This window comes from Deinococcus roseus (assembly GCF_014646895.1).
GTDB classification, from domain to species: Bacteria; Deinococcota; Deinococci; order Deinococcales; family Deinococcaceae; genus Deinococcus_C; species Deinococcus_C roseus.
On sequence record NZ_BMOD01000001.1, the window covers coordinates 57672 to 115342 of the forward strand.

Annotated in this window: 44 protein-coding genes (2 of these 44 cut by a window edge); 22 read left to right on the forward strand and 22 right to left on the reverse strand. The window is 55.4% G+C overall.

What is annotated here, in order from left to right; genetic code table 11:
- On the reverse strand, positions 1 to 282 hold the beginning of the coding sequence (locus IEY52_RS00245) for a M3 family oligoendopeptidase (RefSeq protein ID WP_188998067.1). The gene continues 1428 nt to the left of window position 1, outside the view; only the first 282 of its 1710 coding nucleotides appear in the window; its start codon is at positions 280 to 282; the stop codon falls past the left edge of the window.
- Positions 283 to 535: 253 nt separating this feature from the next.
- Here IEY52_RS00245 and trpS point away from each other — a divergent pair, with 253 nt between their 5' ends.
- The 3 genes from trpS (at position 536) to IEY52_RS00260 (ending at position 3647) form a co-directional block, all read left to right on the forward strand.
- Positions 536 to 1540 (forward strand): tryptophan--tRNA ligase, encoded by a 1005-nt coding sequence (gene trpS, locus IEY52_RS00250; protein WP_188998070.1) that lies wholly within the window; start codon positions 536 to 538, stop codon positions 1538 to 1540.
- A 58-nt stretch (positions 1541 to 1598) separates the two neighbouring features.
- A complete protein-coding gene (locus IEY52_RS00255; protein WP_188998073.1) occupies positions 1599 to 2510 on the forward strand; it encodes an endonuclease/exonuclease/phosphatase family protein in 912 nt (303 codons plus the stop codon).
- 63 nt (positions 2511 to 2573) lie between these two features.
- Entirely contained in the window at positions 2574 to 3647 is a 1074-nt protein-coding gene (locus IEY52_RS00260; protein ID WP_188998076.1) for a protease complex subunit PrcB family protein, read from the forward strand.
- Between the two features lie 86 nt (positions 3648 to 3733).
- On the opposite strand, the gene IEY52_RS00265 is transcribed toward IEY52_RS00260, so the two are convergent.
- Positions 3734 to 6868 carry a heterodisulfide reductase-related iron-sulfur binding cluster gene (locus tag IEY52_RS00265; protein WP_188998079.1) on the reverse strand — a complete coding sequence of 1045 codons (3135 nt, stop codon included), beginning with the start codon at positions 6866 to 6868 and terminating at the stop codon, positions 3734 to 3736.
- Between the two features lie 394 nt (positions 6869 to 7262).
- Between IEY52_RS00265 and IEY52_RS27015 the strand changes: the two genes are divergently transcribed.
- Positions 7263 to 7670 (forward strand): type IV pilin protein, encoded by a 408-nt coding sequence (locus tag IEY52_RS27015; protein ID WP_188998081.1) that lies wholly within the window; start codon positions 7263 to 7265, stop codon positions 7668 to 7670.
- A 63-nt stretch (positions 7671 to 7733) separates the two neighbouring features.
- Positions 7734 to 8132 (forward strand): type IV pilin protein, encoded by a 399-nt coding sequence (locus IEY52_RS26900; protein ID WP_268239699.1) that lies wholly within the window; start codon positions 7734 to 7736, stop codon positions 8130 to 8132.
- A 70-nt stretch (positions 8133 to 8202) separates the two neighbouring features.
- On the opposite strand, the gene IEY52_RS00280 is transcribed toward IEY52_RS26900, so the two are convergent.
- The 3 genes from IEY52_RS00280 to IEY52_RS00290 form a co-directional block, all read right to left on the reverse strand.
- Entirely contained in the window at positions 8203 to 10149 is a 1947-nt protein-coding gene (locus tag IEY52_RS00280; protein ID WP_188998084.1) for a beta-galactosidase, read from the reverse strand.
- A gap of 72 nt (positions 10150 to 10221) precedes the next feature.
- On the reverse strand, positions 10222 to 11013 hold the full coding sequence (locus IEY52_RS00285; protein ID WP_229684584.1) for a DeoR/GlpR family DNA-binding transcription regulator: 792 nt from the start codon (positions 11011 to 11013) through the stop codon (positions 10222 to 10224).
- A 41-nt stretch (positions 11014 to 11054) separates the two neighbouring features.
- Complete coding sequence (locus tag IEY52_RS00290; RefSeq protein ID WP_188998086.1) at positions 11055 to 11276, reverse strand: hypothetical protein; 222 nt, start codon at positions 11274 to 11276, stop codon at positions 11055 to 11057.
- Between the two features lie 81 nt (positions 11277 to 11357).
- Here IEY52_RS00290 and IEY52_RS00295 point away from each other — a divergent pair, with 81 nt between their 5' ends.
- Together IEY52_RS00295 and IEY52_RS00300 are read left to right on the forward strand one after the other, a co-directional pair.
- Positions 11358 to 12965 carry a DNA repair protein RecN gene (locus tag IEY52_RS00295; protein ID WP_188998088.1) on the forward strand — a complete coding sequence of 536 codons (1608 nt, stop codon included), beginning with the start codon at positions 11358 to 11360 and terminating at the stop codon, positions 12963 to 12965.
- A 96-nt stretch (positions 12966 to 13061) separates the two neighbouring features.
- The gene (locus IEY52_RS00300; RefSeq protein WP_188998091.1) at positions 13062 to 13832 is read left to right on the forward strand and encodes a GNAT family N-acetyltransferase; all 771 of its coding nucleotides are present in this window, start codon (positions 13062 to 13064) and stop codon (positions 13830 to 13832) included.
- A gap of 63 nt (positions 13833 to 13895) precedes the next feature.
- Here the strand turns inward: IEY52_RS00300 and IEY52_RS00305 are convergent, their stop codons facing one another.
- Entirely contained in the window at positions 13896 to 14156 is a 261-nt protein-coding gene (locus IEY52_RS00305) for an acylphosphatase (RefSeq protein ID WP_229684585.1), read from the reverse strand.
- A 154-nt stretch (positions 14157 to 14310) separates the two neighbouring features.
- Here IEY52_RS00305 and IEY52_RS00310 point away from each other — a divergent pair, with 154 nt between their 5' ends.
- The 3 genes from IEY52_RS00310 (at position 14311) to IEY52_RS00320 (ending at position 27492) form a co-directional block, all read left to right on the forward strand.
- Positions 14311 to 25299 (forward strand): translocation/assembly module TamB domain-containing protein, encoded by a 10989-nt coding sequence (locus tag IEY52_RS00310; RefSeq protein WP_188998097.1) that lies wholly within the window; start codon positions 14311 to 14313, stop codon positions 25297 to 25299.
- Between the two features lie 103 nt (positions 25300 to 25402).
- Complete coding sequence (locus IEY52_RS00315; protein ID WP_188998100.1) at positions 25403 to 26032, forward strand: ABC transporter ATP-binding protein; 630 nt, start codon at positions 25403 to 25405, stop codon at positions 26030 to 26032.
- Positions 26029 to 27492: a hypothetical protein gene (locus tag IEY52_RS00320; protein WP_188998103.1), complete on the forward strand. Its 1464-nt coding sequence runs from the start codon at positions 26029 to 26031 to the stop codon at positions 27490 to 27492. Before IEY52_RS00315 ends, IEY52_RS00320 begins: the two co-directional genes overlap by 4 nt.
- A gap of 70 nt (positions 27493 to 27562) precedes the next feature.
- Here IEY52_RS00320 and IEY52_RS00325 read toward each other — a convergent pair whose 3' ends face one another.
- From IEY52_RS00325 to IEY52_RS00335, 3 genes are all read right to left on the reverse strand, one after another.
- Positions 27563 to 29041: a phytoene desaturase gene (locus tag IEY52_RS00325; protein WP_188998106.1), complete on the reverse strand. Its 1479-nt coding sequence runs from the start codon at positions 29039 to 29041 to the stop codon at positions 27563 to 27565.
- A 64-nt stretch (positions 29042 to 29105) separates the two neighbouring features.
- Complete coding sequence (locus tag IEY52_RS00330) at positions 29106 to 30005, reverse strand: phytoene/squalene synthase family protein (protein ID WP_188998110.1); 900 nt, start codon at positions 30003 to 30005, stop codon at positions 29106 to 29108.
- Between the two features lie 57 nt (positions 30006 to 30062).
- A complete protein-coding gene (locus tag IEY52_RS00335) occupies positions 30063 to 30749 on the reverse strand; it encodes a class I SAM-dependent methyltransferase (RefSeq protein ID WP_188998113.1) in 687 nt (228 codons plus the stop codon).
- Positions 30750 to 30899: 150 nt separating this feature from the next.
- Here IEY52_RS00335 and IEY52_RS00340 point away from each other — a divergent pair, with 150 nt between their 5' ends.
- The 3 genes from IEY52_RS00340 to IEY52_RS00350 are packed head-to-tail and all read left to right on the forward strand — an operon-like array spanning position 30900 to position 31978.
- Positions 30900 to 31232, forward strand: coding sequence for a phage holin family protein (locus IEY52_RS00340; protein WP_188998116.1), 333 nt, complete (start codon positions 30900 to 30902; stop codon positions 31230 to 31232).
- Positions 31216 to 31605 (forward strand): hypothetical protein, encoded by a 390-nt coding sequence (locus tag IEY52_RS00345; protein ID WP_188998119.1) that lies wholly within the window; start codon positions 31216 to 31218, stop codon positions 31603 to 31605. Before IEY52_RS00340 ends, IEY52_RS00345 begins: the two co-directional genes overlap by 17 nt.
- Complete coding sequence (locus IEY52_RS00350; protein ID WP_188998122.1) at positions 31580 to 31978, forward strand: Fur family transcriptional regulator; 399 nt, start codon at positions 31580 to 31582, stop codon at positions 31976 to 31978. Before IEY52_RS00345 ends, IEY52_RS00350 begins: the two co-directional genes overlap by 26 nt.
- A gap of 219 nt (positions 31979 to 32197) precedes the next feature.
- On the opposite strand, the gene aceF is transcribed toward IEY52_RS00350, so the two are convergent.
- The 5 genes from aceF to IEY52_RS00375 all read right to left on the reverse strand — a co-directional run bounded on the left by aceF (position 32198) and on the right by IEY52_RS00375 (position 39718).
- Positions 32198 to 33886 carry a dihydrolipoyllysine-residue acetyltransferase gene (gene aceF / locus IEY52_RS00355; protein ID WP_188998125.1) on the reverse strand — a complete coding sequence of 563 codons (1689 nt, stop codon included), beginning with the start codon at positions 33884 to 33886 and terminating at the stop codon, positions 32198 to 32200.
- A gap of 117 nt (positions 33887 to 34003) precedes the next feature.
- Positions 34004 to 36712, reverse strand: a complete 2709-nt coding sequence (aceE, locus tag IEY52_RS00360) for a pyruvate dehydrogenase (acetyl-transferring), homodimeric type (RefSeq protein ID WP_188998128.1) — start codon at positions 36710 to 36712, stop codon at positions 34004 to 34006.
- A gap of 325 nt (positions 36713 to 37037) precedes the next feature.
- A complete protein-coding gene (locus IEY52_RS00365; RefSeq protein ID WP_373289816.1) occupies positions 37038 to 37478 on the reverse strand; it encodes a hypothetical protein in 441 nt (146 codons plus the stop codon).
- Positions 37479 to 37740: 262 nt separating this feature from the next.
- A complete protein-coding gene (locus IEY52_RS00370; RefSeq protein ID WP_188998132.1) occupies positions 37741 to 38976 on the reverse strand; it encodes a vWA domain-containing protein in 1236 nt (411 codons plus the stop codon).
- 64 nt (positions 38977 to 39040) lie between these two features.
- The gene (locus tag IEY52_RS00375; protein ID WP_188998135.1) at positions 39041 to 39718 is read right to left on the reverse strand and encodes a MerR family transcriptional regulator; all 678 of its coding nucleotides are present in this window, start codon (positions 39716 to 39718) and stop codon (positions 39041 to 39043) included.
- Positions 39719 to 39827: 109 nt separating this feature from the next.
- On the opposite strand from IEY52_RS00375, the gene IEY52_RS00380 reads away from it, so the two are divergent.
- Positions 39828 to 40253 (forward strand): secondary thiamine-phosphate synthase enzyme YjbQ, encoded by a 426-nt coding sequence (locus IEY52_RS00380; protein ID WP_188999524.1) that lies wholly within the window; start codon positions 39828 to 39830, stop codon positions 40251 to 40253.
- Here the strand turns inward: IEY52_RS00380 and IEY52_RS00385 are convergent.
- The gene (locus IEY52_RS00385; protein ID WP_188998138.1) at positions 40228 to 40512 is read right to left on the reverse strand and encodes a hypothetical protein; all 285 of its coding nucleotides are present in this window, start codon (positions 40510 to 40512) and stop codon (positions 40228 to 40230) included. The genes IEY52_RS00380 and IEY52_RS00385 overlap by 26 nt on opposite strands.
- A gap of 155 nt (positions 40513 to 40667) precedes the next feature.
- Positions 40668 to 42722 (reverse strand): ABC-F family ATP-binding cassette domain-containing protein, encoded by a 2055-nt coding sequence (locus IEY52_RS00390; protein WP_188998141.1) that lies wholly within the window; start codon positions 42720 to 42722, stop codon positions 40668 to 40670.
- 225 nt (positions 42723 to 42947) lie between these two features.
- Here IEY52_RS00390 and IEY52_RS00395 point away from each other — a divergent pair, with 225 nt between their 5' ends.
- The 4 genes from IEY52_RS00395 (at position 42948) to IEY52_RS00410 (ending at position 47622) form a co-directional block, all read left to right on the forward strand.
- Entirely contained in the window at positions 42948 to 44279 is a 1332-nt protein-coding gene (locus IEY52_RS00395; protein ID WP_188998144.1) for a VWA domain-containing protein, read from the forward strand.
- Between the two features lie 553 nt (positions 44280 to 44832).
- Positions 44833 to 45978, forward strand: a complete 1146-nt coding sequence (gene sucC, locus IEY52_RS00400) for an ADP-forming succinate--CoA ligase subunit beta (RefSeq protein ID WP_188998147.1) — start codon at positions 44833 to 44835, stop codon at positions 45976 to 45978.
- On the forward strand, positions 45975 to 46880 hold the full coding sequence (sucD, locus tag IEY52_RS00405) for a succinate--CoA ligase subunit alpha (RefSeq protein WP_188998150.1): 906 nt from the start codon (positions 45975 to 45977) through the stop codon (positions 46878 to 46880). The genes sucC and sucD overlap by 4 nt, the downstream gene beginning before the upstream one ends.
- Positions 46881 to 47148: 268 nt before the next feature.
- On the forward strand, positions 47149 to 47622 hold the full coding sequence (locus tag IEY52_RS00410) for an SRPBCC family protein (protein ID WP_188998153.1): 474 nt from the start codon (positions 47149 to 47151) through the stop codon (positions 47620 to 47622).
- A gap of 91 nt (positions 47623 to 47713) precedes the next feature.
- Here the strand turns inward: IEY52_RS00410 and IEY52_RS00415 are convergent, their stop codons facing one another.
- On the reverse strand, positions 47714 to 48277 hold the full coding sequence (locus tag IEY52_RS00415; RefSeq protein ID WP_188998155.1) for a hypothetical protein: 564 nt from the start codon (positions 48275 to 48277) through the stop codon (positions 47714 to 47716).
- 388 nt (positions 48278 to 48665) lie between these two features.
- Between IEY52_RS00415 and IEY52_RS00420 the strand changes: the two genes are divergently transcribed.
- Positions 48666 to 49472, forward strand: coding sequence for a S1 family peptidase (locus tag IEY52_RS00420; RefSeq protein WP_229684587.1), 807 nt, complete (start codon positions 48666 to 48668; stop codon positions 49470 to 49472).
- Positions 49473 to 49580: 108 nt separating this feature from the next.
- The gene (locus IEY52_RS00425; RefSeq protein WP_188998159.1) at positions 49581 to 50465 is read left to right on the forward strand and encodes a metal ABC transporter substrate-binding protein; all 885 of its coding nucleotides are present in this window, start codon (positions 49581 to 49583) and stop codon (positions 50463 to 50465) included.
- 82 nt (positions 50466 to 50547) lie between these two features.
- On the opposite strand, the gene IEY52_RS00430 is transcribed toward IEY52_RS00425, so the two are convergent.
- Positions 50548 to 51174: a nitroreductase family protein gene (locus IEY52_RS00430; RefSeq protein ID WP_188998161.1), complete on the reverse strand. Its 627-nt coding sequence runs from the start codon at positions 51172 to 51174 to the stop codon at positions 50548 to 50550.
- Between the two features lie 75 nt (positions 51175 to 51249).
- On the opposite strand from IEY52_RS00430, the gene IEY52_RS00435 reads away from it, so the two are divergent.
- Both IEY52_RS00435 and IEY52_RS00440 read left to right on the forward strand, forming a co-directional pair.
- Positions 51250 to 51588, forward strand: coding sequence for a winged helix-turn-helix transcriptional regulator (locus tag IEY52_RS00435; RefSeq protein WP_188998163.1), 339 nt, complete (start codon positions 51250 to 51252; stop codon positions 51586 to 51588).
- 118 nt (positions 51589 to 51706) lie between these two features.
- Positions 51707 to 53461 (forward strand): DEAD/DEAH box helicase, encoded by a 1755-nt coding sequence (locus tag IEY52_RS00440; RefSeq protein WP_188998166.1) that lies wholly within the window; start codon positions 51707 to 51709, stop codon positions 53459 to 53461.
- Between the two features lie 324 nt (positions 53462 to 53785).
- Here the strand turns inward: IEY52_RS00440 and IEY52_RS00445 are convergent, their stop codons facing one another.
- The 4 genes from IEY52_RS00445 to IEY52_RS00460 all read right to left on the reverse strand — a co-directional run.
- Positions 53786 to 54091: a Rieske (2Fe-2S) protein gene (locus IEY52_RS00445; protein WP_188998168.1), complete on the reverse strand. Its 306-nt coding sequence runs from the start codon at positions 54089 to 54091 to the stop codon at positions 53786 to 53788.
- A gap of 37 nt (positions 54092 to 54128) precedes the next feature.
- Positions 54129 to 55187 (reverse strand): family 10 glycosylhydrolase, encoded by a 1059-nt coding sequence (locus tag IEY52_RS00450; RefSeq protein WP_188998171.1) that lies wholly within the window; start codon positions 55185 to 55187, stop codon positions 54129 to 54131.
- Between the two features lie 139 nt (positions 55188 to 55326).
- On the reverse strand, positions 55327 to 56889 hold the full coding sequence (locus IEY52_RS00455) for a glycosyl hydrolase family 18 protein (protein ID WP_188998174.1): 1563 nt from the start codon (positions 56887 to 56889) through the stop codon (positions 55327 to 55329).
- Between the two features lie 292 nt (positions 56890 to 57181).
- Positions 57182 to 57671, reverse strand: partial view of an Ig-like domain-containing protein gene (locus tag IEY52_RS00460; protein WP_229684588.1) — the 3' portion only. It continues 1931 nt past the right edge of the window; the window shows 490 of its 2421 coding nt (coding positions 1932-2421); its start codon lies beyond the right edge, outside the window — the gene reads right to left on this strand; the stop codon is at positions 57182 to 57184.

The following is a 57671-nucleotide window of genomic DNA, read 5'->3' on the forward strand; positions in this document are numbered from 1 at the left end:
GGCAGCATCGGCGCTTTGCACCCTGGGCGCAAGATCCCGGATGCACTGCAAGTAGGCTTCGCGGCTGTGGGCATCTGCCGTGTTCAGGTCTGCCCGGATGTACAGGATGGTGAAGGCTTCATTGGCTTCCCGCTGCAAGTCGCTCCAGTCCAGCAGAAACTGGGTGGCATTTTCAGGGGTCAGGGGGCGCTCTTGCAACGCCTGGTAACGGGGCTCCAGAGCGGACCATTGAATTCCTAGATCGGTCAGCACAGAGGGAAAAACGGCAGTGGCAGTGGACATGCAGTCAATCTAACATGGGGCAGGCCATTTGCAGTAAGCCAAAAGCCGCATGAGGCGGCCTCATGCCAGGTTCTACAATCCTCTGAAATGCATCCAGACTTTGCTTTCATTCCTGCTTTCAACTGGCGCGGCCCCGGAGACTCCCGAGACTGATCTTGCCCTGTTGACACCATGAATACGGCTGGATCGCAAGCCGCTCGGGACACCGGGCGGCTTTTTTTGTGCCTCACAGGCCACACCGAAAGGACCCACCATGAATGCACCCCATCTTCTGACCGGAGACCGCCCCACAGGCCGCCTGCATCTGGGACACTACTTTGGCTCTTTGCAGTCCAGGGTCACATTGCAAAACACCCACCACAGCTTCATTCTGATTGCCGACGTGCAGGCCCTCACCGACCACTTTCACCATCCCGAAAAAGTCTCTGAAAATGTGCTGGAAGTTCTGAAAGACAATCTTGCTGTGGGGCTTTCTCCAGAGAAATGCACTTTTGTGCTGCAATCCCAGGTGCCCGAAATTGCAGAATTGACGGTGTTTTTCTCCAATCTGGTAACATTGGGGCGTTTGCAGCAAAACCCCACCGTTCGACACGAAATCCGTCAGAAACAGGCTCTGTTTGGAGAATCGGTGACGTATGGCTTTCTGGGCTACCCCATCAGCCAGGCTGCAGACATCACTGCATTTCAGGCCGAGGTGGTCCCGGTGGGGGAAGACCAGTTGCCCATCATCGAGCAGACCCGTGAACTGGTCCGCTCTTTCAACCGGTATTACGGTGAGGTTCTGCGTGAACCCCGGGCTTTGCTGGCAGAACATCCTCGCATTCGGGGTCTGGATGGTCAGCAGAAAATGGGCAAAAGCCTGGGAAATGCCATCCATCTGGCAGACCCTGAAGCAGACACCCGCCAGAAAATCATGCAGGCCATCACCGATCCCCAGAAAGCCCGCAAGAACGATCCAGGCAGACCCGAAGTGTGCACCGTGTACACCTACCACAGGCTCTTTCAGCCAGAACACCTGGGCACGGTGTATCAGGAGTGCAGCACCGGAAGTCGGGGATGCGTGCAGTGCAAGCAGGAATTGGCTTTCTGTGTGAACCAGCATCTGGCCCCCATCCGGGAAGTCCGGCAGGAATTGCAACATCAGGATGCTCAACTGAGCGAAATGCTGCTGGACCACACGGAGCAGGCCAGGGTCACCAGCAAGGCCACCTTGCAAGCCGTCAGGAAAGGGATGCGTTTGCTGTTCAAAACCTCCTGAATCCACACAGCCTTCAATTTCAGGCACATCAGACTGATCCAGATCTATTCTGCAAGGAATGAAATTCCGTATAATGGAAGGTGTGCGTCTGACGGTATGGTCCTTTTTTTATCTGTTGCTGGTCATTGGAATCTGGGGGCTGGAAGAACACAACCCTTCAAACACTGCAGCTGTGGCAGCCCTCACCTATTCTCCCCACTTCTTCTGGTTGATTCCGCTGTTTTTGCTGATGTATCCCGCTTTCCGCAAAAAAAACTGGGCTGCCCTGGATGTGCAGGCCCTCACCCTGATTCTGGTGCTGGTGTTCCTGATGAACCTGCACATTCCCCAGCCACAGGATTGTGCTGGAAAAGGTTTTGACCTGCTGAGCTACAGCACCCAGCGCGGCAGTGTCTCGGTTTTTGTGCTGCAGGAAATCCTCAATGTGCACCATCCAGAAGTGGTGGCCTTGCAGGACACCGGGCCTGCCACCTCCAGTTATGTGACGGCTTTGAAAAAATCGGGCTGGCAGGTGACCAGTCAGGGAGGCCTCATCACCCTGAGCAAACACCCCATTCTGCACAGTCAGGGGGTTTTGGGGGCTTTGATCACCGACATGCGCATCCAGAACAAAAAGGTGCGGATCATCAATGTGCACCTGCCGGAAGTCCGGCAACCCCTGACCCTGCAAGAAGATGCCCACCGACACCAGCAAACCTTGCAGGGAATTCTGTCTCATGCTCTCGCCAGCAACACCATCCTGGTTGGAAATTTCAATGCTGTTCCCCACGGCCTGTGGGTCAAGCCCCTCCGCAAGCACTTTCAGGAGGCCATGGGACTGGGTTTTGGCTACACCTACCCCACCTTCATGCCTGTGGAGCGCAAAGACCAGGTGTGGTACAACACAGGCCTGTGCCTGTTGCAACACCAGGTGCTTCCCGAAAGAGGATCAGACCACCGTGCAGTTGAAATCAAACTGAATGTTAACTGAAGACCAAGTTTGCATTAAGCGCAACTTAAAGCAAGTCCAGACGCTTCACAGTACGATGGTCTCATGAAAAGCAGACTCGCCACCATCAGCCTCTTCCTCATGGGATGCACGGCCATGCAGGGAAGCCCCACTTTCGAAATCCACGATGTGCTCTTTTATGGAGACTCCAATGACCGGGTCACTTGGTTCTATGACACCCAGACCGAACCCCAATCCAAACCCCTGAAAATCAATGGTCTGGGCTACGAACTGAAAACCCAGACCGTCAAAGACAGCTTTGCCCTGCCCGGAACCCTGGCCGTCAACGGCCAGAGCAGCCTGCTCACCAAGACCACCACCATCACCAAAGACTTCTCGGTGACTTTCAATCCTGCCGGAGACAACTACTACATCCGCACCTCCAGGGATCTGCTGGGGGTGTTCCTGCTGCAGAACAACAACTGGTACCGCCTCTCTGGCAGCGTCAAAGCAGGATTTGCAGGTGAAGCAAAAGCCACCTTCAAAGAGACAGGCCTGCGTGATGTGGGCCAGTTGACCGACGCTGAAGCAAATGCACTTCAAAACGTGCTGGGTCAGGATGCACCCGTGGTGGTCGGTGTGCTGAAAGACGCTCCAGATGCTCCTCTCAACGTGGATCCCACCCCTGCCAATTACCGAACCACTGCCCTTTACTTGCAAAAAGGACTTCCTCAGGAAATCCGTCGTGCAGGAGGTCCTGTGAAGTACACGCAGATCCAGTACGCTGGCAACAGCACTTACCGCAGTCAGAACTTTGGAGCCGCCCTGGTGTCCAGGGAAAGCCTGTTCCAGTCCATCTGGCAAAAAGCCAACGCCCTGATTCTGCCCACCCCCGCTGCTCCAGACATTGATTTCAACACGTCCACTGCTGTGTTCCTGTTCCTGGGCCAGCGCAGCACCGGAGGCTACGGCTTCAAGGTGAACAGCATGGAATCCAAAGGCACCACCCTGATCGTGCATGTCACGGTGTCCTCACCCAAGCCAGACAGCATCCTGACCCAGGCACTCACCAGCCCATGGGGTCTCTTCTCTGCAGCTGGCAAATTCAGTGACCTGCAAGTGCTGGATCAGAACGGCAACCTGATTGCCCAGGCAAACCTCAACGAGAGTCCCTTCTGAATGAAACCCTGAATTCAGGGAAAGAAAAAGGCACAAGCAGAGGGAGACATCTGGTGTCTCCCTCTGCTTTATTTGTTGAATTCAGGTCAACCCTGATCTTTTCTGGGTTTCCACTTCTTGCGTCCTTCTGGTGCAGTTTCTGGCGCTGCCTGAGATTCATGCGGGCCCAGGTCTCCCGTGTCTTTCAGACCTTCTGCAAGAGCCTGACCTTCCTGGCTGGTCTCAATGGGCTGCTGAACAATCAAATCAGGCGAAATGGCATCAGGTTGGGTGTCTGCCTCTGGTCTGGAGGCTTTGGGTTTCCCTGACCATTTTTTTCTGCCTGTTTCTGAAGCTTCCACAACTGGCGGGCCTGATGGGCCAGCAACCTGATCCACAGCTTGGGCAGTTTCTGCCACATCGAGTTGAACAGGATTTGCAGTTTCATTGCCCTGACCCTCCTGAACTTCTGCTTTTTGCCTGCCCCCCCATTTCTTGCGGGGAGCTTCAACAGGTGATTCTGCTGTCTCTGATCCAGGCAAAGAAGCGGTCTGTCCCTGAGGCTCTGAGCCTTCTCTCTCTACAGAGCCAGCAGAGTCAACAGAGTCAACAGGGGTTTCTGGCTGGGTGCCTTCTGGTTTGCCTCCCCATTTCTTCCGGGCAACCGGAGCGTTTTCTGCAGGCTGAGGGGACAAAACCTCTCTTTGTGCTTCTGGCTCTGAAGGCGCAGCTTCTGAAGGCCCAACATCTGTCTGGGTTTTTGCTCCCCATTTCTTTCTGGGAGTTCCCGCTTCAGCAGATGATTCTTGAATCTGATCTTGAAGCCGGTTTTCTTGCTCCTGTGCTGGAGGAGTTGATGGTGTTTCAGTGGCAGCTTCCGATGATTTGGCCCCCCATTTCTTGCGTGCAGGAGCAGCTTGTGCTGCAGGGGTTTCATTGCTGTCCTGACCAGAGGTCGGTTGTGTGTTTTGCGCAATTTCAGGTGCTGTCTCAGGTGCTGTTTCAGGCGTTAGCACTTCTGCTTTGGCCCCCCATTTCTTTCTGGGAGTTGCAGGGATTTCGCCCTGCTGGGATTGTTCAGCATCCCGAAGGGACACAGGGGTTTCCTGGGTCTGCACAGGCTCTGACTGAACAGCACTCTGGTCATCCACTGTTGCAACCCTGTTCTGGGTTGCAACAGGTTGTTCTTGTTGCTGCTGTTGCTGCTGTTGCTGGGGCTTGCCTGCCACCCGTTCCAGCAGCAGTTCCGCCACGTCTTTGACTTCGATGGTGCTTTCTGCCTTGCTGGGGCTGGAATTCAGCATGCTTTTGCAGAAAGGACACCCAACGGCCACGGTTTTTCCTTCTTTGGACTGGTCCAGCCTGCGCTGGATTTCTTTGAAGCGGGCTTCACTGACCCGCATTTCCCCTTCTTCTTCCTCTTTCCAGAACTGGGCTCCACCAGCTCCACAGCAAAAACTTTTCTCGCGGGTGCGTTCAAGTTCCAGCACAGCGGTGCCCATGCTTTTCAGCACATCTCTGGGAGCATCGTACACACCATTGTGACGGCCCAGATAACAGGGGTCATGGAAGGTGACTTCTCCTGCTGTTGCTGTGGGCTGCAACCTCTGGTCGTTCAGCAGCAGTTCCAGGTATTCGGTGTGGTGCATCACCTGATAATTTCCACCCAGTTGTGGGTATTCGTTGCGCAGGGTGTTCATGCAGTGGGGGCAGGTGGCCACAATCAGTTTTGCATTGGCAGCATCAAGGTTGGAGATGTTGCGTTCTGCCAGTTGCTGGAACAGCAGTTCGTTGCCTGCGCGTCTGGCACTGTCTCCGGTACAGGTTTCTTTTTTGCCCAGTACGGCAAAATTGACTTTGGCACGTTCCAGCAGTTGCACGAAACTGCGGGCCACTTTCTGGGCTCCGGGATCGTAGGCTGCAGCACAACCCACCCAGTAAAGCACGTCTGGATTGGGGTTCTGATCAATGGTGGGGACAGAGAGGCCCTGCGCCCAGTCCATGCGTTTGTCCTGCGAGATGCCCCAGGGGTTTCCGGCCCGTTCCATGCCCCGGAACGCCATGTTGAGTTCTTGCGGGAAATCCCCCTCCACCAGCACCTGGTGCCGCCGGATGTCGATGATGTCCAGCATCTGTTCGTTTTGCACCGGGCACACGTCCATGCAGGCTCCGCAGGTGGTGCAGGCCCAGACCGCTTCTGGCGAGATGGCCATTTCCAGCAAGACCAGGTCCTGGTCTCCAGCATTGAAAGCCATGCGTTTGTTGATTTCCAGGGCCGCTGGACTGAGGGCTTTTCCGGTCTGGGTGCCAGGACAGACATCCTGGCAACGGTTGCACTGGATGCAGGCGTAGGCGTCCAGCAATCTGGGCCATTCCAGATCCGACAGCTGTTTTGCTCCCATTTTCAGCTCTTCGGCTTCCAGGTCCACCTGCTGCAAGGGCAGGGTTCCAGAATTCTCAAAGCGTTTGACTGCGTATTTGAGGGGGGCCATGAACAGGTGGATGTGCTTGGAGTAAGGAAAATAGCTGAGGAAAATCAGGATGCTGCCCAGTGCTCCCCAGTATCCGAAGGCAAACCCTGAGAGGGCACTTTCAGGGGTCACACCCAGGTTGTGCAGCAAACCTGCCACACTGGAGGCCAGCGGTTGAAAAGCATCCCTGTACTGTCCGTTCTCACTGTCATGGATGAGTTTGAAACCCTGTCCCAGAATGCGAGATCCCACATGAAACAGAATGAAACTGCTGACGATCAGGCTGTCTCTGGGGATGTAGCGTTCCTGAACTTTTGGATGCAGCAGTGTGCGTTCATTCCAGGAAAACACCTTCTTGCCTCTGGCCGAGAAACGCCGGATGGAAAGGCTGATCACCCCGAGCAAGACACCCAGGCTCAGCAGATCTGCCAGCAGGTTGTAAATGGCTCCCAGAGGCCTCTCAGATGAAATGCTCAGGTGAAAATACCCTTCCAGACCATCGATCAGGTTCACCAGCAGGTAAAAGGTGAAGCCGTACATGATCAGGCTGTGAAAAAAGCTGACCAGCGGGCGTTTTCTGAACACCCTGGACTGGCTGAGGGTGGTGGCAAGGGCGTAGATCAGGCGTTTGATGGGTTCATTGAAACGCAGTTCCACAGCATCGCTGCCGGAGCGGATGTTTGCATACACCTGTCTGAAGCCTTTCAAACTCACAGCAACAGCCAGGATTCCAAAGATGGCGAACAGCACCTGGTGCAAGAGTGGGAGCACCTTCAACCTCCATTTATAGACCAAGTCTAATTTTGTCTAGGTTATCACGACTTCAGGTGTTTCTACTATAGACCTTTCTGGAAATCCCTGAGCGAAAGCCTGCACCACAGCACTGAAAGGCCAGAGGCGAGAAGGGAAATTCTGCGCTCCAGACTTTATGAAGGCCACTGGCTGTACATTCTCACAAAAAACCCTGAACCACGAGATTTGTTACTTCCTGGTAACAAATCGATGAAAGACTCTGACTCCCAAAAGGGGAAATTTTGTAAGATTTCTGAAAGATTTTGGGTATATACTGGGAAGCGTTAAGGAAATTCTCATACCCCTTAGCAGCAATTCATCTGTTCCCCAGTCTTTATACATGTGTGATCTGGGAGAACAAAAGGAGCTTTACATGCGTAAAGGTCAAGCCAACGCCGGTTTCACCCTCATCGAGCTGCTCATCGTGATCGCCATCATCGGTATTCTCGCCGCCGTGCTGATCCCCAACCTGCTCAACGCCAAGAAGAAGTCTGAAGAAGCTGCTGCCAAAACCGTGGCCCGCAACGTTCTGAACAGCCTTGCTGCTGTGGAAACCAACAATGCCACTTCCACTGGCTCTGATGGCGTCTGCGCCTTTGACAATGCCACCGATACTGTGACTGTGACTTCCGGTGCTGAAACCGCCACTGTGAATGCTCCCAACCCCATCAACTCTGTGGTTTGCACTCAAGTTGCTGCCACTGCCACCACCCCTGCCGCCTACAACGTGGTTGTTACCACCACCGGTGGTGCTTCTGTTACCCAGGAAGCCAAGAAGTAATCCAGCTTAAAAAAAATGCAGGGAACATCTCCCTGCATTTTTTTTATCTCGGCAAGGAGCAGTATGACCCACAGAACCAAGGCCAGAAATGCTGGTTTTACCCTGGTGGAGTTGCTGATTGTCATTGCCATTGTCGGAATACTTGCCGCTGTCATGATCCCTGCAATTGTTGCCTCAAAAACCAGAGGATACAACTTGGCCGCACAGACCTGTGCCTCTTCGCTTGCAAAAGCGGCCAACATTTACTGGATCAACAACATCAGTGCTCCAGGTTATCCAGCACCATCAGCCCTAACAGCAGATGTTTCCACCTACGGCACCCAGCAATGTTTGCTGCCCGGTCTCACCATCACGGGCATTGCAGCCACCGCCACCCATTTTGAGTACGAAGTCAAGCACCAGGACGGAAACCGGGTCTACACCATCAATGAAGTTCAGTTGATCATCACCAAAGCACCCTGAAACAGCCATCATGCATGCCATAGAGAGAGGAAATTTCCTCTCTCCTAATTTTTTGCTGGATGCCCTGGGTTCAGGTGTCTTCAAACACTTCAAAATTGACTGCTGGCACCCTCGTCCCCAGAAAGTCCACGCCGTAAGCATTAAAGTTTTGCACCAGCATCTTCCCTGCCCTTCTGGACACCCGAATGCCTTCTGGAACATCCAGCACAGAGACACCTGCCTGCAACGCCACTTCACGCAGCAAATCATGCACCAGACCCGGACTGTGGGCACCAATGGTCAACACATTGCCTTTTTGCATCACAGCGCATTCTCCAGCAAGGGGACCTGATTCATACACATGCAACGCCTGTGCATCCTGCAACCGGTAAGATTCTGCCCAGAGGGTCACCTCATAACCTCCCAGCATTTCCTTGAGGGTGGGGCGCATGGAATCAAAATTCTTCAACCTGCCCCCCAGCAGTTCAGAAAGGGATCCTGGCTGTCCCTTGTCAAAAGCCTGCCCGGTTTCGGTGAAGAATGCGGTTCGGGGACCAAACACCAGCTGAGCGTGTTCACTGGCCTTTTTCAAATTTGCAGCGTGAGCTTCTGACATCAGGGTGAGGGCAGGGGCCACCACCACCTGATAAGCAGACAGATCCGCTCCAGGCTGAACCACATCCACATCCACTCCAAGACTGCGCAAAGTGGAGTAATACAGCATCACCTGTTGCCAGTAGGTCAGGTGCTGGTTGTGTCGTTGCTGGTCAAAAAGCCACAGGGATTCAGCATCATGCAACAAGGCCACCTGCGCTGGAACCTCTCCAGGAACAAAATCTCTGGGTTGCAACTGCTGAATTTCCAGGTGCCCTCTGTCTGGGGTTTCATCGTGTCTCAGCAACCCCGAATGCAGAACCTCCTGGGCCATGGTGGCGGCCCTCCAGCGAAAATACGAGACACCGTCTGCCCCGTGTGCCCAGGCCTGGGCTGTCCACAGTTGCACGGCACCATCTGCAGGCAAGGGGTTGTGGGGGGCCCAGTTCACCTGTCCACATTGTTGTTCCATCACCCAGAAACCCTGTTTGTTGTTTTTCAAGCAGCGGTACAGGTCATGGTTGAAGCTGATCAAGTCCGGGTGACCTGTTCTGGCATATTTGTGCTTGAGGTCTTCTGCCAGAAAGCTGCAGGTTTCCAGCAAACCTGTGGGGTAAGCGTCCCAGGATGCGAAATCCAGACATGCAGCCACAGCGTGAGAATCAAAATCCGCAAAGAAACCCATGAAATTGTGGGTCACGAAACGGCCAGGAGAGCATTCACGAAGAATCCTGACCTGTTCTTCCTGAAATTCTTTCACCATGTCCGAGGCAAAACGGGCATGGTCCAGCACCTGGCTGGGATTGGGATCGGTGACGGTCAGGTTAGGAAGCTGAATCTGCTCCCATGCAGTGTACTCCTGGCTCCAGAACACATTCCCCCAGGCTGCATTGAGGTTTTCCAGCGAACTGTATTTCTGCTGCAGCCATGCCCGAAAAGCAGCTGCGCTTGCTGGCCCATAACTGCGGGTGGTGTCGTGACAGCCAAATTCGTTGTCCGTCTGCCAGCCTGCCACCGCTGGATGCCGCCCATACCGGCGGGCCATTGCTGTGGTGATGCGCCTCGAGTGCTCCCGGTACACAGAAGAAGCAAAATCGTAATGTCTTCTTGATCCAAATGTTCGGGTTCTTCCCTGGGCATCCACCGCCAGAATTTCAGGATGGGCATGCACCAGCCATGCCGGAGGGGCAGCTGTAGGGGTACACAACACCACCTGCATGTCTTCCTGATGCAGAATATCGATGACCTGGTCCAGCCACTGCCACTGGAAGGCTCCCGGCTCAGGTTCCAGACGGCTCCAGGCAAACTCGGCCAGTCGGACATGGGTCAGACCCAGGGCTTTTTGCTGTTTTGCATAATGTTCCCAGCGGTCTGGTGGGACATGTTCGGGGTAATCGCAAACCCCCAGGATCAAATGGGATGCATGGGCCGAATTCTGGGTCATGTCTGGATCTTGACCCTTTTCAAGTCCTGTTTGCAACCACCCTGCAGCAAAATTCATCCCACAACTGTGGGTTCACACCACGATCACCCGCAGCCCTGTCTGTTCGAGGTCCTGCAAATCGCCCTTCTTGACCCGGTGGTCCGTGATCAGGGCGGTGATTCCCGAAAGTGGAGCCACCAGCGCGGTGGATTCAATTCTGATTTTTTCGTGGTCTGCCAGCACATAAACTTCATGGGCATTCTGGCAAACACTTCTTTTGATTTCAGCCTCAGGCAGGTTTTTGTTGCTGACCCCAAAATTGGCACTGACCCCATTGCAGCCAATGAACGCTTTGTCAAAACGGAAGTTGCGAATGATTTCCATGCCAAAAGGCTGCACCAGAGAATGCTGCAATTTGCGCACGGTTCCCCCGGTGACCACAATGGTGAAAGACTGGCGGGTTTCCAGTTCCAGGGCAATGTTCAGACCGTTGGTGACAATGGTGACATGCTGCAGGGTGTTGGGGAGGGCACGGGCCAGGGCAGTGCAGGTGGATCCCACATCAATGAAAATGGTGTCCCCATCCTGAACCAGCGATGCTGCTTTTTTGGCAATGCGTTGTTTCTCTGCCTCCAGGATTTTGCGGGTTTCTTCGAGGGGGCGCTCCACTTTTTGCAGGATGGGTTTGGTGGCCCCGCCCCTGGTGCGGTGAATCAAGCCCGCTTCACTGAGCCGGGTGAGGTCGCTGCGTATGGTCACAGTGGACACCCCGAGCAGTTCAGCGAGTTCTTCTACGGTGACTTTGCCGGATTGTTCAATGCGGGACAGGATGATGTCGTCTCGGGTGGCCATGACCTTGCCTTTCTGTTCTTTTGCTTGTTTCAATTTTTACCCCACCTCTTGTGCAATGTCAAGACAATTCCCTTTCAAAAGCTTTCCCTATGGCACAATCTTTCAGGTTTTTCCCAGGTTCTCAAAACAATCAGCATCAGGATTTTCTTTACCAGAAAAACTTCTGGTCTCTTTTCCTTGCAGTCTTCCCTGCGCAAAACCAGAAGTTGCATCCAATTTTCGATATTTTCAATGGGGAAATCAAAAGCCAATTGTGTCTTTCCGAAAGGCTGCAGCATCTGTTTCACCACCAGCAAGCCCGAAAACCAGTCTGACAGGACAGGCGATCCGGTTGCCCTGCCTCTGGCAATGCAGAAACAGCAGCCTATAATGTAGGCATGATCAACAACCTTGAAGTGCGGAACCTGGCCATTGCCGACGCACTCGACCTGGAATTGAGTGAGGGCCTGAATGTGTTCTCCGGGGAAACCGGAGCAGGAAAGAGCCTGATTGTGGATGCGCTGGAACTGCTGCTGGGGGCCAGAGGCAGTGCGGATCTGGTGCGCAGTGGCGAAGACAGCCTGCTGGTGACCTCCTGGTGGAAAGACCAGTCTGCCAGCCGCAGGGTCTCCACAGCAGGACGGTCCACCGCCCGCATTGATGGTGAAGTGGTCACGGTGAAAGAACTGGCCGAGTTCACCTCTCCACGGGTGACTGTACACGGTCAGCATGCCTCCCAGGAGTTGCTGGGCATCAAGAAACACCATTCCTTTCTGGACCGAGCCCTCTCTGCCCAGGTGGTGGAAGGTTTCAGAAGTGCTTATCAGGCTTTTACCACCGCCCAGAACCGCCTGAATGCCCTCAAGCAATCCGAACTGGAACGCAACCGTCAGCTGGATTTGCTTTCCTACCAGCTGCAGGAAATTGATGAAGTCAAATTCAATGTGGGGGAAGACCTCACCCTGCAAGAAGAAGTCACATTGCTCAGCAACATGGAGCAAATCTCCAGTGGGGCCAGCACTGCAGCAGAAATCCTCTCCAGCAGTGAGCAAAACGCTCTGGATGTCGTCAGGGCAGCCATGAAATCCCTGCAGGGACCAGCAAAGTACAGCGATGATGCCAAGAACCTGCTCTCTGAATTGAGGGAAGCCCTCAGCAACCTCACCGCCATTGGACAGGAACTGGTTTCTCTGGCAGAGAACAGTGTTCCAGATGAGGAGCGCCTGCACCTGCTGGAAGAGCGTCTGGGCAAACTGCACCGCCTGCAAAGCAAGTATGGACCGGGCCTTCAAGATGTGCTGCACTATCGGGAGCAGATCTCCATGGAACTGGAGGGTCTGGAATCCCAGAATGCAGACCTGAGCAGCCTGGAAGCCGAGATTGAAACCCTCAAAGCTGTGGTGCAGAAACGTGCTGAGGAGCTGTCCCAGGCCCGCCTGGGTGCAGCCCCCACCCTCAGTGTCCGGCTGGAAGCAGTGGTGCAGGCACTGGGCATGCCCAATGCCCGCCTGATGTTTGAAATCAGCCCTTCTGAACTGGGAGCCAATGGTCTGGAAGATGTGGTGTTGCTGTTCAGCGCCAACATGGGAGAACAGCTCAGGGAAATCGGAGCGATTGCTTCAGGGGGGGAACTGTCCAGGGTGATGCTGGCGATCAGCACCGTGCTGGGCAGCGACACCCCTACCGTGGTCTTCGACGAGGTGGATGCCGGAATTGGTGGAGAAACCGCCATGAAAGTGGGAGAGCAGCTTTCCCGTCTGGCCCGCAACAAACAGGTTCTGGTGGTCACCCACCTGCCCCAGATTGCGGCCTTTGCCACCCAGCACTTCAAGGTGGAAAAAGCCACCAGCCCAGAAGGTCGCACAGTTTCACGGGTCACCCGCCTCAACGATCAGGCCCGCCTGTTTGAACTGGCCCGCATGCTGAGCGGCAGCACCTCCAGCGTGGCCGTGCAGCACGCCATGGAATTGCTGGACAGTGCCCGCGCCCTGCCCCTGGATGTCTGATCCCCACATGATTTAAGCAGCAAAATACTCTGCAGGCACAGCTGGTTTTTCTGGAAACGCCTCTGTGCCTGTTTTCAAAAAATTTGGGAGGAAAACATGGACCTGGAAATGCTGGAATTCACCGAAGCCAGAGCGTTCACAGCCCAGTACCAGCAAGCCCCTGACAGTTTCGGGTTGCAGGCCAGCTGGCACGACCAATTGTGCCGACTCGCCGCCCCAAAAATGGATGTGTTCATGTTCAATCGGTTGCTGGGCATCAACTGGGAACAGGACTGGGAACACCTGCTTGCCCCTTATCGGGAAGCAAAACTGCAGAAATATGGGGTGGCTGTTGCTCCCAACCTGCTGACCGCAGACCTGAAAGAACGCCTTGCTGCTTCTGGTCTGGAGCACAAAACCAGCTGGGTCAAAATGTACCGCCCCGCAGGAGATGCCCCCGAAGTGAGCAGTCCTTTTCGCATTGAACGCATTGACTCCAGGCACGCCGCCCATTTCGCAGAGGTGGTGACCCTGGGCTTCCAGATGCCAGCCTTTCTGAGGCCCTGGTTGCAAAATGTGGTGGGCATTCCAGGGTGGGTGTCTTACCTGACCTTCAAAGGAGACACCCCGGTGGGTGCGGGAGCCCTGCATGTCCAGGGAGAATCAGCATGGCTGGGACTGGGGTGCACCCTGCCAGAGTTTCGCAACCAGGGCTCACAGGGCCTGATCATGCGAACCCGCGTTCAGGACGCCCTGGATCTGGGCTGCAAGTGGGTGGTGGTGGAAACCGGAGCCGAAACCCCGGAAAAACCCAATCCCTCTTACCACAACATGGTGCGCATGGGATTCAAACTGGCCTATTCCCGGATGAATTTCCTTGCGAAATGAACTTCAGAGCAGATTTCAGAGCAGATTTCAGAGCAGATTTCAGAGCAGATTTCAGGACAGGTTTCAGTGCAGGTGGTATCCCTGCAACCCGGTGCTTTCGGACCACTGGGTGTCCAGAATCCGGGGCCGGGAAGCGGGATTGCCCCGCTGAATCCAGTGCAGGAAGCGCTGGAGGTCTTTCTCATGGCCTTCGGCGATCACTTCAATCCTGCCGTCCTGCAGGGATTCGATGTAGCCGGTGAGCCTGAGGTCCAGGGCATAACGTTTGAGGAATTGAGGGTAACCGCTGAAGTCCCCTCCGACCAGACAGGTGAGTCGTTTCACGCTGCCCATTTTGCCATGAAGTGCCCAGGGCAATGGTGACCTGTAAGGTTAAAGTTTGCTCAAGATCCTCATGTTGCTGATTTTACTGAACGAGAGCAACATGAGAGAATCCATCACTGGTTTTCATCTCAGAATGGTGTTTAATATTTAGCGTATGTGGCGCAAAATCCTGGCATGGGGAACACTGGCACTGGTGCTGCTTCTGGCAGCACTGATGGTTGTGCTGGTCAGTCCTGTTGGACTGCGATGGGTGCTGAATTATGTGCGCAACACTGGAACGAACATACAGGCCAGAAACATCCAGGGCTGGCTGTGGGATTTCACCTTGCAGGATGTGGCTTTCAAGCAGCCAGGCATTCAGGCCACTGCAGGAAGTGCACGGGTGCGCCTGGGCCTTTCCGAAATTTTCTCCAAGACCATTCACATTCAGGCCGCATTGAACCATGCCCACATTGACATCGATCCCAGCAAATTCACTGCTGGAGGAGAAGGTGTGTGGCAAACCCGTCTGGACGCTTTGCAGGTCAGTGACACCACGGTCAACCTGAACGGTACCCCTTTCAATTTTCCAGATGCCGAACTTTCCGTGAAAAACCTCGCCGATCGGCAACTGGAAAGCCTGGTGAAAACAAAGTATGGCAAGCTGACAGCCCAGGCCTCTTTTGATCCTGCCCTGTCCACCTTCAAGATGGATTTCAACGGGGATGCCAGCATCCTGCAGTATTACTATCCTGGCATCAAATCCGGGGTCATTCAGGGCACCTATGCTTTCACTCCAGACAAACTTGAGGGGGATGTGCGGATTTCTGGAGGTCGGGTGCAAGTCCCAGAATTCCAGGCGGTGGATGTCACCCAGATTCAGGGCCTCCTGCACCACCAGGGCGATGTGATCACAGCAGATCTGTCTGGTCTGGGTCTGGGAGGATCCATTCAGGCCCATGCCACCGTGGACCTGAATGCCGAACAATATACCGTGCTGGCCAATGGCACCCCCCAGTTGAAAAACCTGAAGCTGGGAGACCTGGACGGCAAAGGCAAATTGCACATTGAAGTGGCTGGCTGGGAAAAGGTGAAGGTCTCTGCAGACTACACAGGAACCGTGCAGGTTCCTCAAGCCAGCATTCCCGATGCCCGCCTTCACTACGAGCTGGATGAAACCCTGTTCAGCCGGGTGACTGCTACAGGAACCCTGAATGCCTTTGATCAATCGGGGCAACTGAAAGCCACCCTGAAAAACAACGGAAAAATCTGGCTGGGAGATGCCACCCTGGCAGGCAAAGACATTCAGGCCAGGGCACACCTGGAAGACCAGCTGGTTTATCTGACTGGACGGGCCTTCAAGGTGGATGTGGCCGGAAATTACCGCCTGGACAAACAGACCCTGCAGGCCACTGCACACAGCAACTTGCATGACTTCCAGGAGAACCTGCAGGGGGATTTGAATGTGCGGGCCAGTGGCACCCTGGACCAGTTGAACATCCGGGTGCTCAATTCCCAGTTGAACACGGCTTTCACAGGGCCCCTGTCTCTGAATGGTCAGGGCAGCTACAAGCAAGGTGTGCTGGACCTCAGCACGCCCCACCTGGACCTCACCTACCAGCCTTCCGGGGCCACCTGGAACCTGAAAAGCATTCCCCTGCAGGGCATAGGGACCATCAACGGAAGAGGGAACCTGGTGGGGGAAAACCTGCTGGGAACCGTGGGGCTCAGCGGTCTGCCTTCTGAAGCAGAAGATCTGCGGGGCGAATTGAGCCTGAACACCCGCACCCTCAACTTCCAGCTGAACACTCCCAGAGTACAGGCCAGAGGAACCCCGGAAAATTTTCAGCTGGACGTGCAGAATTACACCTTTCTGGGAGGAGTCAAACAGACCGTCAGTGGCAACCTGGTGGTACGGGATTTCTCACCCGTGGGCAAAGTCAGGGTCAGCAGCATTTATCAGGATGTCACTGCAAACCTCAGTGGCCTGAAAGCCACCCTGAGTGGCACATTGCTGGGTCCCCTGAAAGGCCTTCCGGTGTCTGGAACGGCAGACCTGGAAAAAGCCCAGTTGAACCTGGGAGGCATTCTGACTGACCTGCAGTACCAGCCGCTCAAAGCCACCCTGCGCCAGGAAAATCAAACCCTGAACGTCAGCCTGACCGATGGGAAAATCAATGCCAGAGGCAGCTTGCCCCTGGCCACCGTGCAAAAGATGTTCAATTTGCCGGTTTCTGGGACCCTCAGTGTGGATCTGGTGGATTCCAGAGGCAGTGCTGTCTTCAAAGGGGCTTATCAGGACAACCAGATTCAGGCCCTGCTAAAAGTGACCCCAGAGCAGGTCACCGGACAGGTGGATGTGAAAGGCAAACAATTCACTGCTGCAGCACAGGGCAATTTGTACCCTCAGCCCAATCTGAAAGGCACCATCAGCGTGCTCAATGCCACCAGCAACCTGAGGGTGTTTGGCACTTGGGATGCCCTGAAATATCAGGCCAATGGCAACACACCTGAATTTGTGCAGGGCGATTTGCTGGTCAAATCCAAACCCTTTCAACTGCAGGGAACCCTGATGCCAGCGGTCACAGCCTCCGGCATGGTGGGAGGCCTGAAGGTCAATTTGCTGGACCTGAACACCCTGAAAGTGTCGGTTTCTGGACAGGAAACCCTGCTGTACCAGAATGCTCCTTATACAGTGCAACTCTCTGGAACCTGGAATCCCGACTGGGCAGGCCAGCTCAGTGCCCGCCTGCAAGGCCCCCGCATTCAGGCCAGTGCCAGAGGGGCCTGGAAAAACCTGACCGTTGATGCAGCTTTCCGGCAGCAGGATGTGACCCTCCGGGCCAGCGCAAAATTGAACCTCCCAGCCATGAAATACGCTGGATCGCTGTCTGCACAGTACCGGGATCTGAAGGCCAGAGGGACTGTGCAGGGCACACTGGACAAATTCAGGATCAATGCCACAGTGATCAGCCCGGAAAAAGGCAGTGCCCAGGTTCAGGCCACCGGGCTGGACGACATCCGCATTCAGGCCAGCAACTTTGTCTATCAGGACATTGCAGCCAGTGGCAACCTCAAATATGCCAGTGGCAAGATCACCGGCCTCCTGCAAGCCAGTTATCAGGGGAACACCGTCAGTGTCAACGCACTGGGAGACACCTTCACCGCGAAATTGAACAGCAGTTATGGCACTGGAACCGCTGAGGGCAAACTGGACTTCTCGGATTACCAGATCCACCTGGGCAGCGATTACTTCACCAGTGAACTGCGCGGCAACCTGAAAGGGCTGTCAGGCACCCTCACCACTGTTTCTCAAAGCTACAGTGTGCTGGAAGATCAGGCGCAGATTCCAGCCCAGACCTTTACTGTCAAAGGAGATTTCGCCAAAGGGGATTTCCAGCAAAGCCACTTCACCCTTTCCCAGGGCAATGAAGAGGTGCTGTACGTGGGAGGGCAGGTCTCTGGGGGGCTGACCCTGAGTTACGCTTTGAGGGATGCCGGGGCTGGACAGGTGCACATCTCCCCCACCTTGCAGAAAGTGAATGCAGACTTTACCGGTCTGATCACAGGGCAAGCAAAAGTCTACCCTGACATTGAGGGAACGCTTGATGTTCCCCTTTCACTGGTCACCCGACTGATTCCTGGACCCTACCGCAGCAAACTCACCCCTGGACGGGTGCAGCTTGCGGTTTCTGGTCCTTACAACCGCCTGAACTTCAAAGCCCAGACTTCTGGTGTTCAGTGGCAAAACCAGTCCCTGACCTTGCAGGGCAATGGCTTCTGGACCCCGGACACCTATCAGGTTGCTGTGCATGCAGTGCATCCCCTGGTCGATCTGCAGGCAGAAATCACCCCCCAGAAACAGACTTTTGAAGGCACAGTGGATGCTGCTCTGGTGCCTGATCTGCCCGAAGGCCTTGCTGGCAAAGCCACCCTCAAAGGAAACCTGAGCAATTTTGAGGTGCAAACCCTGGCTGCAAACGGGACTTTAAATGCCAGGTACCAGGAATACGCCACCAGCGGCACTTTTGAAATCCTGCCCGGTCTGAAGGTGCAAACGGACCTGAAAGGCGATGCGTTGCAAAAAGCCTATCAGGTGCGGGGTCAGGTTTACCCGGATGTGAATGCCAGTGTGCGTTTTGATCAGGCGCAGGGCACTGTTCAGGGCACCTATGACAGCCTGCTGCTGGCCCTCAAAGGACAGGTGTTCGATCAGGACCTTGATGTGAAGGTGCAAACCCAGCAGCAAACCCAGGCCATCCTGTCTGGAACTGTGGATGGCAGCACCGTTTCGGCAAATCTGGATTTGACCACAGGCGAAGGGAAAGCCAGCATCCAGAATTTAAACCTGCAAAAAGTGGCCAAAATTGATGGTCTGGTCAGCCTGCAAGCCGAGTTGAACACTTATCAGGATGCTGTTTTGCATGCCAGTGGAATGGTGCAGGACATTGCCATCAATGGAGACTTCCAGTGGAAAGAAGGCATCCTGACCGCCAGCACTGCGCAGGCTTCCCTGACCCAGGGCACCGTGCAGGCCAGTGGGCAGATTTACCCAGACCTGAGCATCAAAGGCACCGGGAAATTGCTGGATCCCATTGCGCTGCCCCTGACTTTTGAAGCCAGTGGTGAACTGCAAAATCCCCTGCTGCAAGTGCATGCCACCCTGCCCGAAGCCTATGAAGGCGTGCAACTGAAAACCACCACAGCCGACATCGAAATCCGCAACCTGAAAGACATTCAGGTGGAGCTGCACGGTGCAATTGCAGGCAAGGTGCAGGCCACCTATCAGGATGCGTTGACCCTGCAGAATGCAGACCTGCAATTCAATACCATCAGCATCCAGCGTGAAGAGGTGACGGGACTGCTCACAGGCCAACTGGCCTGGAATGGAAGTTTCACGGGAGGGGTACAGTTCGCTGGAAAAGTCGCCAATGAACCCCTCCAGCTCAAAGGCACTGGAAAGGGCAATCTGGCCCTGGAGGGCAGCTGGAAAGATGCAGCTTTTACAGGCAGCATCGAACCTGACATTTTCAAAGGCCTGAGTGCCCAGCTGTCCATCCCCCAGTGGGATGTGTCTTCGCTGGTGGGCCTGAAAGATCCTGTGCTGGTTGGGGCCACTGCCACAGTGCAGGGTCCCTGGAATGCCCTGAAAATTCAGGCAAATGGTCAGGTCAAAGAAAGCCTCACCAGCCAGACCGTTCAGTTTTCTGTGGCCCAGAAAGGCAAAGCCTGGGAAGCGCAACTGGCCGGAGCCATCAAGGGAACAGCCCTTTACGCTGCAACGGGCTGGACAGCCCAGCTCACCACCGAGAACCTCAATGTGGGGGCTTTTGTGCCCCAGCTCAAACAGGGCATCCTCTCTGGTGCTTTTGATGTCTCTGGAAAAGACACCTCCCTCTCTGCCATAAAGGCCAGCAACCTGAACATCGTGGCAGCAGACCTGCAGGACAATCCCATCCGTCTGCAAGGCTCTGCTGTTTACAGTGCGGAAAAAATTGACCTGAACCTCACCGGAAATTACGCCTCCTCCCCCATCCGGCTGGGAGGCACTTACCCGGACGGCATTCAGGCAGAAATTCAGAACTTCAAGATTGCAGATGGGGTCCTGAACCTCTCGGGAACGGTGTCTGGAGACTTCAGCAATCCAGACATTCAGGCCACAGGTTCTTTCGAGCATGCCCTGGGTTCTGCCACCCTGCAGGCCAGCGGCAAACTGCAAGACCTGGTGGTCAGCACCCAGGCCACCCTGAAAGGCGACATTCAGGGCAAGGTGTCTGGAGACATCCAGGTGAAAAACCTGGACGTGAACCAGCTGGTCCTGAAGCTCACTGCAGATGTGACCGGGGCAGGTGTGCTGGCAAAAGGCACCATTGAGGGCACCTACCCCCACCTCTCCGGGCAAATGAAACTGCAAAGAGGGGATGCTTATGTGACCCTGACCGGAAATGGAGATGGCACGTACCAGCTGTCTGACAGCAATGTGGCCACTGGAACAATCAAAGTGCAGCCCACTCCACTGCAGTTCAGTGGTGATTTGCTGATCAATGCCGTTCCCCTGCTGGAAGGCGCATCAGGGCGCACCCAGGTGCAGGTGAAGTTTGAAGGTGATCTTCAAAAAATCACCGCGGAATACGCAGGCACGCTGTCCCAGATTGCTTATATGAATGGAAAACTGCAGCAGGCCACCCTCAAAGGCACCTTCAGTGGTCCTTACACCGCACCAGAAATTCAGCTGACCACCCAGTTTTCTGGAGCCAGTTACCAGCAAATTTCCATGGGGTCGGCAGACCTGACCCTGCACTCTGTGGGAGATTTCAGCAAACCGGATGTGGAGGCTTCTGGAACCCTGCAAAACGTGAAATACCAGGGTGAAAGCCTGCAGCAGGCCAGATTCTCCGGGACCTCCAGCGGGGCCTGGGAGCAGCCCACCATCCATCTGAATGCAGATCTTGCAGGCGTGAAATACCAGGACAACACCCTGGATGCAGGAAAATTCCTGGTGGATTACCAGGGCCAGTGGAACAAACCCACCATCCACCTGAATGCAGATCTTGCAGGTGTGAAATACCAGGACAACACCCTGGATGCAGGAAAACTTCTGGTGGATTACCAGGGCCAGTGGAACAAACCCACCGTTCACCTGACAGGCGATCTGACCGGAATCAAATATCAGGATTTCCAGTTGCAGACCTCCAGCCTCGCTGCAGATTACGCTGGCACCTGGCCTGAAGCCGATGTGGCCCTGGTTGCTGATGGCACCGGGTTCCGCTATCAGGACAGTGCTGCAGAAAGCTCGGTGTTTCACCTGCAGGTCAACCAGAAAGGGGCCACGTCCCTGCTGGATGGAAGCCTGACTGCCCTCCTCCGTGGTGTGCAATTCAAGGGAGACCAGCTGCAATCTGCAGAAATTTCAGGAACCCTCAAAGGCAACCTGTCTGATCCCCAGATCCATCTGCAGGGCAAAGTGCAGGATTTGCAATACAAAGACATTGCCCTCAGGAATGGCTCGGTTGTGGCAGATTCCAAAGGACCCCTGGAAAAGCCCAGCGTGACCTTCACAGGAGATGTTTCAGAGGCCAGGTACCAGCAGGACACCCTGCAGGCAGCAAGCTTCTCTGGCACCTTTCAGGGCGACTGGAACAGTCCTACAGCGCACCTGACTGGAAAACTCAGCGGGGTGAACTACCAGGATTACCAGCTGCAAAATGCTGTCCTGACCGCCGACCATCAGGGAAACTGGCAGGCTCCCAGCATTCAACTGGTTGCAGAGGGCGGTGGGTTTGTTTATCAGGAGGCCAGGGTGCAAAACTTCAAACTGAATGGCAGCACCCAGGGAGACCTGAAATCCCCAGATCTGCGCCTGAACGCCACTTTGAATGGCATTCAGTACCAGGAAGGCCAGTTGCAACAGGCCCAGATTGCAGCCCACCTGCAAGGCGAGTTGAGCAATCCAACCGTGGCAGCCACCGGAAATTACGCTGGACTGAAGTATCAGGATGCCACCACTCCAGATGGTGCCTTCACCCTCAATGGCACTTTGCAAAATCCTGCAGTCACCCTGCTGCAAGGGGGCAAAACCACCCTGGTGTATCAAAACCAGCAGGTCCAGTTCTCTGGTTTCAATGCAAAAGGATTTGACCACAGCGTCACCCTGGAAGGCACCGCCAGCCTGAAACAGGGCAACCTCAAAGCAGATGCCAGGGGTCCCTTCAGTGGTCATGTGGAAGCCCATTACCAGCAAATTCAACCCCTGGATCTGAAGAACTTGTCTCTGGAACACCTGATCCAGAGCTACAACCTGCAAGTGCAACATCAGGTGGCTTACCAGGGGTATCAGGCCAATGGCCGTTTTTCAGTCAACAACCAGGAGTGGAGCGGAACAGGCAATCTGGGAGGCTTGCCGTCCTGGCTGACGGCTGAGCCATTGAGTTACCGTCTGGCTGGAAAAGACCTGCCCACGGTGTACAGCACCCTCAAAGCTTACGGTCTGCAGGCCAATGTCAAACTGGACACCCAGCAGGCCATCCTGGAATTCCTGGACACCCCGGACATTCAGGCCAATGGCAGCCTCGCGTACCGCTTTGCAGACAGCACCTTCAGTGGCAGCACCGAGTTCCAGAAAGACACCATCAAAATGCTGCTTCAGGGCACGGGCAAAACCCTGCAAGCCAACCTGCAGCAATCCAGAACCACTGTGCAGGCCACAGCCACCATTTCGCCTCTGGATGTGCAGGCCACCATCAACGATGGCGTCCATCAGGGGACAGCAAGTTACACCGAAGCAGGCTGGAACGTCAACATCCCCACTTTCGAGGTGGGCAGCCTGGATGGCAGCGAATACCAGGGACAATTCAGCCTGACTGGAAAGGGCAAGGGCAGCACTGGAACCCTGGACCTCAAAACCACCAACCTGAAACTGCCTTTCACCATCCCCGTGCTGGATGAAAAAGTTCAGGGCGACCTCACAGCACATGTGGTGCTGGGAGACCAGATCAGCGCTGTGGCAGATTACACCGGACCATTGGGCACCCTGAACCTGACAGGAAACAACCAGAACGGCTGGAACGGGCAATTGAAAGCCAAACTGCACACCACCCGCAATCCTGGCACCCTGGACGCCAACCTCACCCTGCAAAACGGCCAGGTGCAGGGGAAAATTCTGGTGGATCAGTTCGGCTATACCTACAAAGACATCAAAGGAATCATCACTGGTCAGGTGGATGTGGAAGACAGCCAGTTCACAGGCACCCTGCAAACCCGACTGGATGAAGGTTCTCTGCTGCTGGAAGGTCAGGGTAGCCTTGCAGATGTGGTTCCTGCCCTGGAAAACCTGGGCATTGCTCCTTCGGACGAAGGTTATCTGGTCACGGTCAGTGCCAGCGCATTCCCTCTGGAGAAACTGGGGGTCTTGCCTTATGCCAAAGGTCATATTTACGGCACGGCCAGCCTGACTGGAGACACCAGCACCGTCAACCTCAGGGTTCCCGACCTGAGCCTGCCTGGAGGCACTCCTCCTGAACTGGAAATCGCCAATCTGGATCCCACAGCCACACCCGCCACCGAAGCACCCAGAACGGTGCTCAGTGCCCGTCTGGATGGCACCTTCAGTGGTGGGGATGCCCGTCTGAGGGGATCCATCGGAGACACCACTTTTGTGGCCAGCAGCACTTCGGGCGTCCTGGTGGGCACTTTCGACTTCCGCAACACCCCCTTGCATGCCCTGATTGGAGCCTACACCGATGCCCTGCCAGGTCAGGCCCTGCTGACCGGAACAGGCCGCATTGATGGCAAACTCTCTGAACTGGACAAACTGCGCCTCAGCGTGGTGGCCGAAAACATCAAGGTCACCTCTGCAGGCCAGACCCTGATGGGACAGGGACAATTTTCTCTGGAACAGGGGGCACTGACCATTCCTGGCATTCAACTGACCGGAGCAGGAAGCCTGCTGATTCAGGGCGTTTATGCCCCCGATCAGGTCAATCTCTCTGCGAACTTCAAAGACACCACCTTCACCCCCCTGCTGGCCCTGGTTCCAGCCCTCAAGGACTACAAACCCAGCCTGAAAGGCAACCTCTCCCTGAAAGCCATGGGGGATTATGGTCAGCCCACCATTCAGGTGCAGGGCAATGGCCTGCAAGGGGAACTGGCAGGCCTTGGCATCCAGATGAATCAACTGAATGCCCTGCTGAAACAAAACCAGCTGACTTTCCAGAGCGACACCACCACCAGTGGTGTGGTGGACAGTACCCTCAAGCTGGAAGGCAAAGCCAACCTGCAAAACGGCAGCCTGCAAAACGCCCAGATCGATGCCAGCGGCAGCCTGAGTGTGGACAATTTTGGAACCCTGGAAGGCACCACTGTGCGCCTGAACCAGCAGGGAGAGGCCTGGAAACTGCTCTTGACCGGGACCCGTGGCGGAAAAATCCAGGCCACCGGAGACCTTTACCCTGATTTGAATGTGCGCATTCAGCTGGATCAGGTGGCCCCTGATTTGCAGAACTATTACATCAAGGATGCCAGTGCCACCGGGGTGCTCAACCTGACCAGAAGCGGAGAGTTTTACCGCCTTGCAGGCAATGTTGATCTGGAGAAACTGCAATTCACCCTCTCCAAGCCTGACACCGACAAAACCGAGAAAGACGACACATTTGAGTTTGAAAGCCCGCTCTCCAGCGAATACACCACTTTCCCACAACAGCGGCAGGACCAAGACCGTGCAGCCCTGTCCAACTGGATCTTTGATGACATCCTGATCGATGCCAAAAACAACATCCGCATCGATGAAAACCTGGCACGGGCAGAGTTTGGGGGGCAACTGGTGCTCTCAGGGAATGCCTACACCCCCAGATTGCAGGGAGACATCCTGCCCAAACGGGGCAGCGTGTTCCTGCGCGAAAACGAATTTGTGTTGAACACCGGGGCCACCAGCATCCGTTTCAATGCAGCCGACGGCGCTTACCCCAAAATCTATCTGGAGGGCCTGGGCATCGTTCGGGATGAAGGGCAAAACGTCCGGGTGATCATGACCATCACGGGGAACTTCAAAGCCGATCCCAAAAATCCCCGCAAACGCACACTGGTGCCAGTCATCGACCTGCGCGAGGAACGGGAGGTGCTGGGCCAATGTGCCGACCCGGTGCGCAATCCTGGATCCACCCTGCCCAAATGCCTGGACGAGGCCAGCCTGTATGCCCTGGTGGTGTTTGGCACCAAGGACCTGCGCAACATCCCCACCGAACTGACCCAGAGCGCCCTGAGGACCACCCTGCAGGTGTTCGTGGTGGGTGAAATTGAACGCAGCATTGCGCAGGCGCTGGGCATCGATGTGTTCCGCATTCGCAATTACACCATCGGGGCTGACCAGAGCTTCAACGCAGAATTCACGGTGGGCACCTACCTGAGCCGCGAATGGTACATCCAGTACCAGGTGGATCTGCTGGGCAATGGCAATGTGGAGGTACAATACAATGCCCTGGACGGCAAACTTTCCCTGTCCTTCAGCAGCCCCCTCAACAAGCTGGATTTCAATTCTGTGCAGCCCGAGTTCTCTCTGGCCTACAACTTTGATGCCCAGAACAGCATCGAGCTGGGCATCCGCACCGAACAGAACACCCAGGGGGAACGGGGCTTCAGCGTGAAACTGGGTTACAAACTGAAGTTCTGAACGCTGCAACAGAACATCCCGAAAACATGGATGGTGTTGCTGTCCATGCCGTTTCAGGTGAAAAAGAGCAAAACAGGATACAGTGGTGCAGAAAGGTAGAGACATGCTCCCACTCAAAGTCAAAGATTTCAGTGTCAAATTGCAAAACCGGGTCATCATTGAACGTGCTGACTTCGAGGTCAAAAAAAGTGAAATCGTGCACCTGATCGGACACAACGGAGCAGGCAAAAGCACCCTGCTGAGGGGCATGATCGGCCTGTTTCCTTCCAAAGGCGAAGTGAAAGTTGCAGGCGAAAACCCCAGGTCCATTGCAGGCAGAAAACAATTTGTTTACGTGCCAGATGAACCCGCCCTTTACGAGGACCTGACTTTGCAGGAACACGTGCAGTATGTGGCGGCCCTCTATGAGAAACCCGAAGCTCCCATTCTGGAGTGGCTGGAGCGCTTTCACCTCACCGACCGCCTGAAGGATTTCCCTGCCACCCACTCGAGAGGGATGCGCCAGAAACTCTCGCTGTCGCTGGCCCTGGGCCTGAATTTGCCGCTCACCCTGCTGGATGAGCCTTACAATGCCCTGGACCAGGCCGCACAGGAAGCACTGTCCCACGGGATCCGGGATGCTGCCCAGCACGGCAATGGAGTGCTGCTCAGTGCCCACCAGACCGAGACCACCCAGATCCTGAAAGCCCAGGTGGCAAGGGTGCAGGACGGCATGGTGAGCAAAACCGCATGACCAGAGCCGTATCTCAAATCCGCCAGAAGACCCTCTCACGGGCTTTTGATGTGTGGTGGAAGTGGTTCAGCAGGGCCATCGGGCTGCCCACAGCGATTTATGTGCTGATCAGTGCAGGCTTTCTGGGATTCGGGGCTTTTGACGATGCCAACCCCCTGAAAACCCAGATACCGCTGCTGCAAAAAACCATTTTTGCTGTGGGTCTGGTGACCCTGTGGTACCTCATCAAACTGACCAATGTGGTGCCTCCCTTTTTCATCAGCCAGCGGGATGCTGTGAGGCTGGGTTTCAGTCCGGGCCGTCCGGTGCAGGTGCTGGCCTATTCCATGACCTTTTCTGCCATCCGGGACATGCTGATTTTGCTGCTGGTGGGTGCCCTGTGGAGCATGACCACCTGGAAGCTTCTGAACTTCATCACCCCTTATGCTGCACTCAACTGGGTGTTGCTGGGCTGGCTCCTGCAACACCTGGGCTGGCTGAAATACCGCTGGCAGGAAGACCGCAAAGCCAGCCTCTTCCCGGTGCTGCTGGTGTTTTTTGTGGTGGGAATTGCTGCTGCTTTCTGGGTGCCCGAATACAGCCTCATCGGCTCCCTGCTGGTGAGCAGTCCTCTTCCCTGCTTGCTGCTGGGTGTGTTGCTGATTGTCACGGTCTGGCAGGTCTTGAGTGACCTGCAGGAGGATTACCCCAGGGCTTTCCTGCAGCACAGCACCATCCTCAGTGAAATCCGGGCCGTGGACACCCTGCTGATTTTCGCTCTGGGTTCCATGCAGGCCCAGGCAGCACCTGACCTGCTGGTCACCAAACGCAAACTGCAGATGACCCTCAGGCCCACCACCCACCATGCCCGCAGCCTGCCTGTTCCAGCAGAACGCAACCCGTTGCGCATGATTGCCTGGAGAACCCTGCTGGGACTGTACCGCCAGTCCATCCCGGACCACCTGGTCACCCTGGTCGGGATGGTGTTGCTGGCTTACGCCGTCAACATTCTGGTCTCCCAGCCCGACAAGGCCCTGATTGTGGGCGCTGTGCCCATTGTGGCCATGGGAATTTTCTTGCCCAGACTGGTGCCCAGCACCACCCAGCCCATGTGGGTGCCGGTTCCCAAAGAAGTGCGGGCCATCGGGCAGATTCTTCCTGGCACACTGATTTCAGTGGTGTTTTATGCCCTGATGCTGGTGCTGAGCACCGTGCTGCAATTGCCCCCAGCCACCTTGCTGGTGACCCTGACCATGGCCCCGCTTTACCTGCTGTCTCTGGAAGCCCTCAACAGCTGGACGCAACTGGGCACCCAGAGCACATATTTGAAATTCGGGGCAGGACTGCTGGCTGTGCTTCCTGCGGTGGCCCTGCTGCAACTGGGCTGGGTGTCTCTGGTGGTGCCAGGGCAACTGGTGCTGGCTTTCATTTTTTATGCCACCCTGCTGGAACAACCTCCGGTGGAACCCCTGGAACTGTAAAGCCTCCGCAAGACAGCCAGAGCAGGAAGCGTGAACTTTTGCTTCCTGCTTTTTGTTGCTCAGGCGCAGATCAACCCTCGCAGATCAGGTCTTCAGCGATTTTGGCACTGCTGAGCACACCGGGCAAACCTGCACCAGGATGGGTCCCTGCACCCACAAAATACAGGTTGGAGAAATCCTCCGAACGGTTGTGGGGCCTGAACCAGGCACTCTGGGTGAGCACAGGTTCCACACTGAACGCTGCTCCCAAATGGCTGTTCAGTTCGTCCCTGAAATGGATGGGGTCAATGTGGTGCTCGGCCACCAGGTTTTCCTGCAAACCTGGCAGGTAATTGTCTTCCAGGAACTTCATGATGCGATCCCGGTAGGTTTTCGCAAACGTGGTCCAGTCGGTTTTGCTGCCCAGATGGGGCACCGGTGAAAGCACATAAAAGCACTCGCCACCTTCTGGAGCCATGCTGGGATCGGTCAGGCTGGGCATGTGCAGGTACAGTGAGAAATCCTGGGCCACCACCTTCTTGTGAAAAATGTCGTCCAGCAGTCCTTTGTAACGCGGACCCAGAATGATGTTGTGGTGGGCCAGCCCCTGATCTCTGTACTGTTTTCTGGTCCCGAAGTAAATCACAAAGAGGCTCATGCTGTGCCTCAGGCTGTCCACTTTGGCATCGGTGTACTTCTTGCGTTTGTTTTCCGGGATCAGGTTTTTGTAAGTCCAGGACACATCTGCATTGCAGACCACATCGTCTGCCTGATGTTCTGTGCTGTCTTTCAGGCGTATGCCCTGCACCCGTCCGTCGTCAACCAGAATTTCTGCCACTTCACTGTCGAGGAAAGTTTCCCCTCCCAGAGAGGCAAAAAGCTTTGCCATGCCCTGCACAATGGCTCCAGTGCCCCCCATGGCGTACCAGACGCCCCATTTGCGTTCCAGATAGTGAATCATCGCGTAAATGCTGCTGGAGTCGTAGGGATTTCCGCCAATCAGAAGCGGGTGAAAACTGAAACACTGCCTGAGAAACGGGTCCTTGATGAACTTGCTGACATAAGGGTACACATTGAGGTAGCTCTGCATCCGGATCAAATCTGGGGCGACTTTCAGCATGTCTGTGAAATTCAGGAACGGTTTATCTGCCAGTTCGGTGAACCCCTTGTCAAAGATGGCTTTGGTGGAATGAATGAAATTCAGGTACCCCCTTTTGTCTTCGGGGCTGATGTTGTGAATCTGCTCCAGAATGTACATTTCATCATCGTTGTAATTGAAGACCCGCTTGTTGTGGTCAAAAATCCGGTAGAAGGGATCACACTTTACGAAGGTGACGTCGTCTTCCCGTTTTTTACCGGCCAGTTGCCAGAGTTCATCAAAAAGAAAAGGGGCCGTGACGATGGTGGGGCCTCCATCGAAAGTGAAGCCGTTTTGCTCATAAACATAAGCCCGGCCTCCCAGTTTGTCTCTTTTTTCAAACAGTTTGACTTTGTGCCCTCTGGCCTGCAAACGAATGGCAGCAGCCAGACCTCCGAAGCCGCTTCCGATCACGATGATGTTTTTTGGCATGCTTTTTTCTGACCCCTCTGGTCTGTGACCCTGGATGTGCGTTCATCTTAAAGCGGTTCTGCTGTCAGCGTCTGTGAAGCTGTGTCCTGAGTTTCCACCATGCAACCGGGACCATCAGAAGTTTTTGCAGGCCACTGACCTGCGCTCGCTGGGAAAAGTTGTTGTAGCCGTTCTGCTCCAGGCTGTCCAGAATGCCTTCGTAAGCACGGGCCGCCACCGCCACCGCAAGCCGACCCGAGCCCTGCAGACACGGAATTCCTGTCCTGCCTTCCTGGTACCAGCTTCTGGCCAGCGCAATCAGGTGTTGCATCAGGCGCTGGTATTCTGGCGTGACCACACCTTTTTGCAGCATCTGTTCTGTCACCCCAAACTGCTGCAGCAGCTCTGATGGCAAATACAGTCGGCCCCGTTCCTGCAGGTCCTCCCCCACATCCCGCAGGATGTTGGTGAGCTGCATGGCCATGCCCAGCTTGAGGGCTTTTTGCAGGGTTTCCTCGCCTCCCTGGTAACCGCAGATGGGAGAAACCATCAGGCCCACAATGCCTGCCACCCTGCGGCAATACAGCTCCAGATCTGCCATGGTCTGGTAAGAGGTTTCATCAAGGTCCATTCTCAGGCCCAGGTACAGCTCATGAAAAGCTTCATGGGGCAACGGATATTGATGTGCAGCCCAGGTCAGGGCCTGGCTCACGTCATCTTCCAGAGGATGACCCTGCAAAGCACTGCGGGTGGTTTCCCACCACTGTTCCAGTTTCTGGGGGGCCAGATGGGGGAGGCTTTCGTCTGCAATGTCATCGCCGGTGCGGCAGGTGGCATACACAGCCCAGACAGCCAGACGCTGTTTGGCAGGGAAAAACTTGCTTCCCAGGTAAAAGGTCTTGGAATGCTGTCTGGTGATGTCCCGACACACCTTCAATGCCTGGGTGGGTGGGAGGTGCCATTCAGGGTTGTGGTTTCTGATCATGTGCTCCACTCCAGGGTAAGGTGATTGTGCTTGTGAAAAACTTCCAGGGTCAGCATTTTAATGACCCACTGCTCTTTGTGATACCACACTTTTTTGCGGTACTGCATTTTCTTTTGGTGCTGCGCTTTTGCGATACAGCTCGAAACTTACAATACCATGCTGGCTTTCGTTGATTAAAGTCAGGCTCTGTGTCTGCAGATACTTTCTGGTTGTCATCTGCTGCAGAAACCGTACTCCAGCCTTCAAACCAATAAACTGCTCGAGCTTCCCAAAAGACTTCCGGGGCGGAAGCAAATACATCAGGTAGAGCAAACCGTCTGCTTTGAGGGCCTGCACCGCCTGATCGAGCATCCGTTCTGCAGAATGGGTTTCGTTGAGGGTTCCTGCAACCACAACGCCATGAAAAGCAGCAGAACCAAAAAGTCCATCTTCCATGTTGCCCTGATGGGGGTGAAGCCTGGGATGCCTGGGAAGGCCCTGCAGAAAACCTGCAGACAGATCCAGAGCGGTGACGGTGGCACCAGCATGGACCAGCACCCTGGCATAATTTCCTGTGCTGGTCCCCACATCCAGCCAGTGTTGACCTTTTACAGGTTTCACCCAGTCCAGAAACTGCCCTAATTCGCGCTCCAGAGGGAACTTCTCTCCCGTCAGCAGGGAAAGGGAACGCTTGCGCCACAAATCATACCCCCACACCGTCAGGGGCAAAAAATTGCTCTGCTGGGCCAGCGTCAGACGGGTCATGCTGTTCATTGTGCTGGCTGCCTCTCCAAACGACTGTAAGCGTGGCTGAACTTGCAAACCCTCACTGAGAGCAGCATTACAGTCCCCTCAAGGATCGCTTCAGTGCAAAACACACAACTCGGGATCTCATGATCTGTTAGGATTAAGGCGATGAATGAGAGGAAACCCATTGGGAACGCTTTTATGGATGTGATCAACGCCTTCATCCAGGTGGTGAAGGCCGAGATCAGTGAAGTGTTCCAGAACATTGGCGCACAAATCAAACAACGTGGTCTGGGCATTGTGATTTTGCTGGCTGCCCTCTTCCCCCTGCTGGGGGCTGTGATTTTCCTGTTGATGGCGCTGTATCAGCTTTTGTTGCTGGTTCTTCCATCCTGGGGAGCATCGCTGGTGATGTTCCTGCTGTCCCTCCTCTTGACCGGAGGCATGGTGATGTTCGCACTGAAAAAAATTGGAGGAACCGACGATGACGACATCCGATGAAGCCAAAAGACACCTTGAAGACAGCCTCAACACCTTGCAGGACAGCACCAGTCTGCATGTAAAATTGCAACAGGACCCCATCAAGAAGCTGGGCATTGCGGTGGGTGCAGGTCTGGCCCTGGGCATTCTGATCGGACGGGGCACCAAGAAAACCAGAGTGGTCAAAGTCGCTGGCGGCAAAAATGTGGAAGCGGCCAAAGAAGCCGCTGCCAGCAAAGGTGCTTTAAGTGGTGTGATCATGACCGCTGTGGGCGGTTTGCTGCTGAAAGTCTTGCAGGAGAAAGTGCTGGCCCCTAAACTGGAAGAACTTGCCGACCAGTTGCTGGAACGCACCAAGAAACCCGCAAATGACCCAGCCCAGAAGAAACACTAAACAGAGAGACACCATCCTGCACGTCATTGAGGAAGCCAGAGGCCCCTTAAGCGTGCAGGAAATTCTGGACCATGCTCAGAAAAGCATGCCCAGACTCGGGATCGCCACGGTGTACCGCACCCTGCGCCTCCTGCAAGACGACCACCAGATCAAAACGGTGATCCTGCCCAGCGGTGAAAACCGCTTCGAGAAAGCCAACCTGGGACACCACCACCATTTCCAGTGCCTCAAGTGCGGCGAGGTGGTGGATCTGGATTTGTGCCCCCTGAACATCCCCACAGGAAGCCTGCTTCCAGGTGGCTACACCGTGGAAGCGCACGAATTGACGCTGTATGGGACGTGCCCGAAGTGCCAGGGGCTGGTTGCGTCTTAAATCCCCCTGTTCCTCGCTCCGCTTGGAACGGTCCCCCGTCAGCGTTGGGGATGGGTGGAAAACTGAAGTGAAAGCCATCTCAGACTCACACCGAGTCCCCCAACGCTGACGGGGGACAGCCTTGAGCGCATGCGAAAGGCAGGGGGATCTTCACCCCCAGTGCTCCCCAAAAAACACCTCCCCACAAATGTGCAGGGAGGTGTTTTTTCTTTTTAAACTTTACAGGCTGATCAGGAAGGGATCTTCCAGAGACTCGCAGATGTAGCGCGCAAAACGGGCGGCATCTGCACCATCAATCAGGCGGTGGTCGTAAGTGAGGCTGAGGGGCATCAGGAAGCGGGGCTCGAATTCGCCTTTGTCTTTGTTCCAGACAGGCTCAAAGGCAGAGCGGCTCACGCCGAGGATGGCCACATCTGGGGGGTTGACGATGGGGGTGAAACCGTACCCACCAATGCCGCCCAGGTTGGAGATGTTGAACACGCCTCCGGCCATTTCGTCGGGTTTGAGCTTGCGGTCACGGGCCTTGCCAGCAATCTCGCCCAGTTCCACGCTGATTTCGGTGATGCTCTTGCGGTCCACGTCTTTGATCACGGGAACCAGCAGACCGGAGGGGGTGTCCACAGCGATGCCGAGGTTGATGTAATCGCGGTAAACGACCTGACCGTTGGCCACATCGATGGCTGCAGCAAATTTGGGGAACTTGCGCAGGGCGTTGGCGACCACCTTCATCAGGATGGCGGTCATGGTCAGCTTGCCACCGGCTTTTTCCACACGGGCACCGAAGGACTTGCGGACCTGCTCCATCACAGTGATGTCTGCTTTGTCGAAGTGTGTGACCATGGGAACCGTGGACCAGGCGTTGGCCATGCTGCGCACGGTGGCTTTGCGCACACCATTGAAGTCTTCCCTGCGGATGTTGCCCCACTTGCTGAAGTCGGGAAGGGGCTGGGCCTGAACAACAGGTGCAGCCTGGGCAGCAGGTTGTGCAGCGGCAGCAGGAGCAGACACGGTGGGGGTTCCAGCGGTGCGGCGCACGTCTTCTTCAGAGATGCGTCCGGCAATGCCGGTTCCAGCCACGGTGTTGATGTCAATGCCGATTTCGCGGGCCAGTCTGCGCACACTGGGAGCAGCATGGGCGACCTGACGGCCTTCCACAGCCACCAGAGCGGGGGCAGCTTTGGGACCTTCGTTCTGGGCAATCTGATTGCCAGGTGCCTGGGTGGGAGAACCCTGGTTGGCCTGCTGGGGTTGAGCTTCAGGGACTTCTGCCTTGGGAGCCTCGACTTTGGGGGCAGCAGGTGCAGCAGCGCCACCTTCCAAAACCAGCAGCACACCACCCACGGGCACGTTGTCACCGGCTTTGACTTTGACTTCTTTTACGGTGCCTGCAGCGTCACTTGGGACTTCCACGACAGCCTTGTCAGTCTCAATCTCCACGATGGGCTGGTCTTTGGAAATGGTGTCTCCAGCTTTGACCAGCACGTTGACCACGGTGGCAGAAGCGATGTTGTCGCCCACTTCGGGGAGTTTCACTTCTGCAGAACCACCTGCAGCAGGAGCGCTGCTGGCTGCGGTGTGCTGGGGAACCAGGGTGCCTTCGGGTTCGGCCACAGGTGAGGTTGTTTCGGTCTGGTCGGTCTGGGTGGAGGGTGCGGCAACGCCACCTGCACCTTCGCCTTCAAGCACCAGAATGACGTTGCCCACGGGCACGTTGTCTCCGGTTTTGACCTTGATTTCCTTCACGGTTCCGGCAGCGTCGCTGGGAACTTCCACAACGGCCTTGTCGGTTTCAATTTCAATCACGGGCTGGTTGAGCGCCACAGTGTCGCCCACTTTGACCAGCACATTGACCACGGTAGCGGAGGCAATGTTGTCGCCCACCTCGGGAAGTTTTACTTCAGTAGCCACGCATGTACTCCTTTCAACAGGATCAAAAAGAACATTCCTTCAATACTGCACTGCCTTAACACTGTACCGCAAGAACCCACCCAGGAATTTTCAAGTTGCTCTGGGTGGGTCTGGGGTTCAGCGGGTCACAGGGTTGGGACGGTCAGGGTTGATGCCGTAATCCTTGATGGCTTTCTCGACCACTTCGGGCTTGACCTTGCCTTCTTTGGAGAGGGCATACAGGGTCTGCACCACGATGTGTTTGGCATCCACTTCAAAGAAGTCACGCAGGGCTTCGCGGCTCTCACTGCGACCAAAGCCGTCGGTACCCAGGGTCCAGACTTTGCGGTCCAGGTGTCCGTTCAGGCCATCGGCGGTGAGTTTGACATAGTCAGACACGCTGATGATCACGCCAGGAGCGTTTTCCAGTTGCTGGGCCACATAGGATTTGCGGGGCTCTGCGGTGGGGTGCAGCATGTTGTAGCGCTGCACGTCCAGGGCGTCCTGGTGGATTTCCTTGTAGCTGGTGACAGACCAGATGGACGCGTCCACGTCGTAGGCTTTCAGCATTTCCTGGGCTTCCTGGGCAGCCAGGATGGATGGCCCGGAGGCCAGAATCTGGGCCTGGTTTTTGGCCTTCTCAGCACCGCTCTTCTTGAACAGGTAGATGCCCTTGATGATGCCTTCAAAGACTTTCTCTCTGGACTCATACTCGGGCAGGGGGGCCTGCACGTAGTTCTCGTTTTCCACGGTGATGTAATAGAAGATGTCTTCCATGTCGTGGTACATGCGCTTGAGACCGTCTTCCACAATCACTGCAATTTCATAGGCGAAGGCAGGATCGTAGACTTTCAGGTTGGGCACCACGTAGGCCTGGATCAGGCTGTTGCCGTCTTCGTGTTGCAGGCCTTCCCCGTTGAGGGTGGTGCGGCCTGCGGTGGCTCCGATCATGAAGCCTTTGCATCGCAGGTCCCCGGCAGCCCACACCAGATCTCCCACACGCTGCAGGCCGAACATGGAGTAATACACGTAGAAGGGAATGGTGGGCACACCAAAGTTGGCGTAGGAGGTGCCTGCAGCCACAAAGCTGGCCATGGCTCCGTCTTCGGTGATGCCTTCTTCCAGCATCTGGCCCTGGGCGGATTCTTTGTAGGCCATCAGGGTGCCAGCGTCCACGGGGGTGTACATCTGGCCTCTGGGGCTGTAAATGCCGATTCTGGGCACCAGCGCGTCCATCCCAAAAGTGCGGGCCTCGTCAGGAATGATGGGGATGATGTACTTGCCCACTTCCTTGTCGCGGATCAGCTTGCTCAAGACCTGCACGAACGCCATGGTGGTGGACACTTCACGGCCATTGGAACCGGCGTAAAACTCGTTGAAGAAATCAAAGCCGGGGGTGTTGAGGGGTGCAGCTTTCACTTCACGGCGGGGAATCAGACCACCCAGCGCTTTGCGGCGCTCCAGAGCGTACTTGACTTCAGGGCTGTCCGGGCCGGGGTTGTAGTATTCGAGGTGCTCTGCCTGCTCATCGGTGAGGGGCAGACCCAGGAAGTCCCGCAGGCCAATCAGGCTCTTGGTGTCGAGTTTCTTGACCTGGTGGGCCACGTTTCTGGCCTGTGCGCTGTCCCCCAGACCATAACCCTTGATGGTGCGGGCAATGATGATCGACGGTCTGCCCTTGTGCTCGGTGGCAGATTTGTAAGCGGCATAGACCTTTTTCATGTCGTGACCGCCGCGGTTCAGTTTCTCCAGATCCGCGTCGCTCCAGCCCTCAATCAGGGCTTTCAGTTCAGGGGTGTTGAAGAAGTTTTCACGCAACTCCTTGCCCCCGAAGGCAGCGTAACGCTGGGATTCCCCGTCCACCAGATTTTCAAAGCGGTGAATGAGCGCTCCAGATTTGTCTTTCTGGATGAGTCTGTCCCAGTTGCTGTCCCAGACCACCTTGATGACGTTCCAGCCTGCACCACGGAACAGGGCTTCAAACTCCTGAATGACCTTGGAGTTGGCGCGCACAGGTCCGTCCAGACGCTGCAGGTTGGCGTTCAGCACGAACACCAGGTTGTCCAGGTTTTCGTAGGCAGCGAAACGGATGGCCCCGATGGATTGGGGTTCGTCCATTTCCCCGTCTCCGAGGAACGCCCAGACTTTGCCGTTGCCTTTGTCTTTCATGCCCCGGTTTTCCAGGTACTTCATGAAACGGGCCTGATAAATGGCCTGGATGGGACCCAGACCCATGCTCACGGTGGGGAACTCCCAGTACTCGGGCATCAGCCAGGGGTGGGGATAGCTGGACAGTCCGGGCTCGTCCTGCAGTTCACGGCGGAAGAGGTCCAGTTGCTTCTCATTGAAGCGGCCTTCCAGGAAGCTGCGGGCGTACATGCCAGGGCTGGAGTGGCCCTGGAAGAAGATCAGGTCGCGGTCCACACCTGCGCCGTGTCCACGGAAGAAGTGGTTGTACCCGATTTCCAGCAGCTCGGCAGCAGAGGCGTAGGTGGAGAGGTGCCCCCCGATCCCGTCGCTCTTCTTGTTTGCACGGATCACCATCGCCACGCTGTTCCAGCGGTTGATGTTCATGATGCGGCGTTCCATCTCCATGTCACCGGGGAACTCGGGTTCGCGGTGCGCGGGAATGGTGTTGATGTAAGGCGTGTTCTGTTTGTGGTGAATGTTCACGCCGTGAAAGTAGGCATACTGCTTCAGTTCTTCCAGGATTTCCTGGGCACGTTCATTGCCAGCGCTTGCCAGCACGTATGCCAGCGAGTCCAGCCATTCCTGCAACTCCACGGAGTTGAGTTTTGCGAGCTGTTCAACAGGTAGGGCAGCCCGCGTGTTGGTGACATCTGCCATGATGCATTGACCCCTTTCTTTGCTAGTGGTGTACTTTGTGGGCAAGTAAACCACTTCTGAGACAAATCTACTTTAACCGCCCAGACCCCCAGCTGCATAGAGCTAAATCTTAGATCTAATTTTTGATCGGGCATGATGGCTAGACGGTGTGTGCTTGTATGCGTCTGGGAAGTCAACAGTTCACAGTGTACCCTCTGTGCTGAGGGTCAAGATGTTGCTTTTGTGACGGTGCCCAATGGTGGTGCAACCTTGCTGTGCCTTCCCCATCAAACAAAAAAATGCCGGAAAACCCGACATTTCATGAAAAAGAGGAGCTGTAAGCCCCTCAGGCAACCTGCTCAAAAACGTAGAAGGACACCAGTGCAACCAGCACACCAATCCAGCCGGGGGCTTCTCCAAGGTTGAACTCGAAATCTTTGCCGATCACGGTTCCACCGAGGCGTCCCACCAGTTTGTGTCCGTTCTGCTGCGCAGCCACGTCCCAGCCCACAATGGGGCCACCGAGGCGACCGGTCACCCGATCCACACCGCGCAGGGTGAGTTCCTGATCACCGATGCTGCCCACCAGGGCACCATCTTGCAGATGAACTTCGACGTTCAATCCAGCGGCAGTTCCCTGCACGCCTGTTTCTGTGATCTCCAAGTTAAAGCTTTTACCTGCGAGTTTCCCGCCGACGCGACCTTTGATAAAGTCACCGTCCAGGGCACAGCGCACGTCATATCCTGCGGCGCCGTGAAAACGACCAGTCATGAGTTCTTCAGTCACGCTAGGTAGTATAGCAAAGGAATCCCTGAAATGCAGGAGAGGATGCCGAGGGCTTCAGAAAGCCACTGCTGCACTCATTCAAAATATCAGGGGGAATGTAGGGGCAGGCATACCTCGCCCTTTTGCACAGGAACCGAAGCCAGGAGCTTCCAGAAAACCATTGCTGAATCATGCTTAATGTCATAAGAACACTGTAGGGGCGCAGCGTGCTGCGCCCTCTTCCCAGTCTTTGCATCAGCCATAGCATTTTCTGGTCTCAGCTTTACTTGTTCTGGTTCTTCCGGCGGGCAAAAGACCTGTACGTGCTTTCCTTGCGGGCTTTCTGCAGGTCGCCTTTTTTCATCTGCTCTGCCAGAACATTCAGGGAATCCATCTGCTCCTGGACCCTTGGGGAAGCGGGGAGCGAGGCCAATGCTTCGCTATAACGCATAAAAGCCGGGGCATCAAATTCCTGTTCACCTGCGGCCACTGCGACCACAGTTTCTTCCTGTTTCAGGGTGACTTCCAGCAAGGTGACGTATTCTTTAACCGCCATGTTTTCAGGCAGGGCATCGTATTGCTGCACAGGAACGACTTTCAGGCTGAGGGTCTGTTTGACCACCACCCTTTCTTCTCCTCTATCAAAGGCCACACGGGCGGTCATGAGGGGAACTTCACTCTGGCCTGCAGGGAGTTCTGGAATTCTGAAGCGCAGTGCAGATTCGGAAGCCTGACCGTACCTGAGGTTGGGCAGCCTGTACCTGCCGGTGTTCACCGTGGCATAGCGGTTCAGCACATCGTCCAAAGTCACACCGGAATGCACCGTGATGCCCAGGCTGACCCGTCTGGCAAAAGTGCTTTCCAGGCCCTTGAGTTCCTCTTCAAAGATGGCAGGGAGCATTTCGGGGTTGCTGACATAATGATAGTTGCCACCGCCTGCATCGGCCATGCCCATCAGCAGGTCCTCGTCATAGTCGTCTCCCATGCCGAAGGTGCTGGTGCTGACCCCGTGTTCGGAGAGTTCCAGCACCTCCTGGTTGATCTGTTTGCGGTCTGTGATCCCCACATTGGCCTGTCCGTCAGAGAGCAGCATCACCCGGTTGAGCAGGCTTTTCTGGTAATGCTCGCTGACCAGAAAGCCGCCTTTGAACCATCCACCGTGCAGATCGGTGCTGCCTCTGGCTGTCACGGTGCGGATGCGCTGTTGCAGTTGCACCCTGCTGGGTCTGGAAATCAGCGTGCTGGGGCAAAGCACATCGATTTTGTCATCGAAGATCACCACAGAGGCGCGGTCTCCGTCCTGAAAGTGGTTCAGGCATTCGGTGGCGGCTTTTTTGGCGTACTCGATGCCTTTTCCGGTCATGCTGCCGCTGCGGTCCAGCACCAGAGAAACATTGAGCTGTGAACGTTTGTTGTTCTGGATTTGCTCGGGTGGGGTGAGTTTGACCACCACATCCAGGGTGATGGGGGTGTTTTCGGGCAGTGCGGTTTTGATGGGGAGGATCTCCAGTTTCAGCATAAAATCTCCTTTTGGGAATAAGGCACCCACACCTCCCATCAGGGGGTTCTGGGGGATGAAAGGCTCAGTCTTCTAACGCCTGCTGAATTTTCTTGAGGATTTTTTGCAGCAATGTGGGGTTCTTGATGGGCTCGAAATCCTCGGTGAGGTGCAACTCCACGCCTTCAGAGATGGGCACCCGGGTGTAGGTCTCGGCTTTACGGGCTTTCTTGCGCTCTCTGGCATCTCCATATTGCAGAAAATCCGGGAATGCGGGTGCTGCTGGAGCAGGTGCAGCCATCGGAGCTGGCATGGAAGGAGGCACAGAAGCTGCCAGAGGTGGCGCGGCTTCTTCTTTCTCCATCCGGCTTTCTTCTGCCTGAACTGCCCTTTTGCGGAAAAAGTCCATGGGGTGCTTTTCAGCAACACGTTCTCCCAGCAGCAAATCTTCCAGCTCTTCCAGGGTTTTCTCCTGGGTGATGGGGGCGATGATGCCAGTGGCAAAACCCGCCGCCAGCATCTTCCTTAACAACAGAAGCTGTAAGAGATGGCGGTAGGTGTAGCGGGCTTCACGGCCCTCGCGGTCCGGGCTGTCCAGCAGTCCCAGGGTGGTGTAGTGGCGAATGAGCCTGGGGTTCACCGTATCCTGCATGCGGGAATTCATTTTGTCAGCTGGCAGGAATTCAGGCAGAAGCCTGTTGACCCGTTCTGCAAAAGCATCCAGGTTCCAGCTGTCACTGTGGTAGGCTTGCAGGTTCACCATGTGTTTTCATTGTCACTCTAACAGCTTGGATTGTCAAGATAGTGCTTTCAGCTTAAGCTGTCAACGTTGCATGCCAACGTTTCAGACCGGGCGTATACTCGGAAGCATGTTGTGGTTTCAGACCAACCTCACCCTGCCTGCCAGAAATCGGGGCTTCCACCTGATCACAAAAGAAGTCCTGCAAGCCCTCCCAGAAATCAGCCAGATTCAGGTGGGCATGCTCAGTGTCTTCATTCAACACACCTCTGCCAGCCTCACCATCAACGAAAACGCCTCTCCAGACGTGCGGCGCGACTTCGAGCGGTATTTCAATCAGGCTGTGCCAGACGAAACTTCTTACTTTGAACACAACTATGAAGGTCCAGACGACATGGCTGCCCACATCAAGAGCAGCCAGCTGGGGGCCAGTCTGAGCATTCCCATCCAGAACGGCAAACTGGCTCTGGGCACCTGGCAGGGCATCTACCTTGGGGAGCACCGGGACCGGGGAGGGTCCAGACGGCTGGTGGTTACAGCTTTCGGGCAGGGGAAGTAAAACCCTGATTCCAGGTCTGATCCGGGAAAACAAAATGCCACAGGTTGTTCTCCCAGCGATAAGCAGGAAGTTTATCTTCTGGCAAAAAGGCTTTAAACACAGCCATGGCTGCAGCACACCAGAAATCTTCTGTGTTGGTATGAAAAACATGACCCTCTATCACCTTCACACAAACCCTGCAGCCATGAATCATACCCCGATCCACCAGGTTCTGAGCAGCGAAATCTGCTCCTGCAAAAGCAGACCTTGCCCATTCCAAGTCAATGCTCCAGATCCAGTCCTGGGGCCAATCCTCTGGTATGGAAAGATCGCCGGTGACTTCAATTTGCTGTGGGAGAAGCTCTGCTTCCAGTTCAACAATTCCAAAATGCCCCCTTCCACCTTTGTGAATGCCCAGTTTGTGTCTTATTCGCTTCATGATCTCCCCAGATAATTGTCCTGCAAATAATCCTTGCGGGTGTATTCCTGCCCCTCTGGCAATTTCACCCGCACCTCGCGGTACTTTTCAAACAACAAAACCAGCGCAGCCCGCACCAGACTGCGCCTGAACCAGATTTCTGCACCATCAGAAGTGAAAGTCAATTGCCCTTCCTGGTAAATCAAAGCTGGACACTCCGGGGCATTGAGGGCTGTAAAAGTGATGCCTGTCTCATGTCGGTCTGAGGCGATTTTCAGGCCTGAATCCCGAACCAGAAAATCATAATTGGGCTGCAGGTGTTTCTCTGCGTACAGCTCAAACAGCATCTGCTGCAGGTGGTGCCTTTCTGAACGCAGTCTCCCCTCTTCACGCTGGGACAGTTCGGTGAGGAGGGCTTTTGCAATCTCCTGCATGCGGTCTTCCATCCTGTTGATGCGTTCACTGAGGGTGGGTGGAGGAGGTGGAGGAGGTGGATCCCCGGCCAGTTCCCGGAAAGGATCCAGAGGCTCTGTGCGCGTCAGGCTGCTGTATTCCTTCAAAACCCCTTCTTCGATGGTCCAGAAGCGGGTGCCCACATTTCTGGCAAACGCCCGGTCGTGGGTCACGATGATGCAGGCCCCCTGAAAACTGTTTAAGGCCCGTTCCAGCGATTCCAGCGTTTCGATGTCCAGGTGGTTGGTGGGTTCATCCAGAAACAGCAAATCTGCTCTGGAGTGTGCAATCAGGGCCAGACCTGCACGCACCCGTTCTCCACCTGACAGTTCCAGAGGGGTTTTCTCCCAGGCCCAGCCCAGTCCGTACTGACCCAGCAGCGTGCGCGCAGTGCGTTCCGGGTAGACCTGCATGAATTGCTCTCTGAGGGTTTCCTCTTCCAGCAGACCGTGGTGCTCCTGGTCCAGGTAATTGAACCGGGTGGTGGAGTAGCGCACCTCGGCCTGGGGATCGGTGGAGTAGCGTTTTCCCAGCAACATTTCCATCAGGGTGGTTTTGCCTGTTCCGTTGGGGGCCACCAGCATGATGCGGTCTCCCTTGCGCACCTTCAGGTCGGCATGCCGGATCACTTCCCGGTCTCCGTAACGCATGGTCAGGTTGCGTCCCCACAGCAGCATGGGAGCGCGGGCATCTCCCGCGCTGAAAAACATCTGCAGTTCTTTCTGCTTCTGGGGTGCTTCTACTTCGGTGATGTGCTCCACGCGACTGCGAACAGGACGGGGTTTTGATCCCCACACGCTCTGCTGGTCTGCCACTTCGGTGAGGCGCAGTTTCTCCTGCAGGGTCTGCTGATGCAGACGTTGCAGGGTTTTGCGCTGGATGGCCCGTTCCAGTCGGGCTTTGGTGTACCCCCCCGGATACACCTGCACGGTCTGCTGGTCGATGTACCAGCTTTTCTGGGCCACCTGATCCAGCAAAGCCCGGTCATGCGAAACCACAATCACCGCCTGTTTGCTGCGTTTGATGCGGCTTTCCAGCCATTCCCGCATGCGGATGTCCAGGTGGTTGGTGGGTTCATCCAGCAGCAGCAGATCTCCGGTGTCCAGCAAAGCCAGGGCCAGCGCAAAACGGGTTTTCTCTCCGCCTGAGAGGGTGTGCAAAAGCTGGTCCAGTCTGTCTCCCAGATCCAGCACGAACAGGATGCTTTTGGCGCGGTGCTCGTAAGTGTAGCCGCCTTCCCGCTCGTATTGCTGATGCAACTCATCCCACTGGTCCAGAAGCTCTGGATGCTCACTGAGCCGGGTTTCCAGATTTCGCAATTGCTGTTCTTTTTGCACATGCGGATTGAAAGCCCGGACAGCTTCCATGACGGTGAGGTGTTCGGGCAGGATGGGGTTTTGCTGCAGGTAAGTGATTTTCAAATCATCGGGTTGCCACAAAATGCCGCTCTGGGGTTTGATGTGGCGGGTGAGCAACTGGAACAGCGTGGTCTTGCCAGAGCCATTCAGACCCATCAGGGCGATCTTGTCTCCGTAAGCCACACTGAGTGCTGGTATGTCGAACAGCAGCTTCCGTTCGGTTTCAAAATGCAGATCTGTAAGCTGAAGCAGCGTTCTCATGCCTTCATGGTATCCGAGCCGCCGGAAAGTCTCGCCCTGCAGTTGGCTTAACCTGTTTGGCGGATGGGGTCAGGCCAGAGGCTGAATGGCCCACCAAAGGGTGAAGATTTGAATCTGCATGGTTCAAATTAAAGCCCAATCAGGATTCGCCCCATCTGCCAGATCATGCACCCCAGGCAACGCCAGTGCCACTGGTCGCGTAATAGCACACATAAGGGGGAATTCATGACGCAACTCACTCAGGGGCAACGCCTTCCGTTGCCTCAAATCACGGCAAATCTGAACCTGACAGTGGGCATTGGCATTCAGGGGGCTGGCATGGTCTTCGATGTGTCCTGCTTTGGCGTGGACCAGAACGACCAGCTTTCCGATGACCGTTATTTCGTGTTCTTCAACCAGAAAAGCTCTCCAGAGGGTGCCCTGAAATTGCTTGGGCCGCAAGGCCCAGACCTGGAACAGTTTCAGGTGGATCTCTCACGCCTGCCTGCCAGCATCAAAAAACTGGTGTTTGCCATCACCATAGACGGCAATGGCGTGATGTCCCAGACCCAGAACGGGCATTTCCGCATTCTGGAGTCAGGGCAGGAAAAAGCCCGCTTCAGTTTCTCTGGCAGCTCTTTTGGGCAGGAAAAAGCCATCGTTGTGGCCGAAATCTATTTGAAGGATGTCTGGCGTTTGCTGGCCCTGGGCCAGGGTTTTGCCGGGGGTCTCAGTGCCCTGTTGAAAAATTACGGAGGCACCGAATCAGATGCCCCTGCTACCACTCCTGCTCCTACACCACCCACACCTGCAGAAGATCCCATCCCTCCCAGACCTGAGCCCCAGAAATCAGCAGTCAACCTGAACAAAGGCGTGGTGCTGGAGAAAAAAGTCCAGGAAAAAGCCCCTGGTCTGGTCAGTCTGGTCAAAAAAGTCAATGTGATTCTGGAGAAAAAGCAGATTGCCGATGTGGTCGCCAAGGTGGTGATGGTGATGGACGCTTCGGGGAGCATGACCAGCAGTTACCAGAACGGCACCGTGCAGGCTGTTGTGGACCGGGTGGGCGTGGTGGCCATGCGTCTGGACGATGATGGAGCGCTGGAAACCTGGTTTTACTCCGACAACCACAAGCAAACCCCGGATGTCACCCTGGACAGCGTGAACAATTACGTGAAAAACAATGTGAAAGGGGCTTTCCTGCAGATCTTCAAGGGTCTGGGGGTGGGCAACAATGAGCCGCCGATCATGCGCACCCTGGTGGACCGGCACCGAAATTCCACCCAGCCTGTGCTGGTGGTTTTTATCACTGATGGAGGCATCTACAAAACCGAGGAGATCACCCGCATCCTGAAAGACGCTTCCCACCTCCCCATTTTCTGGCAGTTCATTGGTGTGGCAGGGAGCAATTATGGGGTGCTGGAGGCACTGGACACCCTGCCCGGACGGGTGGTGGACAATGCCAATTTCTTCTCTGTGGATGACCTTCGGCGCATTTCCGATGAGGAGCTTTTCGAGCGCATGCTGGGAGAACTCCCCATGTGGCTGAGGGCAGCAAAAGAAAAAGGGATTTTGAGGTAAACCATCTGGTTCTGTAGGGGCGAGGCGTGCAGAGAATCCAACATGCGGATTCTCGTTTTGCACAAGACAGCGTGCCTCGCCCTTTCGCATTTCCTGTTGAACAACAGACAGCCTGACTCACCCTGCTTGTTTTCTCTCTTATTGCCCTTATTGCCTCAGAAACCATGTTTTTCAGTCACAGGTCAATGAGATTTCTTCCGGTTGGGCGAGGCACGCCTCGCCCCTGCGATCATCCGCAAAAATTTCTGACAACATCAAACCCCACAGACCTGAGGTTCCCGAAACTCAAGATTTTGCAAGGATAATAGGGACAAAACACCCAGAATTTCCAGTGGTTTACCTGCAGTTCACCTGTGCAAATAAACGGTGAAGTCTATGGGTACACCACTGTCGTTGTTGTCCTGATGCAGTGACAGCCAGAGTGACGTGTGGCTTGAAGGTATACATGCTGTCTGTCACGTCCAGAGTAACGTGGTTAACCGGGGTTAAGTTTTCGCGGTATACTCCCAAGAGGAACAAGCGCACTAGGGTACACACCCAGAGGAGGAACGTTTTGAAACTCCACGAATACCAAGGTAAAGAACTGCTGCGGCGTTTCGGCGTCAACGTGCAGGACGGCAAAGTCGCCTACACGCCCGACGAAGTTCGTCAGATTGCTCAGGAATACGGCCAGTCTGTGGTCGTGAAGGCCCAGGTTCACGTCGGCGGACGTGGCAAGGCCGGGGGCGTCAAGTTCAGCCCCACCCCTGACAAGGCTTTTGAGAATGGCCAGAAAATTCTCGGCATGGACATCAAGGGCCTGACAGTGAAAAAAGTGCTGGTCACCAAAGCTGTGGACATCGACAAGGGCAAAGAATACTACGTGGGCATGATTGTGGACCGCAATGTGCAATCCTACACCCTGATGGCCTGCGCCGAGGGTGGCATGGAAATCGAGGAACTCGCTGTCGAGAAGCCCGATGCCATCATCAAGCACCGTGTGGACCCTGTTGCTGGCCTGCGTCCCTATGAAGCCCGTGAAATTGCCCTCAAGGCAGGCTTTGAAGGCAACCTCAACAAACTGGCCGACATGATGGTCAAGATGAGCAAGGCTGCTTTTGAGCTGGACGCCAACCTGGTGGAAATCAACCCCCTGTTCGTGGGTGAAGACGGAATTCCTCTGGCCCTGGACACCAAGTTCGACGTGGACGACAACGCCATGTACCGCCACAAGGACCTCGCCGACTGGCGCGAACTTGAAGCCGAACACCCCCTGGAAATTGAAGCCAGCAACTACGGTTTTGCTTACGTGAAACTCGATGGCAATGTGGGCGTGCTCGGAAACGGTGCAGGCATCGTGATGACCTCCCTGGACGTGGTGAACCGCGCCGGAGCCAAACCCGCCAACTTCCTGGACATCGGTGGTGGTGCCCGCGCCGACATCGTTTACAACGCCATCAAACTGGTCTCCAAAGACACCGACGTGAAAGCCATCTTCATCAACATCTTCGGGGGCATCACCCGCGCAGACGAAGTGGCCAAAGGCGTGATTCAGGCCCTGAAAGACGGCATCCTGACCAAGCCCGTGCGCATGCGCATTGCTGGCACCGCTGAAGAAGAAGCCAAGGCCCTCCTTGCCGAAGTCAACAGCGACCTGATCCAGATGTACCCCGACATGTTCCAGGCTGCAGAATCTGCCGCCCAGGAGGCCAACAAATGAGTATCCTGATTGACAAAGACACCCAGGTGCTTGTGGTGGGCATGACTGGCCGCGAAGGGGCCAACCACACCAAAGCCATGCGTGAATTCGGCACCAAAGTGGTTGCTGGTGTGACCCCCGGCAAGGGCGGCCTGACCCATGAAGGTCTGCCCGTGTACAACAGTGTGCGCGATGCACAGGCCGGTCATCAGATCGACTGCTCCATCATCTTCGTGCCCCCCGCTGGTGCCGCTGATGCTGTGCTGGAATCTGCCCACGCTGGCGTGCCCCTGATCGTTTTGATCACCGAGGGTGTGCCCACCATCGACATGATGCGTGCTGTGCAGGAAGTCAAGCAGCTCAATGCTGCCAGCCTTGCCGAAGGTGGCAAAGGCATCCGCCTGATCGGTGGCAACTGCCCCGGTCTGGTCTCCAGTGGCGAAGCCAAAATTGGCATCATGCCCAACAAGATCTACAGCCAGAAAGGCCGCATTGGTCTGATCTCCCGTTCCGGCACCCTCACCTACGAAGCAGCCAAACTGCTCGGTGATGCCGGTCTGGGCACCAGCACCACCGTGGGCATCGGTGGGGACCCCATCATCGGGACCACCTTCGCTGACGTGCTGCCCCTGTTCGAGGCCGATCCCGAGACCGACGCCATTGTGGTGATCGGTGAGATCGGTGGTGCCGACGAAGAAGCCGCTGCAGAGTACATCCAGAACCACATGAAGAAGCCCGTGGTGGCTTTCATCAGCGGTCGCAGTGCACCCAAAGGCAAACGCATGGGTCACGCTGGAGCCATCATCATGGGCAACGTGGGCACCCCCGAGTCCAAACTGGCCGCCTTTGCTGCAGCCAACGTACCCGTGGCAGACACCATGCCCCAGATCATTGATCTGGTCAAGCAAGTGCTCAGCAAATAAACAGACAGACAATCAGAAACGCTAACGGAAGCCATGGTCTAGACCATGGCTTCCGTGTTGTTTTTGCATAAACAGCATTTTCAGAGTACATTAAAAGCAAGCCACCACTTTATTGCATGGTCCCTCTGTCTTGCTGCATTTTGCGTTTTCTGTGGTTTCGTGCATTCTGTCCCAGAAATGACAGCCCTTCTGTGATGTTCTGGAAAGAAAACCCGTCCTACACTGAAGCATCTGAGCAGCAGCCATTCCAACCGGGGAGGAAAACACCATGCACATCTGCACTTTTGAAGCACAGACCCGGGCCTCCAGACAGGCCCTCTGGCAACTCTGGACCAACCCCAAGAACTGGCCCACCTGGGACAGCGAACTGGCTTCTGCAGAACTGTCGGGCACTTTCAGACAGGGGGTTACGGGAACCCTCAGCTACAAAGATGGTTCTTTGAAAACGTTTACGGTCATCAAATGCGAGATGCTGGAAAGCCTGGTGCTGGCCATTCCCATCACCAAAGGCATTGAGCTGATCATCAAACGGGATTTGCGTCAACAGGGTGAGGAACTGGTCTTTCAGCAAGACCTGAACCTCACAGGCACACCTTTTGCCCTGATGATGCAGCGCTCCAGAAGAGATCCTCTGACCAAAGGCACCCTCAGGCAGATGGAGTTGCTGGTCAAACTGCTGGAAGGTGGTCTGTCGCCTGTCAAAGAAGCAGCCTCTGGAACCACCACCAAACCTGCCCATTGAACGCAAAACTTGAACAGTTTGAACAGTTTGAAAACAGCAATCTGCAGTACAAGACACGTGCTGCACTGCAGATTGCTGTTTTCTCAGAAGATCAAATGCTGTCAGCAGTCACTTCGGTCACAGTGCAGTTTTGGTACACCGGAATCACCTGTGTGCTCACACGGGTGGCAGTCACTCCATCGGTGGAAGTGGCTGTGACCACTGCACGGAATCCACCGGGCAGTTTTCCTGTTGCAGTCACGACTTTGATTTTCGCCTTTACCACGATGGCTTCTTTGTTCACTTCAGTGGGGAGCAATCTGTCCCCTGCAGTGTCTGCTTCAAAAACCACAGAGAAGTTGTTGCCCACTGCATCAATGTCAGCCTTGTTGAAGGTCTGAACAAAATCATTGTCCCGGCCATTGGTTTGTTCACCATCCAGCCTCACCGTGACTTTTTGCAGGTCAGCGTTGGTGGAGAAGTTCACACGGACCTGGGTCATGTGCAGGGTTTCGCCTCCACCTTTGGGTGTGATGTCGTCACAGCCAACATACTGGCCGTTGGCCAACCGGTACTCGGTCTTGATGGTGGGGTTGGTGGTCAGTCCAAAAACGAAAGAAATGGTGCATGCAGACAGGGTCAGGGTACCAAGGGCGGGTAAAAGCCATTTTTTCATGTGAATCCTCCAGGGAAGTCTGAGAAGTGGCCACAGACGGTCAAACGAACAACACCATGATCAAAAAGCAATTCTGGTTTCGTCCGTGCTCATCTGGCAGATCAAAACCTCTTGGCTTCAGTCTGCCTGATTCTGGCTGATCAACCATTAGACGGTTGTTTACCTTCATTTTAGCTGGCTTTGAATTTTGATTAAGGTTTTTCCAATCCAATCCAAATGTTGATGTTGCTCTGCCTTCCAGACGGACTGAAGAGCGGACTCGGACAGCAAGGTGTGATGAATCAGGGATTTCCCCTGGGTATGCAAAGTGTATACAACATGTTAGATTGCACTCACTCAAAAATTCATGTGCAGATCCCTTGCAGGATGCTGCCAAAGGAGAAATGTTGTGACCAGACTTCGTTCACTCATGGCCCTCGCTTTTGCCTCTGTTGCCCTGACCGCTTGCAGTTCTGTGGAAACCCCCCAGAGCAACAACACTGCTGAAGTGTCTCCCCAGATTGTGTATGGCACAGTCAGTGCAGTGGGCAGCCGTCCTTACATGGTGGCCGTGCAGCGCGCAAATTACCTGACCAGCAACTGGTGCGGAGGCAGCCTGATTGCCAGCAACTGGGTGATGACCGCCGCCCACTGCGTCAAGGGCTTCAGTGCTTCTGGCATCAAGATCCGGGCTGGACTGTACAACATGTCCAACTCCAGTGAAGGCCAGACCGTCAGTGTTTCAAACATCTACATCCACCCCAGCTATTACGATGCCACTTACGGGTACGACATTGCTTTGCTGAAACTCTCTGCCAACGTGACTCACCCTTACGCTGCACCCGGAGCCATTCCCAGCAGCACATTGGATTCCACCCTGGTGCAGGCCAATCAGATGGCTACGGTTTCTGGATGGGGCATCACCGAATATGGCTCTTCTTCCAGCCAGTTGCGCGAGGTCACCATTCCCATCACCCCCAGTGGCACACCCTGTGGTGGCACACCTGCCAACACCATCTGTGGACCTTACTACCAGGGCAAGGATTCCTGCAACGGGGACAGTGGTGGTCCTCTGGCCCGCAGCTACAACGGCCGTTTCTACATTCTGGGCATCGTCAGCTACGGTCCTGAAGAATGCCGTGGGGAGGGCGTTTACACCCGCGTGGGCAAATACGTTTCCTGGATCAAGAGTGTTTCTGGGGTCTCTGCACAGTAAGAACAATCCATCCTGACTTCACCCTCTTGCAACCTCCGGCTCTGGCCGGGGGTTTTCGCTGTGAAATCTCTCATCCGGCGATTTGATAATCGAGTATCATTAATCAGTATGAAACAGGCCTTCTTGCTGCTTTTTGCCCTCGCCACTTCAGGTGCACATGCCAGAATGAGCGTGGTGGTCACCATCCAGCCCTACTACAGCATCATCAAGAACATTGCTGGCGACAAAGCCAGTGTGACCCGTCTGGTTCCGGTGGGAGCAAGCCCAGAAACCTTTGAACCCACCCCTGCAGATGTCAAAACCCTTTCTCAGGCAAAACTGGTCTTCATGAACGGTCTGGGCCTGGACGAATGGTTGATCAACGTGGTGAAAAACAGCGGAACCCGTGCCCCACTGATTGAGTTTGGTGAGGTGCTGAAATTCAAGCCCATCCTGGCTGCAGAACATGCTGCAGAAACCAAAGCCGCACACGATGAACATGGCCATTCCGGCACCGATCCCCACATCTTTCTGGATGCCAGCCTGATGGCTCTGGCCGCCACCCGTGCAGGTGCAGAACTGGCCAGAGCCGACCCTGGCAACAAAGCCTATTACCTGCAAAGGGCAAAACTTGAAAACCAGAAACTGCTGAAACTCCATGCAGAACTGAAATCCACCCTGAAACCGGTCATGGGCCAGAACATCGTGACGTTCCACGGGGCTTTTCAGTATTTTGCACGTGCTTATGGCCTGAAAGTGGCTGCAGCCATTGAGCCTTTTCCAGGCAAGGAACCCAGCGCCCGCTATGTCACAGATGTGGTCAAGCTGATCCGAAAACAAAAAGTCAAAGCTGTCTTTGCAGAGCCCCAATTGCCTGAAACTGCAGCCCGCACCATAGCAGAAAGCGCAGGTGCAAAACTGTTCGTGCTGGACCCAGAAGGCAGCAAGCTGAGCAACGATTACTACGGCATGATGCGCTACAACCGGGACACCCTGCTGAGAGCCCTGAACTGAACGCTTCTGACCAAAACAAAAAGAACCTCCAGATGGAGGTTCTTTTTGTTTTGGTCAGAAGACTGAATCAGATGCAGTGAGATCAGGCGAAGCGGGTGATGCGATCCACGCTGTGGCGGTGGTGGGATTTGCCCTGTTCAGCTGCTTTGCCCACGGGGAGCAGGGCAGCGATCTGCACGTGGGCAGGCAGGCCCAGCAGTTCTTTCACTTTGTTGGGTTCAAAGCCCAGCATGGGCACGCTGTCGTAGCCCAGACTGCGGGTGGCAATCAACAGGTATCCCAGCACGATGTTGGCCTGTGCGTTGGCCCAGGCAGCACGGTTTTCCACGCTCTGGCCCCCAAAAGCCCCTTCAAAGGTCTGGCGCTGGCGGGTTTTGCCTTCGTCTCCAAAAGCAGGGTGGGAGGTTTCTTCAGCAGTGGCCAGCACGTCTTCCATGTCGCTGTAGACCACGATGGTGTAAGGGGCAGAAGTGACCTGTTTTTGACCATAAGCAGCGGCCTGAAGTTTCCCTTTGGTTTCAGGGTTTTCCACCACCACAAAACGGGCAGGCTGAGCATTGAAAGCGCTGGGAGCCAGGCTGGCCAGGCGCAGGATTTCCAGCAGGTCTTCTTTTGGCATGGAGGGCTCAAACTGGCGAATGCTGCTGCGGCTCTCGATGGCTTCTTTAACAGGGAGGGTTCTGGTGAGGGTGTTCTGTAAATCGCTCATGAATCTAAACTACTATACTTTTTAAATTGTTATGTGACTTATATTGCATTCGAAAAAGTGCGCTATACTTGGTGTATGAGTGAAGATGGTTTTTGCCCCGTACACCACGCCATCCAGATCTTGCAGGAGAAGTGGACGCTTCACATCATCCGCACCCTGCTGCAAGGTCCAAGTGGCTTCAACGAACTCTCCAGAAGCGTAGGGGGCTGCAATCCTGCCACCCTGACCCACCGACTGGAAAGCCTGGAAGGACTGGGATTGGTCCACAAAGAAGTGATCTCCACCATGCCCCCGAGGTCCAGTTACAGCCTCACCCCTGCCGGTGTGGAGCTGCAGGGCGTGGTCACCGCCATCGATGAGTGGGCCAGAAGTCACCTGTCCACTTGCAAAGCCAAGGCCGATGGTATAAGATAGAACGGTTGGCTCGAAGATGTAACGCAGACGCAGTTACACTGTCGAGCAGTGGGTAAGACCGTCCCTTGATTCATTTGCTTTCTTGGGGAAACACTTACCCAAGAAAGGATACAACTTAATGCAGTTTTCCGATTTCGACCTCCAGGCCGAGGTTGTAGCACGTCTCGCCGCTCGCGGCATCATCACCCCCAGCCCCATTCAATCTGAAAGTCTTCCTCACACGCTGAACGGCAAGGATGTGATCGGACGTGCACGCACTGGCACAGGAAAAACCCTGGCCTTTGCACTGCCCATCATCGAAGGGCTGGCCCCCAGCAGAGACTATGGCCGCGCACCCAGAGCCCTGGTTCTGGCACCCACCCGCGAACTGGCCAAACAAATCGCCGAGGAATTCAACCAGAGCGCACCCCACCTTTCCATCACCACCATCTATGGTGGCAGCAGCTACGTGCTGCAGGAAAAAGCCCTCTCCCGAGGCGTGGACATTGTGGTGGGCACTCCTGGACGCATCATCGACCACCTGGACCGCAAAACCCTGGTGCTCGACGATGTGCAATTCGCAGTCCTCGATGAAGCAGACGAAATGCTGAACGTGGGCTTTGCAGAAGCCGTGGAAACCATCCTGCGCCACACCCCCGAAGAGCGCCAGACCCTGCTGTTCAGCGCCACCCTCACCCCTTCCGTGATCCGTCTGGCCAAAGCCTACATGCGCAGCCCCGTGACCGTGGACCTGATCGGTGAGAACACCTCCAAGGCTTCCCAGACTGTCACCCACCTGGCTGTCAAAGTGGGCCGCAGTCGCACCAAGATTCTGGTGGACCTGCTCAGCGTTTACAACCCCGAGCGTGCCATTGTCTTCACCCGCACCAAGCGCGAAGCCGATGAACTGGCCCTTGAGCTGATCGGACGCGGCATCGAAGCCGAAGGTCTGCACGGCGACCTGGCCCAGGCCCAGCGTGAACGCGCCCTGGCTGCTTTCCGCAGTGGTCGCACCCGCGTGCTGGTCGCCACCGATGTGGCCGCCCGTGGTCTGGACATCCCCGAAGTGGACGTTGTGGTGCAGTACCATGTGCCCCAGGACCACGAATCCTATGTGCACCGCTCTGGCCGCACGGGCCGTGCCGGACGCAGTGGTGTGGCCATCGTGATGTACGCTCCCAAAGAGCAGTACGCCATCCGCCAGCTGGAAAACGCCACCGGTGCCCGCTTCGAGAAAATCGAAGCCCCCACCCCTTCTGAAGTCAACGCTTCCAACATGCGCAATGTGGCCAACATGATCAAAAACGTGCCCGATGAAATCTCTGGCATGTTCACCCAGCAAGCAGAAGAACTCTTCAGCGAACTGGGCATTGAAGCCCTTGCAAAAGCACTGGCCCGCATTGCTGGAGTCACCGAAGTGCCCCGCAGCGTCAGCTTGCTGAGCGGCGAAGAAGACTTCGTGACCGTGACCCTGCGCGCCCCCAGAATGACCGTTCCCAGAGCCGTTGCATTGATCGCCCGTGGCCTCAACATCGAGTCCCGTGCCCTTGGCAAAGTGCGCCTGTTCGAGCAGGGTGCAGTGGCAGACATTCCCGTGGACCGCGTGGAAGAACTTCTGAACATGAGCCCCCTGGAAGAAAAAGTCCAGGTCGTGAAAACCCTGGAACTGCCCGAATTGATGGAACCCCCCCAGCGCGACGACCGGGGTCCCCGTCAGGGTGGCGGTGGCTACCGTGGCAACCGTGAAGGCGGAGACCGTGGCGGCTACCGTGGCAACAACGACCGCAACAGTGGGAGCAACGACAGAGGCGGCTCCCGTGAAGGTGTGTACGCTGGCAACCGCGAAGGCAGCGGCGGCAACAGACGCCCCTACCAGAACCGCAAGCGTTACTGAGCCTTAAAGCCTCAATTGAAACCCCAAAGCCCCTGGAAATTCCAGGGGCTTTTTTGTGAGCACAGCACTTTCAAAATCTCAGGGAACTTTCATGCACCTGCCCTCGTAGGCTGTTCTGGAGGATCCATCATGTTGCATCACAAAGAGAAAGACAGGCTCCAGATTGCAGGCTTTCTGATCTCACTGGTGGTTGCATTTGCCATTGGCTGGAATGTGCTTTCCAGATTGCTGGAACAGCTTTAGTTGTCCATTCAGAACAACAAAAAACTCGGGTTGCCCCGAGTTGGTGATTGATGTTTGCTTTGCTGCTCTTACAGGTTGCTCTTACAGCTCTTCCACGTAAAGGTCTTCTCCATCCAGCACGGCTTTGTACAGCCTGACCGCTTTCACGGCAGGCATTTTGGTGGCCTTGCCGGTGGCCAGTTCGAAACGCGCACCGTGGGATTCACAGGTGATCTGGCCATCTTCCAGCCTGCCTCCTTCTAAAGGCACACTCTCGTGGGTGCAGACGTTTCTGAGGGCATAGAACTGGTGCTGGTGTTTGACCACCAGCACACTCTGGCGACCCATGCGCACACTTTTCTGGGTGCCTTCTTCAAAATCGCTTGCTTTTCCAACCAAAACTCGCATGGTGTTCAAAGTAACACGTTCCAGGCCAGAAATGCTGTCACCTGCGTCCAAACACCACGTAATTGCTGAACCCCTGGGGCTTGAGGGTGTTGATTTGCTTGCCGAGATCAGGGTATCCCGGTCCCACCTGCAAACCCATCCAGATGGGTTTCTTGCTGCGGTTGCGCAGGGTGTATCCCAGCACTTTCAGGGCGGTGAGGTTGGTGCTGTAGGCCATCGGAATGAACACATCCACGCCCTGCCATTTGGTCCAGACCTGCTGCGTCTCGGGTTTGTAGAGGGGATAGTAGGCGTTCACTGCTGCCGTCACCAGACCCTGACCTCCGGCCTGGTGGTAAGCGCGGCTCATGCCAGAGGCCACCTGGGCCAGCACATCCTGCCTGAAGGCATACCATTTCATGTTGGTGACGCTGGCTCTGGTGCCGGTCTGCTTCTGGAAGGTCTCTACCACCACTGGGTTGTAGCCAAAGTCATCCTTGGAGGGGTACCTCAGGTAATCCAGGTGCAGGCCCACCTCGGGATAATTCTCTGCCAGTTCGGTGGTGAGTTTGTACACGGTCTGGCGCACATCGTAGAGGGCAGGGTCGGCAAAACCCATGTGCAGCCCCGTTTCACTGCTGGGCACCCCTGAAGCGTTCAGGGTTTCCCATTCGGGGTGCTCTTCCAGCAGGCCACCACTGACCCCGTATTTTTTGGGGGGCGCCCAGTAAAACACTTCCATCCAGGCATGAAGCCGCAGACCAGAGATGGACGCAGCTTCCACATATTCATTGAGGAGGTCGCGACCTGTGAGCTCGGGGCGCATGGGGGCCACAGCGGAGGGGTAAATGGTCATGCCGTGGTAGAAAGCCTCCACAAACACATCGGTGAAGCCTTCTTTTTTGAGCGAATCCATCAGGGCAGCAGCATCCTGTTTGGGGTTGGGACGCACCCATACCCCCATGATGCCATGCCGCACGTTGGCTGCAGGCAGGTCAGGGATGGTGATGTTCTCGGGGGTTTCAGGGTCGAGCACGCCCCCCTGGGTGGGGTCCTGTGCAGATGCAAGGGAAGTGAAGGTGCAGGCCACCAGCAACACATAACGCCAGAATTTCATGCTTAAACCTTAGCAGGGTTTCACTGATGTGGGGTGACATCTGGGTAAAGAAATCCATAAAAAAGAAAAACCCCCGGGTTTGCCGCCCCGGGGTGGAGGAAAGGGAGAAACTCTGTTTTAAAAGCCTGAGGTCAGGCTCTTATTTCAGAGAGGAGTGGATGGTTTTGCTGAGGGTGGCCTGGGCATCATCGCCGTCCAGGGACCAGACCATGGTGCCGCCCAGTTCCAGGCTTCGGATGTATCTGGCTTTCTCCTGGATGACTTTTTCATCGTCGAAGGTCCAGAAGGTGCTGCCATCAAAGGCCCACATCTGTTTGCTGATGGGGTCATCAAAGCGGGGGCCAAAGTCTTTCAGTTCGCGGTAGGTTCTGGTGCCTGCGCTTTCGGTGGCGGTCTGGTAGAGGCCGTTGTTGACGTTGGCCACCCCTTTCCAGCCCTGGCCGTAGTAGGGAATGCCCACCACCAGTTTGTTGTTGGGAATGCCATATTTCTGGAATTCCTTGACGGTGGTTTCCACACTGAAAATCTCGGTGCCGTCGGTCATGGGGTCATTGGGGCTGGCATAAAGGTTGCTGTGGAAATTGGTGGGTCCGGTGGCTGCCCATCCGCCCCGGAAGTCGTAGGCCATCAGGTTGATGAAGTCCAGTGCCCCTTGGTATTTGTCGGGTTCGGTCTGGGCAATTTTGCTGGGCGCAGCAGGAGCAGCGATGGTCAGCAGGTAGTGCTTGCTGGTGGTTTCAGACAGGGTGTCCAGCTGTGCACGGAATTCATTGAGCAAGAGGGTGAAGTTTTCTTTGTCTTCGGGGCGCACCACGTTGCCCGGATCTCCCCCACCACCCGGGTATTCCCAGTCAATGTCGATGCCGTCAAAGATGCCTGCACCGCTGCCTGGACCTCCGGCAACGTCTTTGTCAATCAGGGGCAGGTTCCCTTTGATGAAAAGATCGATGCAGGAAGAAGCCAGCTTTTTGCGTCCAGCATCGGTGGCGGCAGCGTCAGAGAACCATTTGCTGAGGGTCCAGCCCCCCAGGGAGATCATGACCTTGATTTTGGGGTATTTGGCTTTGAGTTTTTTCAGTTCGGCAAAGTGTCCACGCAGTGTATCGCCCCAGGTTTCGCCTGTTCCGTCTACAGAGTCTGCAGGGTCAAACGGTTTCTGGTAGTCTGCCCAGGCATCGGTGATGGCGCATTCGCCTGCCTGATTGACGTTGCCAAAAGCGTAGTTGATGTGGGTGATGCTGGCTGCTGCCCCCGAGGTGTCGATGTCTTTCACCTTGTAACCTGTGGGACCGTAAACAGCCCAGTTGGTGAAATAGGCGACGTGGCGGTATTCGGGTCTGGGCAGGATCACGGTGGTGGTGGTGCTGGCACTGCTGGCCATGATGCCGTTCTTGTCGGTGGCTTTTGCAGTGTAGGTGTAATTGCCGTTCTGGGAACTGACCGTGAAGGCCTGAGAGAACTCGTAAGGTGCAGTGGTGTCTTCCAGCAGTTTTTCACCATTGCGGAACAGTTCCACTTTTGCAATGCCAGAAGCATCTGCAGCATTGACAGTGATTTTCACGATGCTGGCTGCACTGACGTTTTTGGGGGCCGTGAGGGTCACGGTGGGTGGGGTGGTGTCTTTGGGTCCGGTGTTGGGATTGCAGGCGGTTGCGCCCAATCCGAGTAGAATGCTGCTGCCCAGCCACAGATGTTTTTTCATGTGCACTCCCCCTGTGCAGAACGCACATTCTGCACAGTCTTTCAAATCCTTCTGGTATTTGCATGGTATATAACCACTTTAATACCAATCCGCATTTGTATAGCCCAATATTCAGTCGTTTCAGACCAATTTTGGATTTTTATGCTCAAATTCCCAGCAGAACACCATAAAGCTTTAATACCACTTTGAGTCAACTTGATGCCTGTTCCAGAACATTTCAGGCACAAAAACCCACCCGAGAAATTTCGGGTGGGCCGTCTGGGGAAGCAGCCTTTGATTGGAGGTGTGGATTTTAGAGTTTGGGAAGGTTTGGCACAGACTGGCTGCAGTTGCTGGTGATGGAGAGGATCTGGCAGATCAGCTGACCTGCAGAGTTCACTCCAGCAGCTCCAGCAGGAGGAGTGGCGTGCACACGCTCTTTCCAGATTTGCCAGATCATCATGCCGTCGGTGGGTTTGCCGTTGGCTTTCACATAGTTGGCCAGGGTTTCCACGTTGTAGACCTTGCTGGCATCGTTGAGGCCGTCGTACATGAAGTTGCGCCAGGTGGCTCCGTAATCCACCCCCGCATCTTTGTTGAGTTTGAGGGTGGCTCCGCCTGCACCTTCGGGAGCAGGCTCAATGCCCATGGCAATGGGACCAGCGTAAATGGCGCGGTAGGACTCGAAGGATTCGCGGGGATCAAAGAAAGTGCCTGCATCGTAGGACATCAGGTTGATGTGGCTCAGCTTGCTGCCCTGCTGCTTGACCAGGTTGTACATGGTGCCGCCGTAAGGAGAGCCC

Excerpts from the sequence above, each read along its gene's own strand:
- trpS (WP_188998070.1), top strand. The coding sequence starts at position 536 with ATGAATGCACCCCATCTTCTGACCGGAGACCGCCCCACAGGCCGCCTG.
- IEY52_RS00255 (WP_188998073.1), top strand. The coding sequence starts at position 1,599 with ATGAAATTCCGTATAATGGAAGGTGTGCGTCTGACGGTATGGTCCTTT.
- IEY52_RS00260 (WP_188998076.1), top strand. The coding sequence starts at position 2,574 with ATGAAAAGCAGACTCGCCACCATCAGCCTCTTCCTCATGGGATGCACG.
- IEY52_RS27015 (WP_188998081.1), top strand. The coding sequence starts at position 7,263 with ATGCGTAAAGGTCAAGCCAACGCCGGTTTCACCCTCATCGAGCTGCTC.
- IEY52_RS26900 (WP_268239699.1), top strand. The coding sequence starts at position 7,734 with ATGACCCACAGAACCAAGGCCAGAAATGCTGGTTTTACCCTGGTGGAG.
- IEY52_RS00280 (WP_188998084.1), bottom strand. The coding sequence starts at position 10,149 with ATGACCCAGAATTCGGCCCATGCATCCCATTTGATCCTGGGGGTTTGC.
- IEY52_RS00295 (WP_188998088.1), top strand. The coding sequence starts at position 11,358 with ATGATCAACAACCTTGAAGTGCGGAACCTGGCCATTGCCGACGCACTC.
- IEY52_RS00300 (WP_188998091.1), top strand. The coding sequence starts at position 13,062 with ATGGACCTGGAAATGCTGGAATTCACCGAAGCCAGAGCGTTCACAGCC.
- IEY52_RS00310 (WP_188998097.1), top strand. The coding sequence starts at position 14,311 with ATGTGGCGCAAAATCCTGGCATGGGGAACACTGGCACTGGTGCTGCTT.
- IEY52_RS00315 (WP_188998100.1), top strand. The coding sequence starts at position 25,403 with ATGCTCCCACTCAAAGTCAAAGATTTCAGTGTCAAATTGCAAAACCGG.
- IEY52_RS00320 (WP_188998103.1), top strand. The coding sequence starts at position 26,029 with ATGACCAGAGCCGTATCTCAAATCCGCCAGAAGACCCTCTCACGGGCT.
- IEY52_RS00325 (WP_188998106.1), bottom strand. The coding sequence starts at position 29,041 with ATGCCAAAAAACATCATCGTGATCGGAAGCGGCTTCGGAGGTCTGGCT.
- IEY52_RS00330 (WP_188998110.1), bottom strand. The coding sequence starts at position 30,005 with ATGATCAGAAACCACAACCCTGAATGGCACCTCCCACCCACCCAGGCA.
- IEY52_RS00335 (WP_188998113.1), bottom strand. The coding sequence starts at position 30,749 with ATGACCCGTCTGACGCTGGCCCAGCAGAGCAATTTTTTGCCCCTGACG.
- IEY52_RS00340 (WP_188998116.1), top strand. The coding sequence starts at position 30,900 with ATGAATGAGAGGAAACCCATTGGGAACGCTTTTATGGATGTGATCAAC.
- IEY52_RS00345 (WP_188998119.1), top strand. The coding sequence starts at position 31,216 with ATGACGACATCCGATGAAGCCAAAAGACACCTTGAAGACAGCCTCAAC.
- IEY52_RS00350 (WP_188998122.1), top strand. The coding sequence starts at position 31,580 with ATGACCCAGCCCAGAAGAAACACTAAACAGAGAGACACCATCCTGCAC.
- aceE (WP_188998128.1), bottom strand. The coding sequence starts at position 36,712 with ATGGCAGATGTCACCAACACGCGGGCTGCCCTACCTGTTGAACAGCTC.
- IEY52_RS00370 (WP_188998132.1), bottom strand. The coding sequence starts at position 38,976 with ATGCTGAAACTGGAGATCCTCCCCATCAAAACCGCACTGCCCGAAAAC.
- IEY52_RS00375 (WP_188998135.1), bottom strand. The coding sequence starts at position 39,718 with ATGGTGAACCTGCAAGCCTACCACAGTGACAGCTGGAACCTGGATGCT.
- IEY52_RS00390 (WP_188998141.1), bottom strand. The coding sequence starts at position 42,722 with ATGAGAACGCTGCTTCAGCTTACAGATCTGCATTTTGAAACCGAACGG.
- IEY52_RS00395 (WP_188998144.1), top strand. The coding sequence starts at position 42,948 with ATGACGCAACTCACTCAGGGGCAACGCCTTCCGTTGCCTCAAATCACG.
- sucD (WP_188998150.1), top strand. The coding sequence starts at position 45,975 with ATGAGTATCCTGATTGACAAAGACACCCAGGTGCTTGTGGTGGGCATG.
- IEY52_RS00410 (WP_188998153.1), top strand. The coding sequence starts at position 47,149 with ATGCACATCTGCACTTTTGAAGCACAGACCCGGGCCTCCAGACAGGCC.
- IEY52_RS00415 (WP_188998155.1), bottom strand. The coding sequence starts at position 48,277 with ATGAAAAAATGGCTTTTACCCGCCCTTGGTACCCTGACCCTGTCTGCA.
- IEY52_RS00425 (WP_188998159.1), top strand. The coding sequence starts at position 49,581 with ATGAAACAGGCCTTCTTGCTGCTTTTTGCCCTCGCCACTTCAGGTGCA.
- IEY52_RS00430 (WP_188998161.1), bottom strand. The coding sequence starts at position 51,174 with ATGAGCGATTTACAGAACACCCTCACCAGAACCCTCCCTGTTAAAGAA.
- IEY52_RS00435 (WP_188998163.1), top strand. The coding sequence starts at position 51,250 with ATGAGTGAAGATGGTTTTTGCCCCGTACACCACGCCATCCAGATCTTG.
- IEY52_RS00440 (WP_188998166.1), top strand. The coding sequence starts at position 51,707 with ATGCAGTTTTCCGATTTCGACCTCCAGGCCGAGGTTGTAGCACGTCTC.
- IEY52_RS00445 (WP_188998168.1), bottom strand. The coding sequence starts at position 54,091 with ATGCGAGTTTTGGTTGGAAAAGCAAGCGATTTTGAAGAAGGCACCCAG.
- IEY52_RS00450 (WP_188998171.1), bottom strand. The coding sequence starts at position 55,187 with ATGAAATTCTGGCGTTATGTGTTGCTGGTGGCCTGCACCTTCACTTCC.
- IEY52_RS00455 (WP_188998174.1), bottom strand. The coding sequence starts at position 56,889 with ATGAAAAAACATCTGTGGCTGGGCAGCAGCATTCTACTCGGATTGGGC.